This is a genomic window from Bifidobacterium moukalabense DSM 27321, assembly GCF_000522505.1.
Taxonomy (GTDB): Bacteria; Actinomycetota; Actinomycetes; order Actinomycetales; family Bifidobacteriaceae; genus Bifidobacterium; species Bifidobacterium moukalabense.
This window is the reverse complement of the sequence record NZ_AZMV01000006.1, coordinates 1-57,671: the sequence shown is the minus strand read 5'-3', so window position 1 is coordinate 57,671 and position 57,671 is coordinate 1. Positions and strand designations below refer to the sequence as shown.

General features: G+C 60.8%; 50 protein-coding genes, 1 tRNA gene, 1 pseudogene, 1 CRISPR repeat array and 1 riboswitch (1 of these 54 running past the window's edge). Of the genes and pseudogenes, 21 read left to right on the top strand and 31 right to left on the bottom strand.

The window, feature by feature from the left end; all coding sequences use genetic code 11:
* The 4 genes in view from BMOU_RS06345 to hisD are tightly spaced (at most 26 nt apart) and all read right to left on the bottom strand, a layout consistent with a single transcriptional unit that may run on beyond the window.
* Window positions 1–460, bottom strand: partial view of a hypothetical protein gene (locus BMOU_RS06345; protein ID WP_034875924.1) — the 5' portion only. It extends 230 nt beyond the left edge of the window; the window shows 460 of its 690 coding nt (coding positions 1–460); its start codon is at window positions 458–460; its stop codon lies off the left edge, out of view.
* A complete protein-coding gene (gene hisB, locus BMOU_RS06340) occupies window positions 460–1,059 on the bottom strand; it encodes an imidazoleglycerol-phosphate dehydratase HisB (protein ID WP_034875922.1) in 600 nt (199 codons plus the stop codon). Before hisB ends, BMOU_RS06345 begins: the two co-directional genes overlap by 1 nt.
* Window positions 1,060–1,085: 26 nt before the next feature.
* Window positions 1,086–2,261, bottom strand: a complete 1,176-nt coding sequence (locus BMOU_RS06335; protein ID WP_034875919.1) for a histidinol-phosphate transaminase — start codon at window positions 2,259–2,261, stop codon at window positions 1,086–1,088.
* A complete protein-coding gene (gene hisD, locus BMOU_RS06330) occupies window positions 2,258–3,658 on the bottom strand; it encodes a histidinol dehydrogenase (RefSeq protein ID WP_034875916.1) in 1,401 nt (466 codons plus the stop codon). Before hisD ends, BMOU_RS06335 begins: the two co-directional genes overlap by 4 nt.
* 217 nt (window positions 3,659–3,875) lie before the next feature.
* Between hisD and BMOU_RS06325 the strand changes: the two genes are divergently transcribed.
* Window positions 3,876–5,285: an MFS transporter gene (locus BMOU_RS06325; protein ID WP_034875914.1), complete on the top strand. Its 1,410-nt coding sequence runs from the start codon at window positions 3,876–3,878 to the stop codon at window positions 5,283–5,285.
* A gap of 31 nt (window positions 5,286–5,316) precedes the next feature.
* Here BMOU_RS06325 and dnaE read toward each other — a convergent pair whose 3' ends face one another.
* Window positions 5,317–8,904, bottom strand: coding sequence for a DNA polymerase III subunit alpha (gene dnaE / locus BMOU_RS06320; RefSeq protein WP_034875912.1), 3,588 nt, complete (start codon window positions 8,902–8,904; stop codon window positions 5,317–5,319).
* A gap of 247 nt (window positions 8,905–9,151) precedes the next feature.
* Here dnaE and BMOU_RS06315 point away from each other — a divergent pair, with 247 nt between their 5' ends.
* On the top strand, window positions 9,152–9,391 hold the full coding sequence (locus tag BMOU_RS06315; RefSeq protein ID WP_034875911.1) for a hypothetical protein: 240 nt from the start codon (window positions 9,152–9,154) through the stop codon (window positions 9,389–9,391).
* Here BMOU_RS06315 and BMOU_RS06310 read toward each other — a convergent pair.
* The 8 genes from BMOU_RS06310 to BMOU_RS06275 form a co-directional block, all read right to left on the bottom strand.
* Window positions 9,361–10,299 (bottom strand): RluA family pseudouridine synthase, encoded by a 939-nt coding sequence (locus tag BMOU_RS06310; protein WP_034875909.1) that lies wholly within the window; start codon window positions 10,297–10,299, stop codon window positions 9,361–9,363. The genes BMOU_RS06315 and BMOU_RS06310 overlap by 31 nt on opposite strands.
* Window positions 10,296–10,823 carry a signal peptidase II gene (locus tag BMOU_RS06305; RefSeq protein WP_034875907.1) on the bottom strand — a complete coding sequence of 176 codons (528 nt, stop codon included), beginning with the start codon at window positions 10,821–10,823 and terminating at the stop codon, window positions 10,296–10,298. The genes BMOU_RS06310 and BMOU_RS06305 overlap by 4 nt, the downstream gene beginning before the upstream one ends.
* A gap of 21 nt (window positions 10,824–10,844) precedes the next feature.
* On the bottom strand, window positions 10,845–12,311 hold the full coding sequence (locus tag BMOU_RS06300) for a DivIVA domain-containing protein (protein WP_034875906.1): 1,467 nt from the start codon (window positions 12,309–12,311) through the stop codon (window positions 10,845–10,847).
* A 108-nt stretch (window positions 12,312–12,419) separates the two neighbouring features.
* Complete coding sequence (locus tag BMOU_RS06295) at window positions 12,420–12,701, bottom strand: YggT family protein (RefSeq protein WP_034875905.1); 282 nt, start codon at window positions 12,699–12,701, stop codon at window positions 12,420–12,422.
* Window positions 12,702–12,826: 125 nt separating this feature from the next.
* Complete coding sequence (locus tag BMOU_RS06290; protein ID WP_034875904.1) at window positions 12,827–13,309, bottom strand: cell division protein SepF; 483 nt, start codon at window positions 13,307–13,309, stop codon at window positions 12,827–12,829.
* 85 nt (window positions 13,310–13,394) lie between these two features.
* Window positions 13,395–14,579, bottom strand: coding sequence for a cell division protein FtsZ (gene ftsZ, locus BMOU_RS06285; RefSeq protein WP_152535088.1), 1,185 nt, complete (start codon window positions 14,577–14,579; stop codon window positions 13,395–13,397).
* Window positions 14,580–14,731: 152 nt separating this feature from the next.
* The gene (gene dusB, locus BMOU_RS06280) at window positions 14,732–15,961 is read right to left on the bottom strand and encodes a tRNA dihydrouridine synthase DusB (RefSeq protein ID WP_081738512.1); all 1,230 of its coding nucleotides are present in this window, start codon (window positions 15,959–15,961) and stop codon (window positions 14,732–14,734) included.
* A 9-nt stretch (window positions 15,962–15,970) separates the two neighbouring features.
* On the bottom strand, window positions 15,971–17,446 hold the full coding sequence (locus tag BMOU_RS06275) for a glycine--tRNA ligase (RefSeq protein WP_034875903.1): 1,476 nt from the start codon (window positions 17,444–17,446) through the stop codon (window positions 15,971–15,973).
* Between the two features lie 234 nt (window positions 17,447–17,680).
* Window positions 17,681–17,792, top strand: a riboswitch (TPP riboswitch).
* Between BMOU_RS06275 and thiM the strand changes: the two genes are divergently transcribed.
* From thiM to BMOU_RS06240, 7 genes are all read left to right on the top strand, one after another.
* On the top strand, window positions 17,784–18,680 hold the full coding sequence (thiM, locus tag BMOU_RS06270; protein ID WP_034875902.1) for a hydroxyethylthiazole kinase: 897 nt from the start codon (window positions 17,784–17,786) through the stop codon (window positions 18,678–18,680). Its footprint overlaps the riboswitch before it by 9 nt.
* 170 nt (window positions 18,681–18,850) lie before the next feature.
* Window positions 18,851–21,469: a phosphomethylpyrimidine synthase ThiC gene (gene thiC / locus BMOU_RS06265; RefSeq protein ID WP_371851395.1), complete on the top strand. Its 2,619-nt coding sequence runs from the start codon at window positions 18,851–18,853 to the stop codon at window positions 21,467–21,469.
* Window positions 21,470–21,553: 84 nt separating this feature from the next.
* The gene (thiD, locus tag BMOU_RS06260; protein ID WP_034875899.1) at window positions 21,554–22,396 is read left to right on the top strand and encodes a bifunctional hydroxymethylpyrimidine kinase/phosphomethylpyrimidine kinase; all 843 of its coding nucleotides are present in this window, start codon (window positions 21,554–21,556) and stop codon (window positions 22,394–22,396) included.
* A gap of 60 nt (window positions 22,397–22,456) precedes the next feature.
* Window positions 22,457–22,831, top strand: a complete 375-nt coding sequence (locus tag BMOU_RS06255) for a thiamine-binding protein (protein ID WP_034875897.1) — start codon at window positions 22,457–22,459, stop codon at window positions 22,829–22,831.
* Between the two features lie 75 nt (window positions 22,832–22,906).
* On the top strand, window positions 22,907–23,950 hold the full coding sequence (locus BMOU_RS06250) for a LacI family DNA-binding transcriptional regulator (protein WP_034875895.1): 1,044 nt from the start codon (window positions 22,907–22,909) through the stop codon (window positions 23,948–23,950).
* 282 nt (window positions 23,951–24,232) lie between these two features.
* Entirely contained in the window at window positions 24,233–25,558 is a 1,326-nt protein-coding gene (locus BMOU_RS06245) for an MFS transporter (protein WP_034875893.1), read from the top strand.
* 133 nt (window positions 25,559–25,691) lie between these two features.
* Window positions 25,692–27,248 (top strand): glycoside hydrolase family 32 protein, encoded by a 1,557-nt coding sequence (locus BMOU_RS06240; RefSeq protein ID WP_034875891.1) that lies wholly within the window; start codon window positions 25,692–25,694, stop codon window positions 27,246–27,248.
* Between the two features lie 132 nt (window positions 27,249–27,380).
* On the opposite strand, the gene BMOU_RS06235 is transcribed toward BMOU_RS06240, so the two are convergent.
* Window positions 27,381–28,631, bottom strand: a complete 1,251-nt coding sequence (locus tag BMOU_RS06235; RefSeq protein ID WP_235143734.1) for a sensor histidine kinase — start codon at window positions 28,629–28,631, stop codon at window positions 27,381–27,383.
* A complete protein-coding gene (locus tag BMOU_RS06230; RefSeq protein WP_034875889.1) occupies window positions 28,631–29,347 on the bottom strand; it encodes a response regulator transcription factor in 717 nt (238 codons plus the stop codon). Before BMOU_RS06230 ends, BMOU_RS06235 begins: the two co-directional genes overlap by 1 nt.
* A 204-nt stretch (window positions 29,348–29,551) precedes the next feature.
* Between BMOU_RS06230 and BMOU_RS06225 the strand changes: the two genes are divergently transcribed.
* The 4 genes from BMOU_RS06225 to BMOU_RS06210 all read left to right on the top strand — a co-directional run bounded on the left by BMOU_RS06225 (window position 29,552) and on the right by BMOU_RS06210 (window position 34,578).
* On the top strand, window positions 29,552–30,871 hold the full coding sequence (locus BMOU_RS06225) for a serpin family protein (RefSeq protein ID WP_034875887.1): 1,320 nt from the start codon (window positions 29,552–29,554) through the stop codon (window positions 30,869–30,871).
* 169 nt (window positions 30,872–31,040) lie between these two features.
* Window positions 31,041–31,883 carry an ABC transporter permease gene (locus BMOU_RS06220; protein ID WP_051428930.1) on the top strand — a complete coding sequence of 281 codons (843 nt, stop codon included), beginning with the start codon at window positions 31,041–31,043 and terminating at the stop codon, window positions 31,881–31,883.
* Window positions 31,884–32,125: 242 nt separating this feature from the next.
* Window positions 32,126–33,202, top strand: coding sequence for an ABC transporter substrate-binding protein (locus tag BMOU_RS06215; protein ID WP_034875884.1), 1,077 nt, complete (start codon window positions 32,126–32,128; stop codon window positions 33,200–33,202).
* A 110-nt stretch (window positions 33,203–33,312) separates the two neighbouring features.
* The gene (locus tag BMOU_RS06210) at window positions 33,313–34,578 is read left to right on the top strand and encodes a nucleoside hydrolase (RefSeq protein ID WP_034875882.1); all 1,266 of its coding nucleotides are present in this window, start codon (window positions 33,313–33,315) and stop codon (window positions 34,576–34,578) included.
* Between the two features lie 168 nt (window positions 34,579–34,746).
* On the opposite strand, the gene BMOU_RS06205 is transcribed toward BMOU_RS06210, so the two are convergent.
* The 7 genes and pseudogenes from BMOU_RS06205 to BMOU_RS06175 all read right to left on the bottom strand — a co-directional run bounded on the left by BMOU_RS06205 (window position 34,747) and on the right by BMOU_RS06175 (window position 43,188).
* The gene (locus tag BMOU_RS06205; protein ID WP_034875880.1) at window positions 34,747–35,721 is read right to left on the bottom strand and encodes a type IV toxin-antitoxin system AbiEi family antitoxin domain-containing protein; all 975 of its coding nucleotides are present in this window, start codon (window positions 35,719–35,721) and stop codon (window positions 34,747–34,749) included.
* Window positions 35,722–35,966: 245 nt separating this feature from the next.
* On the bottom strand, window positions 35,967–36,758 hold the full coding sequence (locus BMOU_RS06200) for an isoprenyl transferase (protein ID WP_034875878.1): 792 nt from the start codon (window positions 36,756–36,758) through the stop codon (window positions 35,967–35,969).
* Window positions 36,759–36,763: 5 nt separating this feature from the next.
* A pseudogene (gene recO, locus BMOU_RS06195) lies at window positions 36,764–37,493 on the bottom strand (DNA repair protein RecO).
* A gap of 63 nt (window positions 37,494–37,556) precedes the next feature.
* Window positions 37,557–39,182 carry an alpha/beta hydrolase family protein gene (locus tag BMOU_RS06190; protein WP_371851396.1) on the bottom strand — a complete coding sequence of 542 codons (1,626 nt, stop codon included), beginning with the start codon at window positions 39,180–39,182 and terminating at the stop codon, window positions 37,557–37,559.
* 103 nt (window positions 39,183–39,285) lie between these two features.
* Window positions 39,286–40,473 (bottom strand): flavodoxin-dependent (E)-4-hydroxy-3-methylbut-2-enyl-diphosphate synthase, encoded by a 1,188-nt coding sequence (gene ispG / locus BMOU_RS06185; protein WP_034875874.1) that lies wholly within the window; start codon window positions 40,471–40,473, stop codon window positions 39,286–39,288.
* Between the two features lie 68 nt (window positions 40,474–40,541).
* Window positions 40,542–41,720: a 1-deoxy-D-xylulose-5-phosphate reductoisomerase gene (dxr, locus tag BMOU_RS06180; protein ID WP_034875872.1), complete on the bottom strand. Its 1,179-nt coding sequence runs from the start codon at window positions 41,718–41,720 to the stop codon at window positions 40,542–40,544.
* A gap of 64 nt (window positions 41,721–41,784) precedes the next feature.
* Window positions 41,785–43,188: a DivIVA domain-containing protein gene (locus BMOU_RS06175; RefSeq protein ID WP_034875870.1), complete on the bottom strand. Its 1,404-nt coding sequence runs from the start codon at window positions 43,186–43,188 to the stop codon at window positions 41,785–41,787.
* Window positions 43,189–43,374: 186 nt separating this feature from the next.
* Between BMOU_RS06175 and BMOU_RS06170 the strand changes: the two genes are divergently transcribed.
* Window positions 43,375–43,449 (top strand) — tRNA-Val (locus BMOU_RS06170).
* A gap of 101 nt (window positions 43,450–43,550) precedes the next feature.
* Here BMOU_RS06170 and BMOU_RS06165 read toward each other — a convergent pair.
* A complete protein-coding gene (locus tag BMOU_RS06165) occupies window positions 43,551–43,976 on the bottom strand; it encodes a DUF3052 domain-containing protein (RefSeq protein ID WP_034875869.1) in 426 nt (141 codons plus the stop codon).
* 99 nt (window positions 43,977–44,075) lie between these two features.
* A complete protein-coding gene (locus tag BMOU_RS06160; RefSeq protein ID WP_034875868.1) occupies window positions 44,076–44,945 on the bottom strand; it encodes a YlbL family protein in 870 nt (289 codons plus the stop codon).
* 59 nt (window positions 44,946–45,004) lie between these two features.
* Between BMOU_RS06160 and BMOU_RS06155 the strand changes: the two genes are divergently transcribed.
* Window positions 45,005–46,519 carry a zinc-dependent metalloprotease gene (locus tag BMOU_RS06155; protein ID WP_034875867.1) on the top strand — a complete coding sequence of 505 codons (1,515 nt, stop codon included), beginning with the start codon at window positions 45,005–45,007 and terminating at the stop codon, window positions 46,517–46,519.
* A 5-nt stretch (window positions 46,520–46,524) separates the two neighbouring features.
* Here BMOU_RS06155 and BMOU_RS06150 read toward each other — a convergent pair whose 3' ends face one another.
* Entirely contained in the window at window positions 46,525–48,033 is a 1,509-nt protein-coding gene (locus tag BMOU_RS06150; protein WP_034875866.1) for an ATP-dependent helicase, read from the bottom strand.
* A gap of 69 nt (window positions 48,034–48,102) precedes the next feature.
* Between BMOU_RS06150 and BMOU_RS06145 the strand changes: the two genes are divergently transcribed.
* Both BMOU_RS06145 and BMOU_RS06140 read left to right on the top strand, forming a co-directional pair.
* The gene (locus BMOU_RS06145) at window positions 48,103–49,701 is read left to right on the top strand and encodes a phosphotransferase (protein WP_081738511.1); all 1,599 of its coding nucleotides are present in this window, start codon (window positions 48,103–48,105) and stop codon (window positions 49,699–49,701) included.
* Window positions 49,702–49,756: 55 nt separating this feature from the next.
* Entirely contained in the window at window positions 49,757–49,981 is a 225-nt protein-coding gene (locus BMOU_RS06140; protein ID WP_034875863.1) for a DUF3107 domain-containing protein, read from the top strand.
* Between the two features lie 59 nt (window positions 49,982–50,040).
* Here BMOU_RS06140 and BMOU_RS06135 read toward each other — a convergent pair whose 3' ends face one another.
* Window positions 50,041–50,925, bottom strand: a complete 885-nt coding sequence (locus BMOU_RS06135; RefSeq protein WP_034875861.1) for a PHP domain-containing protein — start codon at window positions 50,923–50,925, stop codon at window positions 50,041–50,043.
* An 84-nt stretch (window positions 50,926–51,009) separates the two neighbouring features.
* Between BMOU_RS06135 and BMOU_RS06130 the strand changes: the two genes are divergently transcribed.
* A complete protein-coding gene (locus tag BMOU_RS06130) occupies window positions 51,010–51,639 on the top strand; it encodes a vitamin K epoxide reductase family protein (RefSeq protein WP_034875859.1) in 630 nt (209 codons plus the stop codon).
* A 2-nt stretch (window positions 51,640–51,641) separates the two neighbouring features.
* Here the strand turns inward: BMOU_RS06130 and dapF are convergent, their stop codons facing one another.
* Window positions 51,642–52,541, bottom strand: coding sequence for a diaminopimelate epimerase (dapF, locus tag BMOU_RS06125; RefSeq protein WP_034875857.1), 900 nt, complete (start codon window positions 52,539–52,541; stop codon window positions 51,642–51,644).
* A gap of 63 nt (window positions 52,542–52,604) precedes the next feature.
* On the opposite strand from dapF, the gene murI reads away from it, so the two are divergent.
* Complete coding sequence (murI, locus tag BMOU_RS06120; RefSeq protein ID WP_034875855.1) at window positions 52,605–53,381, top strand: glutamate racemase; 777 nt, start codon at window positions 52,605–52,607, stop codon at window positions 53,379–53,381.
* 57 nt (window positions 53,382–53,438) lie between these two features.
* Complete coding sequence (locus BMOU_RS06115) at window positions 53,439–54,287, top strand: patatin-like phospholipase family protein (protein WP_034875852.1); 849 nt, start codon at window positions 53,439–53,441, stop codon at window positions 54,285–54,287.
* Between the two features lie 108 nt (window positions 54,288–54,395).
* On the opposite strand, the gene BMOU_RS06110 is transcribed toward BMOU_RS06115, so the two are convergent.
* Window positions 54,396–55,064: a DNA-3-methyladenine glycosylase gene (locus BMOU_RS06110; RefSeq protein ID WP_081738510.1), complete on the bottom strand. Its 669-nt coding sequence runs from the start codon at window positions 55,062–55,064 to the stop codon at window positions 54,396–54,398.
* Window positions 55,065–55,274: 210 nt separating this feature from the next.
* Here BMOU_RS06110 and BMOU_RS06105 point away from each other — a divergent pair, with 210 nt between their 5' ends.
* Window positions 55,275–55,889 carry an alpha/beta hydrolase gene (locus tag BMOU_RS06105; protein WP_034875851.1) on the top strand — a complete coding sequence of 205 codons (615 nt, stop codon included), beginning with the start codon at window positions 55,275–55,277 and terminating at the stop codon, window positions 55,887–55,889.
* Between the two features lie 371 nt (window positions 55,890–56,260).
* Here BMOU_RS06105 and BMOU_RS06100 read toward each other — a convergent pair whose 3' ends face one another.
* The 3 genes from BMOU_RS06100 to BMOU_RS06090 are packed head-to-tail and all read right to left on the bottom strand — an operon-like array spanning window position 56,261 to window position 57,288.
* Complete coding sequence (locus BMOU_RS06100; protein ID WP_034875848.1) at window positions 56,261–56,464, bottom strand: helix-turn-helix transcriptional regulator; 204 nt, start codon at window positions 56,462–56,464, stop codon at window positions 56,261–56,263.
* A 20-nt stretch (window positions 56,465–56,484) separates the two neighbouring features.
* Entirely contained in the window at window positions 56,485–56,859 is a 375-nt protein-coding gene (locus BMOU_RS06095) for a hypothetical protein (protein WP_051428929.1), read from the bottom strand.
* Between the two features lie 12 nt (window positions 56,860–56,871).
* Window positions 56,872–57,288, bottom strand: coding sequence for a helix-turn-helix transcriptional regulator (locus BMOU_RS06090; protein WP_081738509.1), 417 nt, complete (start codon window positions 57,286–57,288; stop codon window positions 56,872–56,874).
* 13 nt (window positions 57,289–57,301) lie between these two features.
* Window positions 57,302–57,666: direct repeats of the CRISPR family, unit length 33 nt; unit sequence ATTTCAATCCACGCTCTCCGTGAGGAGAGCGAC.
* Window positions 57,667–57,671: the final 5 nt, after the last annotated feature.

The following is a 57,671-nucleotide window of genomic DNA, read 5'->3' as shown; positions in this document are numbered from 1 at the left end:
CGAGCTTGTCCGCACGGTTCACCGCAAGGATCACCGGCATGCCGGACACCACCGTGGTGATGTCTTTGGCGGCCGCCTCGGGACCGTCGCCATCCAGATTGCGCAGTATGGCGACGGCACCCTGTTCGGAGCCGACGCATTGCGCGGAGATGTCGGAGATCTGGCAGAAGGCGGCAAGCAGCTGCGGCGAGGTCAGTCGGGTGATGATCACCGCCGTCTTCGCACGGTTGCCGAGCAGACCCTGCAGCTCGTCCTCGAATTGAAGGGAGGATCGTGCCGCGTCCAACACGTCATCGGCGTCGCTTTCGTCATCGCTTTGCCCGGCCTGCGATTGCTGCTTGGCCGCCTCGGCCTCGTTGAACTCCCGCTCGAATCCCGCCATGGCGGCTTCCAGCTCCTCCTCGCTGAAATGCATGTCGTCGGCGTTGAAATCGTCCGGATTCAGATCCTTATCGTCCATCACAGAGCACCCTTGGTGCTGGGGATGCCGTCCACGCGGGGATCCGGTTCGATGGCATAGCGCAACGCACGTGCCAATGCCTTGAATTCGGCTTCGGCGATATGGTGGGGATCACGTCCGGCGAGCACCTGCAGATGCAGGCAGATGCCCGCGTGGTTGGCGATGGATTCCATGACGTGACGCACGAGCGAACCCGTGAAGTGACCTCCGATCATGCAGTATTCGAAACCTTCCGGTTCGCCGCTGCACACGCAGTACGGCCTGCCGGAGATGTCGACGACCGCCTTGGCCAGCGCCTCGTCCAACGGTACGGTGGCATCGGCGAAACGGCGGATGCCACGCTTGTCGCCAAGTGCCTGTCTCAGCGCCTCGCCGAATACGATGGCGATGTCCTCCACGGTGTGATGCGCGTCGATATCGGTGTCACCGGTCGCCTTGATGGTCAGATCGATCAGCGAATGCTTGCCGAGCGCGGTCATCATATGGTTGTAGAACGGCACCGACGTGTCGATGTCGGTCTTGCCGGTGCCATCGAGGTTCAGGCTCAGTTCAACCTTGGATTCGCTGGTTTCACGAACGATGGTTGCGGTACGCGCCATGGTTGCGACTCCTTTATTGGTATGGTTCAGTCCTGTTCCACAATACGCAGCGCTTCGACCAACGCTTCGCGGAAACGCGCCATCTCCTCGTCGGTGCCCATGCATACACGCACCCAGCCGTCGGGTCCGACCACGCGGATGAGCACGCCGCGCTTGAGCAGTTCGTCGAAGATACGCTCGCGATCGTCGAAATGGCCACCGAAGAGAATGAAGTTGGACTGCGTTTCAGCGGTTTCGAGCGGCCTCCCCTTGTAGGTCTGTTCGCGAAGCCATACGGCGGTGGCGTTGCGGGTCTCACGCAGATGGGCCACACGGCTGAGCTGCTCATCGGTATGCTCGAATGCCGCAAGGGCCGCCGCCTGGGTCACGGCGGACAGATGATACGGCATGCGCACGATGCGCACGCAGTCGATGATGCCCTTGCTGGCCGCGAGATAGCCGACGCGCGCGCCCGCGAAGGCGAAGGCCTTGCTCATGGTGCGGCTTACGGCGAGATTGCCGTACTCGTCGATGAGCTCAAGCGCGGTTGGTGTGCCCGGATCGCGGAACTCCACATAGGCCTCGTCCACCACGACCACCGGATGCACACCTTCGGCGGCTCCTGCGACCTCGACGGTTTTGGCGGTCTCGAGAACGCGCCTCAGGTCATCCATCGCAAGCGGCGTGCCGGTAGGATTGTTCGGGCTGGTGAGCACGATCATGGCCGGCTTGACGTCACGAATGGCTTCGATGGTGTTTTCGACGTTCAGTGAGAAATCCGCATTACGGTGGGCGAGCCTCCACTGGGTGAAGGTGTCGCGCGCATATTCCGGATACATGGAGTACGTCGGATCGCAGCCAAGGGCGATGCGTCCCGGACCGCCGAAGGCCTGGAACAGCTGCAGCATGATCTCATTGGAGCCGTTGGCGCCCCACAGCTGATCCACAGCCAGATCGACGCCGGATTCCTTCTTGAGATAGTCGCGGAACGCCTGACGCAGCGCGATATGCTCGCGATCCGGGTAGCGGTTGAGGGTCGGGGCGATCTCCTTGACGCGCTGTGCGATGGTTTCGATCACCGCCGGTTCCGGTGCATACGGGTTTTCGTTGACGTTGAGGCATACCGGCACGTCAAGCTGCGGAGCGCCATATGGTTCCTCGCCGATCAGGTCATTACGCAGCGGCAGGTATGCCGGAATCGCATTGCCGGAGGTTTCGCTCATCGCAGGCCCGCCTGTTCTTCCTGTTCCTTGATGGTCGCCTTATCGTATGGATCGTCGATGAAACGGCTGAGCACGCACTCACCGTGGGCCGGCAGATCCTCGGAGACGGCGAAGGCGTTCACGCGTGCGGCGAGGGTCTTCAGGCCCTGTTCGTCGTATTCGATGACTTCGACCGGCTTCATGAAGGTGTGCACACCGAGACCGGAGGCGAAACGTGCGGTGCCGGAGGTCGGCAGCACATGGTTGGAGCCGGACATGTAATCGCCCAGCGGCACCGGGGAATACGGGCCGCGGAAGATGGCGCCGGCGTTACGGATCCTGGCGATCACGGCATCCGGATCGGCGGTCTGGATCTCGAGATGCTCGGCCGCGTACGCGTTGGCCGCGTCAATGGACTGCTCGATGCCGTCGGTCAGAATGATGCCGGACTGGCGGCCACGCAACGATGTTTCGACACGCTCGGCATGCTCGGTACGCGGCACACGGTACTTGAGATCCTCCTGCACTTTGGCGGCGATCTCCTCGCTGTCGGTGATGAGCACGGAACCGGCAAGCTCGTCATGTTCGGCCTGACCGATCAGATCGGCCGCGAGCCAGCTCGGGTTGGCGCCCCCGTCGGCGATGATGGCGATTTCGGTCGGGCCTGCGACGGCGTCGATGCCGACGATGCCGGAGACCATGCGCTTGGCGGTGGCCACGAAGATGTTGCCCGGACCGGTGATCTTGTCGACCGGATCGCACAGGATCTCGCCATCCTGAGGTTCGGAGCCCTTGGCACCATAGGCGAACATGGCCACGGCCTGGGCGCCGCCGACCGCGTAGACCTCATCCACGCCAAGGATGGAGCAGGTGGCGAGAATGGTCTTGTCAGGCAGGCCATCGGCGTTGTTGCGGCTCGGCGGGGTTGCGATGGCAAGGGATTCGACGCCTGCGGCCTGCGCCGGCACCACGTTCATGATCACGGAGCTCGGGTATACGGCCTTGCCGCCAGGCACGTACAGACCGACGCGCTGCACCGGAATCCAACGCTCGGACACGCGGGCGCCTTCGGCCAGATCGGTGTGGAACGGGGCCGGCACCTGGGAGGCGGACACGGCGCGGGAACGACGCACGGATTCCTCGATGGCGGCACGCACCTCCGGATCAAGCTCGTCGACGGCGGCCTTCATGGCCTCGACCGGCACACGCAGGTTCTCGGGGCGAATATGGTCGAACTTCTCCGCGAAATCGCGAAGGGCCGCAGCGCCGCGGGCCTTCACATCGTCGAGAATCGGCTGCACGAGTTCGGTGGCCTCGTTGGTACCCATCTCGGCGCGCGGCATGGCATCCAGCATTTCGGCCCGGGTCAGCTTCCTACCGCGCAGATCAATGATTCGCATATAGTTTTCTTCGCTCATAACGCCCCATCGTAACAATGTCGGGTCACGAGACCTGTCATAAATCCCACGTTCAGCCGCATTGTGAGACGTTCCCGCCTGATGGCCGCGGCCGGCCACCCTCGGATCCCACGATCATAGGGTGGTCGCACCTTGGTGTGTTACGGGAGCGGCGTTACATGGCGATGCTAGCTTGCATTGGTAATCAACCGTGATTACGACGGCAAGGAGAACCGCCATGTCCCAGACGTCACCCGTATCGACGACACCCGAAAACATCAATGGCGCCAGACCGAGATTCTTCTACGGGTGGTGGATCGTCATCGGCGGCTTCCTGATGATGTGCACCTGCTATACGACATTCGTGAACTGCTCGTCACTGTTCCAGGCGCATATCGTTTCCGATCTGCACATGACCATCGGCCAGTACAATACCGGAACATCGCTGGCATCGCTGATCTCCATCGTGGCGACACTGTTCATGGGCACGCTTATCGACAAACTCGGAGCCCGCCAGATCGCCTCGTTCCTGGTGATTCTCTCGGCGCTCCTGCTGTTCGGCTATTCCGCCGTCACCGCCGCATGGCAGGTGTACGTGCTCGCAGCCGTCTCCGGTACGCTCATCACCTCCGGCGTACGCCTGTTCATTTCCGTGGTGGTGACCAACTGGTTCAATCTGAAACGAGGCCTTGCCGTCTCCGCGGCATTGTGCGGTTCCGGTTTCGGAGGCATGATCCTCTCCCCGATCGCCAGCACCATCATCGCCGACCACGGTTGGCGCACCGCCTACGTGGCGCTTGGTGTGATCTGTCTGGTCGCCGCGTTGCCGATCCCGATCATCTTCTTCCGCACCAGGCCGAGCGAGAAGAACCTGCTGCCGCTCGGCGCCGAAATGAGCGAGGATGAGGTCAAAGAGGCCGAACGTAGGAGCGGCCATTCGTTGTCCGAGGTGAATGTAGCCGTCGGCTGGAAGGTGTTGCGCAAACACGCCGGATTCTGGCTGTTGGTGCTCGGCTTTCTGTTCGTCGGCGTCATCAACGGCGCGGTTTCCGTGAATATGGTCTCCAACATGACTTCCGTGAACAATGACGGCACCGAAGTGATCACCGGTGGCCATAGCGTGGTCTGGGCCGGTTACATCATGTCGCTGTACATGGGTGTGGTATTGGTCGCAAAAGTCGCATTGGGCTGGATCTTCGACCGTTTCGGCATGGCGGGCGGCGTGCTCGTCGGTTCCGTGTCCTGCCTGTTCGCCTGCCTGTTCCTGTGCTTCCCATCCACGAACTGGGGGCCGGTTCTCGCCGCGATCTTCTACGGTATCGGCACCTGCACCGCCACGATCGGTCCGTCCATCATGATTTCGCACGAGTATGGCCGTCGCGACGTCGGCAAGCTGACCGGCATCGCGGTCTCCGCCACCGCGCTCGGCGGCATCATAGGCGCGATCGTTTCCGGCATCGCCTTCGACGCGGCGCTCTCCTTCACCCCGGCATGGATCATCGGCATCGTCTGCTCGGTGTTCATGGGCGTGACGCTGATCGCCTCGGCCGGCATGGCCAAGGGTGTGGTCGCCAGGTGCATCGCCAGTGGCGCCCCGCATATCGATGCCGAAGGCAACATCATCGAAGAGGCCCAGGAGGAGGCATAGGCGAAGGCTTAGCCCGGACCGGCCGCTCCAATCAGGCCATGGGCAGGGAACTGGGGCCGAAGAGTATCTTGATCTCGGCGAACAGGGAGGTGTCCCGCTTCACACGGAAACGGTCACCGAAGGTAAGCACCCTGGCGTTGCCTTGATCGTCCATGATGGCGAGTCTCACTTCGCAATAGCCGGGATGATTGTTCAGAATCTGCCCGAGCTGCATCACATGATCGCGGTTCAGCGCGACCTGCGGCAACGTGATCACGAGCGGTCTTTCATCCTCCGTCTCCAATGTCGGCACTTGGAATTCCGTGGCACGCAGGCTTACGGTTTCATCGCGCCGCTCGACCTGGCCACGGATCTGCACCACGGTATCGACGGCCAGTTCGGGCGCGGCCGCTTCGTACACCTTGCCGAAGAACATGCACTGGACGGAGCTTTCCAAATCCTCGATGGTGACGATCGCCCAAGGGTTGCCCTTCTTCGACACACGGCGGTCCACATTCGTGATCAGACCGGCCACCGTGACCTGTTGGCCATCAGGCATGGTTCCGGCACGGTCGATCAGATGCGCGATCGACATCTCACGCAAACTCGACAATACCGATTGCATGCCGCTCAACGGATGGTCGGACACATACAGGCCCAACATCTCACGTTCGAAATTGAGCTTGGTCTTCTTGTCCCACTCCTCCACATCCGGCACATTCACCATGGCATCGCCCATGCCGTCCTCCTCGGAGGGATCGTCCAGATCGGCGAACAGGTCGAACTGGCCCTCCGCCTGCTTGCGCTTGATGCCCACCACCGAATTGATGGCCGCCTCGTGAATGGTGAACAGCGCACGTCGGTTCGGATCGATCGAGTCGAAGGCTCCGGCCTTGATCAGCGATTCCACCAAGCGGCGGTTCAATGCGCTTAACGGGACACGACGCACGAAATCCGTGAAATTCACATACTTGCCATGGTCGTTCTCACGTTCCTTGATGATGTCGTCGACGGCGTTCTTGCCGACGTTGCGGATGGCACCGAGGCCGAATCGCACGACATCGCCGACCGCCGAATATTCGAACACCGACTCGTTCACATCCGGCGACAGCACCTGAATGCCCATACGCCGCGCCTCACCCAGATACAGCGCGGTCTTGTCTTTGTTGGTGCTGGCGCCCTGCAGCAGGGCGGCCATGAATTCCACCGGGTAATGCGTCTTCAGATACGCGGTCCAGTAGGAGATCAGACCGTATGCGGCGGAATGCGCCTTGTTGAACGCATAGCCGGAGAACGGCACCAGAATGTCCCACACGGCCTGAGCGGCCTCCTGCGAATAGCCATGCTCCTTCATACCCGCGAAAAACGGGATCTTCTCCTTGGCCAGCACCTCCGGCTTCTTCTTGCCCATGGCTCGACGCAGCACATCCGCCTTGCCGAGCGAATAACCCGCCAGAATCCGCGCGGCGGACTGCACCTGCTCCTGGTACACGATCAGGCCATAGGTCTCGTCGAGCACCTCCTTGAGCGGTTCGGCCACCTCGGGGTGGATCGGCGTGATCTTCTGCAGGCCGTTCTTGCGTTTCGCATAGTTGGTGTGCGAATCCATATCCATGGGGCCTGGCCGGTACAGGGCGATCAATGCGGAAATATCGTTGAAGTTGCTGGGCTTCAATGTTTTCAGCAGCGAACGCATACCGTCGGAATCGAGCTGGAACACACCAAGGGTGTCGCCTCGCGACAGCAGATCGTAAGTGGCCTTGTCGTCCAGGGGGATCCGGGTATGGTCGATGCGCTCCTTGCCGTTCGCCTCGATGTTGTTCAGGGTGTCCCGAATCACCGTCAAGTTGGAGAGCCCGAGGAAGTCCATTTTGACCAGGCCCAGCGTTTCGCACGTGTGGTATTCGAGCGTGGTGGTGACGGTACCGTCGGTACGCTCCAGGAGCGGCGAGGTGTTGGTGATCGGCTCGCTGCCCATGATGGTGGCGCAGGCATGCACACCGGTCTGGCGAATCAGCCCCTCGATGCCCATCGCCTCATCGGTCACACGCTTGGCATCCGGATCGGAATCATACAACTCACGGAACTCACGCGCTTCGGCATAGCGTTTCGAGGTCGGGTCGAAGATGTCGTGCAGCGGAATGTCCTTGCCGCCGGTCTGCGCCGGGGGCAGCGCCTTGGTCACGCGCTCGCCCATGGAGAAGTCGAAGCCCATGATGCGTGCGGAATCCTTCAGCGCCTGCTTGGTTTTGATGGTGCCGTAGATCACGCATTGCGCCACCTTGTCACGACCGTATTTCTCGCCGACATAGTCGAGCACACGGCCACGGCCGTCCGGATCGAAGTCCACGTCGATATCAGGCAGGGAGACTCGTTCCGGATTGAGGAACCGTTCGAAGATCAGGCCGTGCTGGATCGGGTCGAGTTCGGTGATGCCCATGGCGTACGCCACCATGGCGCCTGCCGCGGAGCCACGGCCGGGTCCCACCATCACGCCGTGCGTCTTGGCCCAGTTGATGTAATCGGCCACCACGAGGAAGTAGCCGCAGAACTGCATCTGGCAGATCACGCCGCATTCATAGTCGGCCTGCTTGAGCACCTCGATCGGCGGATTGCCGTCATAGCGTTTTTCTAAGCCCTCCTCGACCTTCTTCAGGAACAGCGAGGTTTCGTCCCATCCTTCGGGGCAGTCGAACTGCGGCATGAAGGCGCCGTCCTCATGATCGTCGAACATCACGTTGCAGCGTTCGGCGATCTCCAACGTGTTGTCGCATGCCTCGGGAATGTCCTTGAACAGTTCGCGCATCTCCTCGGCGGATTTCAGGTAGTAGCCGGTACCGTCGAACTTGAATCGTCCCGGCTCGTCGAGGGTGGAGCCGGAGTTGATGCACAGCATGGCATCCTGCGCGCCGGCGTCTTCGGCCCGCACGTAGTGGGAGTCGTTGGTGGCCAGCAACGGCGCATTGAGCTTTTTGGCGATGTCCAGCAGGCCGTCGGTCACCTGCCGTTCAATGCTCAGACCGTGATCCATGAATTCGATGTAGAAGTTGTCACGGCCGAAGATGTCCTGCAGCTCCCCTGCCGCACGCAGGGCCTCATCGAATTGGCCGAGCAGCAGTCGGGTTTGGATGATGCCTGAAGGGCAGCCGGATGAGGCGATGATCCCCTTGGAATACTTGGCCAGAATCTCCTTGTCCATTCGCGGGTAGCGCATGACACGGCCTTCCAGGTTCGCGTCGGTTGAGGCCTTCATGAGGTTCACGAGGCCTTCGTCGGTTTCCGCCCACATGGTCAGATGCGTGATCAGGCCACCGCCGGACACGTCGTTGGGGTTACGCTTGCGATGGTTCGGGTCAAGATCCGGATTCCAGTTGGTGTCCCAACTCACTCGGGTCGGATCCTGACGCGCGGTTTCCGGCGTGACATAGGCCTCGATGCCGATGATCGGTTTGATGCCGGCGTTGACCGCGGTGCTCCACATCTCATAGGCGCCATGCATGTTGCCATGGTCGGTGATGCCGACGGCCGGCATGTTCAGTTCCTTGGCGCGTTTGACCAGATCCGGTATCTTCGAGGCACCGTCGAGCAGCGAATAGTGCGTGTGGTTATGCAGTTGCACGAAGTTTCCGGAAGTAGCCATGCTCTCCAATCTACCTATGATTCCTGACGGCCGTTTACGCCGAAGGCCGCAATTCACCGCATCGGAACAACCGACACGCGCGCCTCGGCGCCGTGGCCTGCCCGTACGCCCATCGTCAGCGACACGCCGACGCCTGTGGATAACCCGTTTGATGCGTCCACAACCCCCGATTGCGCTGGACTTACGCCTTCCCGCCCGCTAGCGTCGCAACCGACCGGTATCCGCACCTTACGAACAAAGGAGTGCCATGACCCCCAAAACCCGCCGTGCATTGCGGCTCATCGCCCTGATCTGCCTGATCGTGGCCATACTGCTGGCCGTGGCGATCGTTGCGGGAATGCTGTATCTGCAGCGCGGCAGCTACAATCCGTTGGATTCGTTGGTGCTGATTGCGGTCTGCATGATGGTCGCCATCTGTCCGGTCTGCCTGCTGACCGCAATCGTATTGTTGGTGGTTCAGCTGATTGCCGGATTCATATCACGATGACGGTCGCGCATCATGTCGAGCGCATGCTGCAGGTCGGCCGGATACCGCGATCGGACGGTGGTCCACACATGCGTACGTGGGTGACGGAACTCAAGTTGCATGGCATGCAGCCACTGCCGTTCCAGTCCCAGCGTCTCGCCCAGCTGCGGATTGGCGCCGTACATCGAATCTCCCACCAACGGATGCCCGATGGACGAGAAATGCACGCGGATCTGATGCGTGCGACCGGTTTCCAGATTCACGGAAACAAGCGTCGCCTCGCCGAAACGCTCCATCACATCCCAATGGGTGATGGCCTCCTTGCCGGCCGGTGTTACGCAGAACCGGAAATCGGAGACCTTCGCGCGACCGATCGGCGCCTCGATGGTGGCCTTGTCCTCCTTGAGATTGCCCTGCACCAGCGCATGGTAGGTTTTGACGACCTCATGCTCGGCGAACTGCCGGCGCATCTCCACATAGGCAAGTTCGGATTTGCATACCAGCATGAGTCCGGAGGTACCGACGTCGAGTCGGGATACGATGCCCTGACGGCCCGCCGCACCGTACGATGTGATGTGCACGCCACGGTCGAGCAGACTGCCGAGCACGGTGGGTCCGGTCCAACCGACGGAGGCGTGTGCGGCCACGCCCACCGGCTTGTCGACCACGACCACATCATCGTCTTCATAGACCACGGCCATGTCGTGGGCGATCGGTTCCGGCTCGGCTCGTTCCTCGACGATGTCGAATTCAACGGTCTCCCCCGCCTGCAGGCTCGACGATTTGGCGATGTCACGGCCGAGTACGCGAGCCTGACCGGTTTCGATCAGGTCCGCGGCCTTGGCACGCGAGATGCCGAGCATCTTGGCCACGGCCACGTCGAACCGTTTCCCGACAAGCGCATCAGGTGCTGGAACCAGACGGCTCATGCTGCATCCGCCTCGGCGTTCTTCTCGTCAAGCTCCTTCTGGCTGAACGGCTCGCCGAACAGCAGCAACAGCACCGCGGCGATACCGGCGATCATCAGAAAGATGTCGGCGACATTGCCGACGGACCATCCGTAGTTCAGGAAGTCGACCACCTTGCCATTGAGAAAGCCCTCGGCATAGGCGATGCGATCGATGAGATTGCCCAACGCCCCGGCGAAGGCCAAGGCGAACACCACGGTCCATGCCATGGAGATGGTGCGTAGGGTCAGTACGATCAGCACCACGCAGGCCACGATGGCCAACAGGGAGATCAGCCACGTCATGTTGGAGCCCATACCGAGCGAGGCACCCGGATTATGCACCAACGTAAACGAGAGGATTCCGGGGATCACGCGCACGGTCCGCCCGTCGGCCAAGGCATGTTGGGCCCATGCCTTGGTGATCTGATCGAGGGCCAGCGCGATGACGGCAACACACGCAAAGACGGCTACGCGCCCGCGCAGCCGTCTTTGATCATTCGTCATAATGTCAGACACAGCCTAATCTCAGTTGTTCTGATCGACCTGGTTGTAGTTGTTCGTATCGGAGACCTGGGACACGAGCTGACCGAGGAACTCGGTAAGACGTGCGCGGTATTCGGTTTCGAACTGCTTGAGACCCTGGATATTGCCCTCGATGACCTTGGACTGGGATTCAAGGTTGTCGCGCACCTGCTGTGCGTAATCATCGGCGGCGGAACGGGTCTTGGCGTCATAGTCGGCGGCGCGGCGCTGTACTTCAGACTCATAGGTGTCGGCTTCGGAGTGCTTCGCGGAGAAGTACTGGTCGGCCTCACTGGTCTTCTGCGCGACGTAGGAATTGCCTTCGTTCTGCTTGTCGGACAGATACTGATCGCCTTCCTGAGTCTTCTGCGCGACGTAGGCGTCGGCTTCGTTCTTCTTCTGATTCAGGTATGCATTGCCCTCTTCGGTCTTCGCAGCGACATACTGGTCGGCCTCGTTATGACGGTCCTGCATGTAGGTGTCGGCATCCTGGCGGGTCTTGGCCGCATAGCTGTCGGCGTCGGAACGGGTGCCCTCGGAATAGGAATCCGCGTTGGCATGCGTGTTCTTGTTGTACTCGTCGGCTTCGGAGCGGGTGCGGTTGGAATAGTCGTTGGCCTTGCCGATGAGCTCATCGTACTTACGCTGGCTCTGTTCGGTGATTTCCTTGGCCTTGGCCTTGCCCTTGTCGACATACTGGTCATGCAGCTGCATGGCCAGGGTCAGCATGGCGGTGGCACGCTCCGGTTCGGTGGAGGCACCGGCCGCGGCGCCGGCGATCTTCTGCAGGCTGCCGGTCTCGGTACTCGGTTCGACCTTGGAGACCTGATCGCGCAGTTGCGCCTCACGCTGCTTGGATTCCTCAAGCTGCTGGGACAGGTTCTTGATCTGTTCGGCCTGCTGCTGGGCCACGACGACCTGCTGCTGGGCGGAGGCCAGCTGACGGGACAGGTCCTCGGTACGGGCGCGGAATTCATCACGCTCATGCTGCACGGCGTTGAGCTGCTTGCCAAGATCGGCCTGGCCTGCGGCCTGGGCGGCCTGGGCGGTGAGCTGGTCCACCTGATCGGACAGACGATCCACCTGATCCTTGAGCTGCTCGTTCTGGGCCGACAACGCACGGTTGCTTTCCTCGGCTTCCGTGAGTTTGGCGGCGGCGACCTGAGCAGCCTGGGCGGCCTGATCGCCGGCACCTGCGGCCTGTTCGGAGGCGGACTTCAACGTCGCGTTCTCCTGCTGCAGAGACTGCACCTGTGCACTAAGCTCGGAAATTTTGGAGTTGAGCCCCGCGACATCCGGACCAAGGGGCTGCGTGGACTGGCCGACGGCGACCGCCTGCTTGCCCAGAGCCTCAACTGTCTCGGTTACCTGATCGAGGAAATCGTCGACTTCATCGACGTCATAACCTTCCTTGAAACGCACGGTTTGGAAGGTATGCTCCCTAATATCTTTCGGCGTCAACAGAGCCATAAATCTTACACCTCGCTTTGGGCTTGATGCCTCGCTGTGTTGTATCAATTTCCGATGCTATCACGGAACCTACAGATTTACGCGGAGAAAGGGCGTTTCATCTGATAATTAGATAAGGAAATCAATCACAATAAGAATGAAATAAAGTACGATGAACGCGACATCGAAGTAGATGGGCCCCATAGGAATGGGCCGGATATATTGGCGCAACCAACGCAACGGCGGTTCGGTCAATTGGTAGACGGCACTAATCAGAGCGGAGATGACGCCACTGGGTCGCCAGGACCGGGACAGCACCGATACCCAGTCAAGAATCATGCGCACGAAAAGCACGAAAATATACGCGTTAATAAGCAGATGAACAATCTGACCGATCAAAGATAACAGCATACGCCCCACCCTACCAACATCGTATGAGAAATGGGCTGCATGAATACTTAAGGCTCATGCAAGCCAGTTTTCGCTGGGTGAAAAATGAAGGTTTTTCACCCAGCGAAAACCGGATCATGCGAATGTCAGTCGGCGAACAGGTCGTGGGCGGCGCTCGGAGCCTGAGGCTCCTCCACCTTGATGTTCACCTGAGCCGGGCTCAGCAGGAACACGCGCGGAGTGACACGTTCGATGGATCCACGCACACCGAACACCACGCCGGCCGAGAAATCCACGATGCGGTAGGCCACGGGCTCGGCCACGCCGGTCAGGTTCAATACCACCGGAATGCCATCGCGGATGGCGCGACCGACCAGCTGGGCGTCCTCATAGGATTTCGGATGAATCGTCGTGATACGGCTCACACGACCGCCTTGGAACGGATTGCTCTGTTCGCGCGATGAGGCCGCGGAGGTAGGAGACGTGGTGGAAGTCGAAGCCATGGGCGTCACCGAGTGGTCGGAGTCGAATGAGGTTTCGGTGCCGTCGGCTTCATCGGTGAAGTCGTCATCCTCGGCCACGTCGGACATGCCCAGATAGGACATCGCACTCTTCATGAATCCTGCCATGAATGTTCCTTTCGCCTGTACGCATCAAATCTAGCGCAGGAAATCCGGAATATCGAGATCGCCCGGATCGTTCGGGGAGACCACCTCATGTTCGGTGGTCTGGTCGAACGACTGGGGGGGCGTTCGGCTCCGGAGTGGACGGAATATAGCTCGACAGCGGCTGTACCTGCGGCGCCGCCGGGGTCTGTATCGGCTGTGGCTGCACCTGCGGCTGCTGAGGGGTTCCGGAGCTCAGTGCGGACACCGGCACCGTAGCGGTTGCCTGCGGCTGCTGCTTGTCCTCGGCAACGGCCGGTTCGGCCTTCTTGGAGTTGGCATCGAAGCCTGCAGCGATGACGGTGATGCGCACCTCGTCGCCGTAGGCGTCGTCCAGGGACAGGCCCCAGATGATCTGCGCCTCCGGATGGATGGCCTTGCGCACCAGCTCGGTGGCCGCCGCGGCCTCCTGCAGTTTGATGTCGGTCGGGCCCGCGATGTTGATGAGTGCGCCATGTGCACCTTCGATGCTCTCTTCCAGCAACGGCGAGCTGATGGCGATTTCGGCGGCTTGGGTGGCACGATCCTCGCCTCGTGCGGAACCGATGCCGAACAGGGCGGTGCCGGCACCACGCAGAATGGCGTTGACATCGTTGAAGTCGACATGAATGTAGGAGTTGGCGGTAATCAGGTCGGTGATGCCCTGTACACCCGCCAGCAGTGCGGTATCGGCGGTCTTGAAGGCATCGACGATACCGATCGTGCGATCGGACAGTTCGAGCAGTCGATCGTTCGGAATCACGATCAGCGCATCGACCTCCTTGCGCAGATTCTCAATGCCAAGTGCCGCGGAAGCCGCACGCTGAGGTCCTTCGAAGCTGAATGGTCGAGTCACCACGGCGATGGTCAGGGCACCCTGCTGATGCGCGGCGCGTGCGACGATGGGGCTGGCTCCGGTACCGGTGCCGCCGCCTTCGCCACAGGTCACGAACACCATGTCGGCGCCCTTGAGCGATTCCTCGATATCGGACTGATGATCCTGGGCGGCCTTGGCGCCCTTCTCCGGGTCGGCTCCCGCGCCGAGCCCACGGCTTGAGGCATCGTTCAAAGAGATCTTGACATCCGCATCGGAACGCAGCAGATCCTTTGCATCGGTATTGATCGCGATGAACTCAACGCTCTGCAGACCTTCGGCAATCATGCGATTGACGGCATTGCCGCCGGCTCCACCGACACCGACGACCTTGATGTTGGTCTTGTCGTTGAAATTGTCAGTCTGGGCAATCTCGCTCACCATTGTCTCCTGTCACTCACGTTTACGCATAACTCTATCGCAGACGGCCTGATATTACGCGCACTTTTCCGGGCGTGTACCGGCGTTTCGTCGACTTTTTTATCTTGCCGGCGTTTCCTATTCGTTCCAAGGCCCGGACGGAACCCCGCCGCTCAGTAGCTCGCATCCATCGGGTCGTCCCCGAACAGCGCCTGCCGTTCGGCGTGCGTGGTTTCGCGGGATTCCAACCATCCATAAGGCAGATGAACCTTCTTCGCAAAACGCACGCGCCCCCTTGGTTTGTCCGCCACCCTCTCGGGAAACCGAATGCTCGGATCGAGTTTTCCGGCCTCTCGGCGAACATCCGCAAGGTTTTCACATTCCATGAACGCACGACGGGTGGAACCACCTACCGGGAACCCCTTGAGGTACCACGCGACATGCTTTCTCAGATCGTGAACGGCCATTCGCTCATCACCGTCATAGAACTCCGTCAGCAACCGGGCATGACGTTCGATCACCGCGCAGACATCCCCCAAAGTCGGGTCCATGCGTTCATCGCTACCGGCGAACGCATTCTTGATGTCTGCGAACAGCCACGGCCGCCCTTGGCAGCCACGGCCGATGGCGACTCCCGCGCAACCGGTTTCGGACACCATGGCCAACGCATCGTTGGCACCCCAGATATCGCCGTTGCCGAACACCGGAATGTCCAGCGCCTCAACCAGTTCGCCGATGCGGCTCCAGTCGGAATGCCCTCCGTAGTACTCGGCGGTGGTGCGCGCATGCAGGGTCACGGCCTTGCAGCCCTCCTCCTGCGCGATATGCCCTGCCTCGAGGAACGTCTCGTGGTCGTGGTCGATGCCGACGCGGATCTTGGCCGTCACCGGCACGTTCGCCGCGTCGCAGACCTTGACCACGCGCTGGATGATCTCGCGGAACAGATCCGTCTTCCAGGGCAGGGCCGAACCGCCGCCGCGCCGCGTCACCTTGGGCACGGGACACCCGAAATTGAGGTCCACATGATCGGCCATGTTCTCGTCGATGACGATTTTCGCCGCCTGCTCGACGATCGCCGGATTCACACCATACAGCTGCAGCGAACGAATCTTTTCACTGGGTTCGAAATGGCACAGACGCAGCGCCTTGGGATTGCGGGCGACCAGCGCCCGCGCGGTAATCATTTCCGCCACATACAGACCATCCGGGCCATAGCCCTCGCAGATTACACGGAACGGCCAGTTGGTGACTCCCGCCATTGGCGAAAGCATGACCGGCGTCTCGACGTGGACGGGCCCCAGATCGACGGGTTTGATAACAGGAGGAACCGACGGCCGGGCCGCGTCGGTGCGCGGATCGAGCACGTCGGTTTCCTCGTAGGCGGTCACAATGCTATCGGGCATACGGATGCTTTAGTACAGGCCACCGGCCTCGGCGATCCTGACGGATTCGGGCCATGCCTCACCGCCCATCTCGACCGGCACCTGCGGATAACGGGTATGCTTCTCGCCGACGCGGGCGGCAACGTAGTCAGCCACCTTGTCGAGGGCCACGCGCTCCTGCTGCATGGTGTCGCGTTCGCGGATGGTGACGGCCTGATCGTCGAGGGTATCGAAATCGACGGTCACGCACAACGAGGTGCCGATTTCGTCCTCACGGCGGTAGCGACGCCCGATGGCGCCGGCCTCGTCGTAATCGATCATCCAGTCATGCTGGCGCAGATCGGCGGCCAGGTTCTGGGCCACGGACTGCAGTTCCGGCTTCTTGCTCAGCGGCAGCACGGCGGCCTTGACCGGGGCCAGGCGCGGATCGAGGCGAAGCACGGTGCGCTTGTCGACGCCGCCCTTGGTGTTCGGCGCCTCGTCGACGTCGTAGGCGTCCACAAGAAATGCCATGAGGGAACGGGTCAGGCCGGCGGCCGGTTCGATGACGTACGGCACGTACTTCTCGCCGGTGGCCTGGTTGAAGTAGCTCAGGTCCTCTCCGGAATGCTTGGCATGGGCGGACAGATCGAAGTCGGTGCGGTTGGCCACGCCTTCGAGCTCGCCCCAATCGGAGCCCTGGAAGCCGAACTTGTACTCGATGTCGACGGTGCGCTTCGAATAGTGGGCCAGCTTCTCCTTCGGATGCTCGTAGTGGCGCAGGTTCTCCGGCTTGACACCGAGATCGATGTACCACTGAGTGCGGGCGTTGATCCAATACTGGTGCCATTCCTCATCGGTGCCCGGAGCCACGAAGAACTCCATCTCCATCTGCTCGAACTCACGGGTACGGAAGATGAAGTTACCCGGGGTGATTTCGTTACGGAAGGACTTGCCCATGTTGGCGATGCCGAACGGCGGCTTGGAACGCGAGGAGGTCATCACGTTCTTGAAGTCCACGAAGATGCCCTGCGCGGTTTCCGGGCGCAGGTAATGCAGCGAGTTCTCGTCCTCGACCGGGCCGAGATGGGTGCGCAGCATCATGTTGAAGTCGCGCGGCTCGGTCCAGTTGCCACGGGTGCCGCAATCCGGGCACACGATGTCTTTCAGGCCGTTCTCCGGCAGCTTGCCGCCGTGCTTCTCGGCATAGGACTCCTCGAGCTTGTCGGCACGGTGGCGCTTGTGGCAGTTAAGGCATTCGATCAACGGGTCGTTAAATACGGACACATGGCCGGAGGCCACCCACACGGCCGGCGGAAGGATGATGGACGTGTCGACGCCCACCACGTCACCTCGGGTGACGACCATGGAACGCCACCATTCGCGCTTGATATTGTCCTTCAGCGCGACGCCGAGCGGACCGTAATCCCAGGCGGAACGGGTTCCGCCGTAGATTTCGCCGGCGGGGAACACAAAGCCGCGACGCTTCGCGAGGGATACGACTTCATCGAGTTTGGATACAGCCACAATGCACCTTCTGGTTTGAACGGTTTGGGGTCTTTTACAAGCGCACAGCCTACCGATATGTGCTGACAGCCGAAGTCCCCGATACCGGCTTTGCTGCATTGCAACAATGTGACGTTATTCGGCGGTTCCGTTAATGGAAGAGATCACACTCGAACTACGTGGGGAGATCCGAAGAAAAGGCACGCCACGCGCCGATAATAACTGTCAACACCCTCGTATAGGTTGAAAAGCGCTTTGTACATGCAGGGGAGCCTCCGTCGTGCGGACGGAAGCTGAGATAGGCGGAAAGCCTGACCCTTTGAACCTGTTGGTTAGGACCAACGTAGGGAGCAGCGTCATGAGTGACAACTCATATGTCGATACCTCATATAGCAGTGCCTCTATCGATGCACTGCGCGAACGGATCGCGCAGGCCGTCAACGACGTGCGCAAGCAAACGCCGCTGGCGCAGTCATTCACCAATTTCGTCACCATCAACCTCGTAGCCAACGCCCAGCTTGCGGCCGGCGGCACCGCGGCCATGAGCTTCCTGCCGGACGACATCGTCGACACCGCCGAAATCGCGGGGTCGAACTACATCAATGTCGGCACGCTCCTGCCGTTCTACAAGGAGGCGCTGCCCCAGATCGCCTATAAACTGCACAAGAACGGCAAGACCTGGGTGCTTGACCCGGTCGCCGCCGGCATCGGCAAGACGCGTACCGCGATTCTCGAATCCTTCCGCACCTATCCGCCGACCATCGTGCGCGGCAATGCCAGTGAAATCATCGCACTCGACGCGATGTGGGGACTCGCCGCGTCCGACTCCGCCGCTCCCGGCACCCGTCCGGCAGGCGTGGAGGCCGTCGATGAGGTGGATGCCGCGATCGAGGCCGCCCGGCGCATGGCACGGCATCTGGCGAAGCACTCGCCTTCAGGCAAGGGTGCCGTCGCCGTATCCGGTGCCGTCGATCTGGTGACCGACGGCGAGCATACCTTCCGACTGCCCGGCGGCAGCGCGATGATGACGAAGATCACCGGCGCCGGCTGCTCCTTGGGCGGCGTGACCGCAACGTATCTGGCGGTCGCCGAACCATTGGTCGCAGCCGTTTCCGCATCATTGCTCTACAATCGCGCGTCCGAAATCGCCGAGAGGGAATCCAACGGACCGGGTTCCTTCCAGGTTGCGCTGCTTGATGCCTTGTGGAATGTGACCGCCGAACAGGTGGCCACTTCCGAGATCATCGAGGACTGACGATTCCACCGCACGTCATGCATGCATATTCCGCCGACCGTCGGCCATCATGCATGGCGGCATACGTCGGATGCCCGCAGCTCCGGCACCAAATCGCATGATCGGCAGGACTTCCGGATTACTTACCAAAACAAGGGGAACCAACAATGAATGATTATCCATACGCATCGATGCGTGACTGTTTCGACATGAGCGCGTACTTCGTGGTCGGCCCGCAGGACTGCAAGGGCCGCCCCATCACGGACGTGGTCGATGACGCGTTGCGCGGGGGCGCGACCTTCATCCAATTACGAGCCAAAAACGCGGATGCCCAGGAACTGACGCTTATGGCGCAGGACATCGCGCAGATCATCGAAGACAACGACAAGTCCGATACCGTGGCCTTCGTGATCGATGACCGTGTGGATGTGGTCTGGCAGGCCCGCAACAAAGGCATCAAGGTCGACGGCGTGCACATCGGGCAGACCGATATGGAGCCGCGTGAGGCCCGCGCGCTACTTGGCGAGGATGCCATCGTGGGCCTGTCCGCCGAAACCGAAAGCCTGGTGAGACTCATCAACGAACTGCCGGACGGCTGCATCGACTATATCGGCGCCGGCCCGCTGCATGTCTCCACCACCAAGCCGGAAGCCTCCGTAGGTGGCAACGACGGTTCCGGGCACACGCTCGACGAGGACCAGATCAACACCATCTGCGCGGCGAGCGATTTTCCGGTCGTGGTCGGCGGCGGCGTCACGGCCGATGACATGGAAATGCTGGCCCGTTCGAAGGCGGCCGGCTGGTTCGTGGTGTCGGCGATCGCCGGTGCGGACGATCCGGAGGCGGCCACCCGTGAAATGGTGGAACGTTGGAAGGCCGTGCGCGGGGAGACGAAGCACGGCTTCGCGCCGCGCGTGAAGGCCGCCGATGCCGAGACCACGGAAAACGCGCAGCCGCTCGCAATCAACGCCGAGAAGTTCACCAATGCGAAGGAGGCGAAGGCCGCTTCCAAGCTGGCCAGACAGCAGCGCGTGGACATCGCCGCGCGCGACTCCAGGCAACGGGACAGGGCGCATATCCGCAAGACCACGTCGGTGCATTTCGAAAACCAGTTCGGTTCCTACGATCTTGAGGTGCCGTACACCGAAATCAAATTGTCCGATACTCCGGGCGTCGGTCCGAACGCACCGTTCAGGGACTACAACACCGAAGGACCGAAGTGCGATCCGAAGGAAGGTTTGGCGCCGCTGCGTCTCGACTGGATTCGCGACCGCGGGGACATCGAGGAGTATGAGGGCCGCCGGCGCAATCTCGAGGATGACGGCAAGCGTGCCATCAAGCGCGGCAAGGCGTCCAAGGAGTGGCGTGGCCGCCGACATAAGCCGCTGAAGGCGAAGGATCACCCAATCACCCAGATGTGGTATGCGCGCCACGACATCATCACGCCGGAAATGCGTTATGTTGCCGAACGCGAGCACTGCGACGTGGAACTGGTACGTTCCGAACTGGCCGCAGGCCGCGCGGTCATGCCGTGCAATATCAACCACCCCGAGGCCGAGCCGATGATCATCGGCTCAAGATTCCTTACCAAGCTCAACGCCAACATGGGCAATTCCGCGGTGACCTCCTCCATTGACGAGGAGGTGGAGAAGCTCACGTGGGCTACCAAGTGGGGCGCCGACACCGTGATGGACCTCTCCACCGGCAACGACATCCACACCACCCGGGAATGGATTCTCAGGAACTCCCCCGTGCCGATCGGCACCGTGCCGATGTACCAGGCGCTTGAAAAGGTGGAGGACGACGCCTCCAAACTCAGCTGGGAGCTGTTCCGTGACACCGTGATCGAACAGTGCGAGCAGGGCGTGGACTACATGACCATCCACGCCGGCGTGCTGCTGCGCTTCGTGCCGCTGACCGCCAACCGCATGACGGGCATCGTCTCGCGCGGAGGGTCGATCATGGCCGAATGGTGCCTGCAGCATCATCAGGAAAGCTTCCTGTACACGCATTTCGACGAGCTGTGCGAGATCTTCGCCAAGTACGACGTGGCGTTCTCCCTGGGCGACGGCCTGCGGCCCGGATCGCTGGCGGATGCCAACGACGCGGCGCAGTTCGCGGAACTCATGACCTTGGGCGAACTCACCCAGCGGGCGTGGGAGTATGACGTGCAGGTGATGATCGAAGGCCCGGGGCACATTCCGTTCGACACCGTACGCATGAACATCGAAATGGAGAAGGCGATCTGCAAGGACGCCCCGTTCTACACATTGGGCCCGCTGACCACCGACACCGCGCCCGGCTACGACCACATCACCTCCGCGATCGGCGGTGTGGAGATCGCCCGTTACGGCACCGCCATGCTGTGCTATGTGACGCCGAAGGAACACCTCGGTCTGCCGAACAAGGATGATGTCAAGCAGGGCGTGATCGCCTACAAGATCGCCTGCCATGCAGCCGACATCGCCAAACACCACCCGCATGCCATCGACCGCGATAACGCGATGAGCAAGGCGCGTTTCGAATTCCGTTGGCTCGATCAGTTCAATCTGAGCTACGATCCGGACACGGCCATCGCCTTCCATGATGACACCCTGCCCGCCGAACCCGCGAAGATGGCGCATTTCTGTTCGATGTGCGGCCCGAAGTTCTGCTCGATGGCCATCTCGCAGAACATCCGCAAGAGGTTCGGCAACGCCGAGGCACAGGAGAGGCTCGTGGCCGATGCGCAGACCATCGCGGCCGGCATGCAGGCAATGAGCGAGAAATTCCGGGAAGGCGGCTCCACGCTCTACCAAAGCGCGCAATAAACCGAGACAAGAGACCTTCCGACCATTCACGGCCCGTTCCACGACCAGCCCATCAGCGGGAGCCACAAGATAAAAGGAGTATTCATGACCAGCACATTGCCACCGGTACTGAGCATCGCCGGATCGGATTCCTCCGGCGGCGCGGGCATTCAGGCCGATCTGAAGACCATGCTTGCCAACGGCGTATTCGGCATGACCGCCATCGCGGCGCTGACCGCGCAGAACACCACCGGCGTGCGCATGGTCACGAACACTCCCCCGGACATGCTCGCGGCGCAGATCGACGCCGTATTCGAAGACATTCCGCCGTTGGCGGTGAAGATCGGCATGGTCTCCAGCGCCGAACTGATTGGCGTGATCGCCGATCGCCTGATCTTCCACAAGGCCACGAACATCGTGCTTGATCCGGTAATGGTGGCCACCTCGGGAGCCAAACTCATCGAGGACGACGCCATTGCGGCGCTGACCTCCCGGCTGTTCCCGCTGGCCACCGTGATCACGCCGAACATGCCGGAAACGCAGGTACTGTGCGATCTGGCCGTCGAACAAGGCGCACAGTCGGTCGATTATGAGAACGGCGAAGGCATCTCCACCCCTGTCGACATGACGGTGGCCGGGCATTTGCTGGCGGGGCATTTCGGCTGTGCGGTACTCGTCAAAGGCGGTCATGGCACACAGGACGCCAATGACGTGCTGGTCGAGCCGAACGGCCGGTCGACCTGGTTCGCCAGCCGTCGCATCGACAATCCGAACACGCATGGCACCGGATGCACGCTATCGTCCGCCATCGCCTCGCATCTGGCGCTTGGCGAGGACCTGCCGACCGCCGTCGACCATGCCAAGCTGTATCTGACGGGCGCCCTGGAGGCGCAGCTCGATCTCGGTCATGGATCGGGCCCGATGGATCATGCATGGCGGTGGCGTTGACCGCGTAAGCTGAACGTAGAGAAGAACACAGGGAAAAGACGAGCCGAAGAAAGGAATCCCATGTCCCTTGATCGCAATGCCGAGAAGCAGCAAGTGCCGGTCGATCCGCAGACCGGCAAGCCGTATATCAATACCCTGGCCGCCGTCGCCATCTCCCCGGCCGGCGCGAGTCCGGAAAAATCCACCTACGTGTCGCAGGCGGTCGATGTGATCCGCCGATCCGGACTGCCGAACGAGACCAACGCGATGTTCACCAACATCGAAGGTGACATCGACGATGTGCTCAAGGTGATCCGTGACGCCACCATGGAGCTTGCCGGCCAGGGCTACCGCACCGACGTGGTGATCAGGCTCGACATCCGCCCCGGTTTCGAAGGCCAGATCCATGCCAAGCAGCAGCTTGTCGACGAGATTCTTTCCGACGCCCGGCAGTGACCCTGCATTGACACATCGCCGGTTTTCTCGAGAAATGCGATTCCCCGCAATAAGGGAAGGTATAGTGTTGCCCTTATGACGACGATGAAGGAAATTGCCGAAAAGACCGGCGTGTCCGTATCCACCGTTTCCCTGGTGCTCAATAAGCGCGATGCCGGACGCGTCAAGCCCGACATCGCACGGCGCGTCCGCCAAACCGCCACCGATCTGGGGTATAAGCCCAATCCCCTGGCACGAAGCCTGCGCACCAGCAAGACCCGTATCCTCGGGTTCATCAGCGAAGAGGTCGCGACCACTCCGTACGCCGGCGGCATCATTCTGGGCGCGCAGGATGCGGCCAGCACCTACGGCTATATGCTGATCACCGTCAGCACCGACGGGCGGGCCAGCGAGGAAAGCGAGATCGCCGCCCTGAAACGGTATGGCGTGGACGGGTTCTTCTATTCGAAGATGTCGAACCGCATCGCCACCGTGCCGAAGAGCCTATCCGATTACCCGGTGGTGCTGGTGGATGCCACCGATGCGAACAACGCACTCCCCAGCGTCGAACCGGATGAATTCCGGATCGCCTTTGACGCCACCAGTCGCCTGATCGAAGCCGGCTGCGAACGCATCGCCTATATCGGCTGTTCCGAAAACATGATCGCCCAGGATGGCCGTCTCGCCGGCTATCGCGCCGCCCTGGAAGGCACCGACCAGGGGTTCGACGAATCGTTGGTGTGCAATGTGCTGAACAACGGTCCGGCCCTACGCGCCGTGAACGCATTGTTCGACACGCGCAATCCCGATGGGTTCTTCTGCTTCAACGATGCACGCGCCTGGTATGTGTACGAATGTGCCGCACGCCGTGGCCTGACGGTGGGCAGGGATATCTCGGTCGTAGGCGTGGACAACCACCGCGTGTTCGCCGAAACCCTGGAACCGCAACTGACCACCGTGGAACTGCCCCATTACGAAATGGGGTACTGGGCCGCCTGCAAACTGATCTCCATGATCGAAGACAAGCCGGTCGACACCGCCAAATGGCCGCGGACCACATCTCCCATGCCCCCGCTTGATGCGCCCATTCCCGCAAAGATCCATTGCGCCCTGATCGAGAAGGGCTCCGTCGCCCGCTGACGCGCCTCCGACGCAGGTCCGCCGCAAGCCCGCCGCCGACACTCACGACACGCCGGAAAGGGGTGACGTTTCCATACCCTCTTTCGGCTTCATTCCGGCAGTTATGCAATTTTCTTGCAACCATTGACGTCAATCGATTTACGTAAATCGATTGACGTGTTACACTTTTATCAAGTTCGCCACCCGACACGGCAGCTGGGAAGACGGACGGAAACAACACAACATCAGCAAACAACAGCGGCGTCGCACGGCAGCGGCACCAAGAAGAGAAAAAGAGAATCAATGGCAAGCTCAACTCGATCTGCATGGAAGAACCCTTCCTACCTGCAGAGCTCCTTTGGCATCTTCATGTTCTTCTGCTCATGGGGCATCTGGTGGTCCTTCTTCTCCAGGTGGCTCACCGACCCGACCCACGGACTGGGCATGACCTCCGCCGAACAGGGCCAGATCTACTCCATCAACTCGCTGGCCACCCTGGTCATCATGTTCGCCTATGGCACCATCCAGGATCAGCTCGGCATCAAGCGCAAGCTCGTCATCTTCATCTCCGCCATGGCTGCGCTGGTGGGACCGTTCGTGCAGTTCGTGTACGCCCCAATGCTGACCGCCGGCGGCGCAACCCGATATGCGGGCGTGCTCATCGGCTCCATCGTACTGTCCGCAGGCTTCATGGCCGGCTGCTCCCTGTTCGAAGCGATTACCGAACGCTATTCCCGCAAGTTCGGCTTCGAATACGGCCAGTCCCGCGCCTGGGGCTCCTTCGGCTACGCGATCGTGGCGTTGTGCGCAGGCTTCCTGTTCAACATCAACCCGCTGCTCAACTTCTGGGTCGGCTCCATCTGCGGTCTCGGCATGCTGTGCGTGTACGCCTTCTGGGTTCCCGCCGAACAGAAGGATGAGCTCAGGAAGGAAGCCGATCCGAACGCCGCGCCGACCAACCCGTCCTTCAAGGAAATGGTCTCCGTTCTGAAGATGCCGACCCTGTGGGTGCTCATCGTCTTCATGCTGCTGACCAACACCTTCTACACCGTGTTCGATCAGCAGATGTTCCCGAACTACTACGCCTCCCTCTTCACCACCACTGAAATCGGCAACGCCACCTACGGCACCCTGAACTCCTTCCAGGTGTTCCTCGAGTCCGCCATGATGGGCGTGGTCCCGATCATCATGAAGAAGATCGGCGTGCGCAACTCCCTGCTGCTCGGCGCCACCGTGATGTTCCTGCGCATCGGCCTGTGCGGCGTGTTCCACGACCCGGTCTCCGTGTCCATCGTCAAGCTGTTCCACTCCATCGAGGTCCCGCTGTTCTGCCTGCCGGCGTTCCGCTACTTCACCCTGCACTTCGATACCAAGCTGTCGGCCACCCTGTACATGGTGGGCTTCCAGATCGCCTCCCAGGTCGGTCAGGTGATCTTCTCCACCCCGCTGGGCGCACTGCATGACGCCATGGGCGACCGTGCGACCTTCTTCACCATCTCCGCCATCGTGCTCGCCGCACTGGTCTATGGCACCTTCGTGATCAAGAGGGACGACCAGGAGGTCGGCGGCGACCCGTTCTACACCGACAGGCAGCTCAAGGCCATGGAAGCCTCCAAGGTCACGGCCTGAGCCGCGAATCACGAATCGTAGAACGACCTGAAACGTGGTGTTCGAAGCGGTTTTCCCCTTTTTACCGCTTCGGGCACCATCACCCTATACTCCGAACACATCATCACACCCCTCTCATGAAAGGCAATCAACGATGACTGGCTTCACACCGGACGCACCGGTGCTCAACGAAATCAAGAACCATGGCGAAGAGCTGGCCAAAGCCGAAGCGGGCGTGGCCGCAATGTCCGCCAAGCGCAACGATCGCTGGTACCCGAAGTTCCACATCGCCTCCAACGGCGGCTGGATCAACGACCCGAACGGCCTGTGCCGCTACAAGGGCCGCTGGCATGTGTTCTACCAGCTGCACCCGTATGGCACCCAGTGGGGACCCATGCATTGGGGTCACGTCTCCTCCGCCGACATGCTCGACTGGAAGCGCGAACCGGTCATGTTCGCCCCGTCGCTCGAGCAGGAAGAGAACGGCGTCTTCTCCGGTTCCGCGGTAATCGGCGACGACGGCGAACTCAAGTTCTATTACACCGGCCATCGTTGGGCCAACGGCGTGGACAACACCGGCGGCGACTGGCAGGTGCAGATGCTCGCCGAACCCGATGACGACGAGCTGACCAGCGCCACCAAGCGCGGCATGATCATCGATTGCCCGACCGATCAGGTGGACCACCACTATCGCGATCCGAAGGTGTGGAAGACCAGCGACAAGTGGTATATGACCTTCGGCGTCTCCTCCGCCGAAAAGCGTGGCCAGATGTGGCTGTTCTCCTCCGACGACATGGTGCGCTGGACCTACGAGCGCGTGCTGTTCGAACACCCGGATCCGAACGTGTTCATGCTCGAATGCCCGGACTTCTTCCCGATTCGCGATGCCGCAGGCAACGAGAAGTGGGTCATCGGCTTCTCCGCCATGGGTGCGAAGCCGAGCGGTTTCATGAACCGGAACGTGAACAACGCCGGCTACATGATCGGCACCTGGACCCCGGGCGAGGCCTTCCAGCCGGAGACCGAGTTCCGCCTGTGGGACTGGGGCCACAACTACTATGCCCCGCAATCGTTCAACGATGGCAAGCGGCAGATCGTGTACGGCTGGATGAGCCCGTTCGTCGAACCGATTCCAATGCAGGATGACGGCTGGTGCGGCAATCTGACCCTGCCCCGCGAGATCACGCTGGGAGCCGACGGCGACCTGCACACCGCCCCGGTCGCCGAAATGGAAGGTCTGCGCGAGGATACGTTCGATCATGGCGCGATCTCGCTGGGTGTCAATGGTGAGAAAATCATCTCCGACGACGCCGAAGCCGTTGAGATCGAATTGACCATCGATCTTGAATCCTCCACCGCTGAGCGTGCCGGTCTGAAGATCCATGCCACCGATGATGGCGCTTACACGTATGTGGCGTTCGATGCCCAGATCGGACGTGTGGTGGTTGACCGCCAGGCCGCCGCACAGGGTGACCGCGGCTACCGTGCCGCCCCGCTTTCCGCCGAAGAGCTGGCCTCCGGCGAGCTCAAACTGCGCGTATACGTGGATCGCGGCTGCGTCGAGGTGTATGTGAACGACGGCCGTCAGGTCATGAGCTCCTTCAGCTACGCTTCCGAGGGTCCGCGCGCCATCAAGCTTGTCGCCGAGTCCGGCACGCTTGAAGTCAAGTCGCTTACGCTCCACCACATGAAGTCCATCGGTTTGGAGTAAGCCGATCCGGAGCGGATCGACCCGCCTGAACCACCCTCAGTCAGCATCGCCTTGCCGTCTCCCGCCAACGGGCGCAGGCAGCCGCAAGCCGACTGAGGGTGGTTTGCTTTTTCGCCGACATTCCAACGGAACCTACACCGGAATGTCGGCGGAAAGCGCCCACTCCTCCGGCGATTCCGCAATCGCCATGCTTCCTCCGCGGTCCTCGATCAGGCGCCTGTAGCGCGCCAGGCCGCTACCATGGGCCAGACCGGCATCGCGCTCGGCCGGGGTGTCGATGAGTGCGATGTGCACGGCGTCATCTTCGATGCCGATGGTCAGCACATACCCTTGCGCCAGTTCGGCGTGCTTGATGATATTGCCATACAGTTCCTCCACGAATCCGGTGATCAGATCATCGGAGGAGGCCTCGCCCTCGCCGGAGACGATCGTCCTTCCGGAGCACCCCAGTCTGACGAGCCTGCGTTCCATACGTTCGCAGACGCTCCGCAGTTTCGACCGCAACGTCGTCCCGCCCCGTGCCGATCTCGCTCTCTTCAGGCCATGGGATTGCGTATCGCCGGAGTCGTTCGACACTTCGCCACGCTCGATCAGATCAATGACCTGATGCGTATGGGTCAGCGCATTCGCCGCAACGGACCGCAGCTCGCGCAGCTCGGCATCGTCGGGAACATGCCCTTCGGCGATATCGCCGTCGATGCGCAGCACCAGATAGGCCAGATCATTGGACACATGATCGTGGATGCTTCTCGCGGCACGGACATGCCGTTTCCGTTGCTCCGCACGGATCCGCTCCAACTGCTCGTCATACCGTCTGCGCATGCGGTATCCGCCAATCACGAATCCGAGCGGCAGCACGCACACCATGATCATCACCTGCCATGGGAAACCGGATGGCGTCACGGTTTCGACATCCGCATCGCCAATATCCATGGTGTCGCCGTAGATATCATCCGTTTCGCCGGAACCCTTTGCAGCGGACCGCTCCGGCGACGACAACGACGTTGCCGTGAACGGCATATCCGCATCCCGTATCAGCGGAAAACCAATGCCTTCGCACATCATCAGCCAGGCAATCATCGCAAGCATTGCGCATACGCCGGCGACGACCGCACGCCGGAACGCGATCACCGTCAAAGAGACCAACATCAACGCGGTCAGGCCGACCGGCACCACACCGGTCACCAAACACAGGGCGATCCACATGGTGGCAGTCGCCATCGCGGCCCGAAGCGGAAAGCGAAGCATCAGCATCGCCACACATGTGGCAAGAAGCACATAGCAGCCGAGCGGAATCCCGATCTCCCCGATCAGCATACGCCAGATGGCCTCAGCGCCCGAACCCACGCCAAGCGCTACCAGAGCGACCGTCTTCCACTTCATCAGAATTCGTGCCTCCGTATGCAGATCGCGATGGCGTGCGCCCTCGAGCGTGCGTTGAGCTTCATGGTCGCCCGTCGCTCGAAGGTGGAGATCGTCGTCACGCTCACGCCCATGCGTTCCGCAATCTCCTTGGTGCTCAATCCGTCCGCATAGAGCCGCAGCGTCTCCCGCTCCTTGTTCGACAGCTTGCCATGCCTGAGATACTGCTGGTCCTCTATATAGTTGTTGGCATCCCGCAAATCCATGAACCGCACCGTTTCGCCGCCGGACGTCTGCGTCGCCCCGGAAATCCGATCGCTTTCGGCAGCGGCATATTCCTCGCCGATCGGCGCCTGGTACGCCCTCCCCTGCGCCGCATCGCAGATGGCGTTCCTGAGATTCGCTATATCGGTTTTCGCGACCAGCGCCTGCATGCCGCTCAGAGCCGCCGCCTCACGGAAGCTCGACACGGTGTAGGAGGTGACTCCCACAATGCCGACCTGTGAGGTACGGGCCCGAATCGCACGGCTGACCTCGGGGCCGTCCGCGCCTGCCATGGCCATATCGGTGACGAGCACATCCGGGCATTTGGCCACGTTGACGCAACGACTGATCGCCACCGCGCCTATATCGGTGGTCCAAATCACCTCGAAGCCGGTATCAAGCCGTTCTATCAACGTCTTCATCACCGTAAGCGCATACGGGTCATTGTCTACGATTCCGATTCGAATGCTCATGGCAGGCCCTTTCCTACGCTTCTATCATTACCTGAAATGCATGGCGCCAGGCAAGTTGTCATTGAGACCATGACAAGGAGAGACTTTCCGCACACGGTTCGATATGCTGAAATCAGCAGTCGATGATCCGGCTGTCAACGGCGACAAGCGGATCTCATACCCGGTACGGATATCAGACCGGCATTTGGTAAGGAAGGACATGCCATGACACGCATCAATCCGAGAGACGCAGCCGCACCGCAGTCGACATTGCGGAGGAGGTCCGGCAGACGCAGATTCATTGCGATCATCGCGGCGATACTCGCCGTCGCGATTGTCGCGACAGGAGGATTCTGGTATTTCGCTTGGGGCGGGCGCTACACGTTGGCCGACCTGCTCAGGCCGAAGGCGGTTGCGGCAAGCGATGCCGCCGTGGAGTCGTCCCGCTCGTTCGCCTATGCGAGCGCAGTGAGATTCCTCTCCAAGGAACAGAACACCAACTACTCCCCTGCTTCGCTGCAGATGGCGTTGCTGGTCGCCGCACAGGGCGCGAAAGGCGATACGTTGTCGCAGTTGCAGCGAGTGCTGGCCAGCGAGAAACTGACCGACAACGACCTTGCGTCGATCTACCGATCGATCATCGGCAAGCGCGACGGCAAGTCGCGGTTGGATGCGGCGAATTCGATATGGGCCCGACGCGACCTTGCGCTGAACAAGGACTACGCCGATGCCGTGCATCGCATCTTCGGCACGCAGATCAAACGCGTCAAGGAGTTCGACGCCAACACCAACAAGGCCATGAGCAGGTGGATCAGCGATCAGACCCGTGGCATGCTGAAACCCGAAATCGACACCTCCGGCAATGTAGGCATGTCGATCATCAATACGCTCTACGCCGACGGCCGTTGGAGCGACCCGTTCACCAAGTCGGCCACCAACAAGGCCGATTTCCATACGTTGAAAGGTTCGACGAGCACCATTGACTTCATGCATAAGTCGTTCGACACCGTGCAGGATGCGGATGACGCCGACGCATACACGAAAGGCAACGGCTGGCAGCGCGTGGACCTTACGTTCGACAATGGCGGACGCATGAAGATTCTGCTGCCGGACGACAACGCGCGGTTCGAGGCGTTGCGCTCCAATGCCTCCGCGCTGCGCAAGGCGTTCTCCGCCGAACCGAACGCGCAAAGCGGCACCGAAGTCAATGTGAGTCTGCCGAAATTCGGCATCGACAGCACCTTCGACAGTGATTCGATAACCAAGACGATGCAGGCGATGGGCGTCACCGACGCATTTGACACGGATAAGGCCGATTTCTCGGGAATGTCGAATGCGCAGATGTTCATCGGATCGATTGTTCAGGGCACACGTCTCGTGGTGTCGGAGGAGGGGGTGAAGGCCGCGGCCTTTACCCAGCTTGACATGATGCTTGCGAGCAGGCCCACCGAAATCATCGATTTCAACGTCGACCACCCATTCCTGTACGAACTCGATTCCCCCGACGGACTGCCGCTGTTCATCGGCTCCGTGGTGGACCTGTAAGCCGTCTGGCTTCCCCGTACCCTTATGCTCCTATGCTCCGGCCCATGCCCTATACTGGTCAGCCGGTAATGAACTTTTCTGGCCGACAGGCGAACAGGCTCCTCACCTTACTGATCTCTCGCCGCCGGTCATGTGCGCGCCCACTTTGGCGCAGAAAGCAAGGTGAACGATGGCTCAAACGCGCGTTCAGCACAGACCGGCACGGTACGGATCGGCGGCAAAATCGGCGATCGCACTGGCAGCCGCCTGCAAGCGGCGTATTCCGACGATCATCGCCGTGGCGGTGCTGTTGGCCGTTTGGGAGGCGTGGGTACGCATCGGCCATGTGCCGAGCACGATGATCGCCGCGCCAAGTGAAATCGCGCAGGCCACCGTTGAGACGTGGCCGACGCTGTGGCCGGCGACGCAGGTCACGCTGATGGAAGGCACCATCGGTTTCCTGTTCGCCGTCGCCTTCGGCATTCTGATCGGCATTCTGCTCTACTGTTCACGCATCGCGAATGCCGCATTGTTCCCGTTGTTGTCAGCCGCGCAGACGATGCCGTTGATCTCGATCGCCCCGCTGTTCCTGATCTGGTTCGGTTTCGAAATCTCCGGCAAAATCGTAATTGTCACCGTATTCGGTCTGTTTCCGATCGCGGTGCAGACGATCCGCGGACTCGAGGCGGTGCCGCAATTCTATTCCGACGTCGCGTTGACCTGCGGCGCAACGAAGGCGTGGACGTTGTGGCATGTGAAGCTGCGCGTGGCCGCACGGCAGATCTATGGCGGCATCCGCGTCTCCGCCGCCTATATCTTCGCCACCGCCGCGACCGCGGAATATCTGGGCGCGCGCAAGGGGCTTGGCATCTGGCTGCAGGCGGCGTACAACTCGTTCCGTACGCCGCTGATCTTCTCGGCCACGCTGGTCATCATCGTGATCACCGGCGTGCTCATGTGCCTGGTGAACCTGAGCGAACGCGTGCTGCTCGGGCCGGCCGACGCCGACGCCGATCCGGACGCGGAGCAGTGAAACCTGACGGTCCGGCACACGTCGCACCGTCTCGTATAATGAAAGACGCTGTTAAGCCAATGTGTGGCAAACCGGCCATATTCCACCGCCTACCGGGGCATCCGCAGGGCACATAAGGAATCGTCGGGGGCATTGGACGAGCGGGGACCCGGGGCCCTTCGTATCGTTTTCTGCCCGAACTCCGCCCGCAGCGCATCCCTAGAAAACGGTAGAGAAGCAAGATTCAAGGGAAATCGCATCGTATGAAGAACAGCATCTTCGGCAAATTCGCCAACAAGGCAATCGCATTGCTGGGTTCCGCAGCCATGATTCTCGGCGTCTCCGCCTGCGGCCAGAGCAACGACACCTCCGCCAGCACCGATTCGGATGGCCTGACCAAGGTGACGTTCATGCTCTCCTGGGCCCCCGACACCAACCATATCGGCGTGTATGTGGCCAAGAACAAGGGCTATTTCACAAGCGTCGGCCTTGATGTGGATATCGTGGCCGTGGCGCAGGCCGGCGCCGAGCAGGCCGTGAACAACGGCGTGGCCGACTTCGCGCTGTCGAACCTCACCAATGTAGGCGTGTACGCCACCAAGGGCGCGAAGATCAAGCAGGTCATGCAGGTGCAGCAGAAGCCGAGCGCCATCTGGTGCTCGCTGGCATCCAATACCGAAATCAAGTCCCCGAAGGACTTCGACGGCAAGACCTTCGCCACGTTCGGTTCGAACGAATCCGACGCGGTGATCCGTCGCATGATCCAGACCGATGGCGGCAAGGGCACCTTCGACAAGGTGACCGTCGGCACCTCCACCTTCCAGACCCTGTCCAGCGAGAAGGCCGATTTCGGCGGTTTCTATGCCACCTGGGAGGGCGTGCAGGCCGACATGTACGGTCCGAAGCTCAACTGCTTCACCGAACCGGATTACGGCGTACCCGGCAATGCCGACACCATCGGCGTAATCACCAGCGACAAGACCATCTCCTCCAATCCGGGCTTGGTGAAGAAGTTCGTGCAGGCCACCAAGAAGGGCTACGAGTATGCATACGCCAATCCTGACGATGCGGCCGAAATTCTCGTGAAGGAGGCTCCGGATGCGAATCTCAAGCCCGCATTCGTCAAGAGGAGCATGAAGACGATCGTGGACGGCCAGTATTGGGGGGATCCGGCCAAGATCAAGGATGGCTCGTTCGTATTCGGTACGAACGACGTGCAGGGTGCGCAGGAGTATTTCGACTTCCTCGCGCAGGAAGACGCCTACACCGATTCGCATGACAAGGTGATCCATAAGGCCCCGCAGGCCAAGGATCTCGCCACCGACGAATTCCTGAAATAGGCAGCGTCACAGGCATCCATGCCGAATATGCGGGGACATGTTCGGATCACATATGATGAAACCGCATATTCGGCACATTTTCTACGACATCGATTCGGTACAGTGAATGCATGACCATACAGTCTGGGGACCCCATGAACGACCGTAAACTGATTCTCGACGTGGACACCGGCATTGACGACGCCTTGGCGTTGGCATATCTTGCGACTTTCGATAATGTCAACCTGCTCGGCGTGGTCGGCACGTATGGCAATGTCGCGATGGGGACGGCCGTTCGCAATACGGAGTACGTGCTGGAGCGGTTGGGGCTCCGTCACGTACCGGTATTGCGGGGATCGTCGCATCCCTCCTGGGCCACGTCGTTCATTCCCGACGCCGGCTGTGCGCAGTTCCATGGCACGGACGGATTGGGAGGATTCGGGCCTGCCGCTTTTGCACGTACCGCTTCCGCACCTGCCGGAATGCCCGATTCCGGTGAAACGGGCATTCCGGCCACTTCCGCACCCACTTACGTGTCCGATTCGGCGGAATCGGACATGCGCAGCCTGATTTCCGTCGGCGGCTATGATGTGCATGATCCGCACGCGAATCCTGCCACCGATTCGTTTTCGCTCACCTTTTCCTCCTGCGATTCCGCGAACGTCCCTTGCTCCCCTACCCTGCCGGAAGGCGTACGATTCATCATTGACGCGGTCCGCCGATATGGCGGCGGCGTCACGGTGGTGGCCACCGGCCCGCTGACCGACGTTGATACGGCGCTGACCGCGGCACCGGACATCGCCGGCAAATTGAAGCTGGTGATGATGGGCGGCACGCTCACCCAAGAGGGCAACTGCTGGGATCTGACCGCCGAAACGAACATCATCCAGGATCCCGAGGCGGCGAATCGTGTGTTCCATTCCGGAGCGGATACCACCATGATCGGCTTGGATGTAACGCACCGGTGTCTGCTGGGCGGCATGGCCACTCGGCGTTGGAGGGAGACCGCCGATCTGCGGGAGCATGCCGGACTGGACCCATCGGCGTACTCATACCGCTTATTCAGCCCACGAACACTGCGGTTCCTTGCCGATATCGCCGACTTTTCCATCGCCGCCAACCTCAAGTCCGATGCACGCCTCTTTTCCGCAGGCATGCCGCTGCATGATCCGCTCGCCGCGGCCGTCGCACTCGATTCGACGTTGGTCTCCTGCCTTGACCTGCCGATGAAGGTCGAGACGGAAACGGGCGACTCCCACGGTACACGCGGTCGCACCATCGGCGATCCGGAAGGTCTGATCGATCCGCAGGCACCCCGCATCCATGTCGCATTGCATGTCGAGGCCGAACGCTTCATGGATGCATTTTCGACCCGTATCGCCGGTATCCGGCGTTAATCGGGCCACGTTTGCGCAATTGCACGGTACTTGGCGGTTCATCCGGACGAAAATCGGTACTTGACGGTTCATTTGGACGAAATCGGCCCTGATTTCGTCCGAATGAACCGCCAAGTACCGTAAAGAAGTTTGAGAAAACGTCTGATTGGACTGCCACCGGACCATAAACTAGCTGCACGATTCCTGTTTCGGTACGCGCGCACTCTCCAATCGCCGTGTCAGAGCCCGTGCATCGTCCAAATCCGCGTAATACATACGAATCGTATCCACGCCACGCTTGCCCAAACACCGCTGCCGATCGCGCTCCTCATCGACAACCTGCCGAATCGTACGTCCTGAGGTCATCGACGGATCCACATATTTCCGCACCCCGTCAAATTCCCCGGCAATTAACGTGCCATCCTCACGTTTCCACAGAAAATCCACCCTGTGCATATGGCCATGGTGGTTCAGGCAGGGGAATTCGACCTGAATCCAATGCACGGGGAATCCCAGCTCATCCAGCACGGCACGGCATTCCGATTCCCCCGCCGTTCTCGCTGCCACCGTTACCTTGGCGATCACGGAGCGAATGCGTTCCCTATCTCGTAGCATCGGGAGAGCATCCACATATGCCAGCAATGACTCGATGGTGGTCCTTCCCTGTCGCAACGCGGAATCAATCGGTGCCAATGCATAGCGGAACGGCATCATCGCGGCGCAATCGACAAGCGTGCGCTGGACTGATGTCACATGCACGCCGTCAACGACCACGGCATCGGGATCATTGAGAACGTGATACCGCACGTTCGTCTGATTTTTGGAACGGCGGCACCGGTCCACCGCAACATGGATCGGGTACAGTTGCCGGTATGAACATTCCAGACCATGCATGACGGCTGCGCTTGCACCGCAGAACAGCCATTGCTCATGCCATTGCCCTAGCGAACGGATGACATGCCGTAGCCGTTCATGCCGGTCAAGGCGTTCCCAATACTCCTTCACCGCATATAGGCCGCGATATACCCGCACAATGCTGCCTTGCCTTACACGCCGCGAGACCACTTTGACGTCCGTGTCCCAGAACGGACGCATGCAGCATCGTCCCTGCTGCGCCTTCGCAATCAGAAGATTCAGAGAGCAGTGAGTTTCTTTTTCGCTCATCTGCGCAGTCTAAACGAACCGACTATGTCAGGACAAGTCGACGGCGCGGTCGGAATGGTTGAGCTAAGGCACGCATGTGCGGTTCATCCGGACGAAAATCGGGAATTGGTGGTTCATTTGGACGAAATCGGCCCTGATTTCGTCCAAATGAACCGCCAATTCCACGGAAACGTCTGAGAAAACGCCTGATTGGACCCCGCCAAGGACGCCTGGCGGATGCCAAATCCAAAAACGCCCGATGAATCCTACTTCTTCACGCCGCCGAACCGACGGTCACGGTTGACATAGTGGCCGATGGAACGCCACAGCACCTCACGACCGCAATCGGGGAAAAGTTCTGGCACGAAGTCGAGTTCGGCGTAGGCGGCCTCCCATGGCAGGAAGTTGGAGGTGCGCTGTTCGCCGGAGGTACGGATCACCAGATCGCAGTCCGGAATGTCCGGATTGTACAGATGGTCGGCGATCATCTTTTCGGTCACACGATCGCCGGAAATCCTGCCGTCACGCACCTCGCGCGCGATGGCCGCGCAGGCGTCGGCGATTTCGGCACGCCCTCCGTAGTTCAGGCAGAACACCACGTCGATGGTGGTGTTGTTCTTGGTACGTTCCTGTGCCACCTCGAGTTCGTCGATGACGGACTTCCACAGTTTCGGTCGGCGGCCGGACCAGCGCACACGTACGCCCCACTCGTCCATCTGCGCCACACGGCGATGGATGATGTCGCGCGAGAAGCCCATGAGAAAATGTACCTCCTGCGGCGAGCGCTTCCAATTCTCGGTGGAGAACGTGTATAGCGACAGATAGCGTACGCCTGCTTCGATGGCACCGGCGATGGTGTCGAACACCACCGGTTCGGCGGCCTGATGGCCGTCGGTACGGATCAGCCCACGTTGCTGGGCCCAACGGCCGTTGCCGTCCATGATCACGCCCACATGGCGAGGCACCTTGTTCTTCGGAAAATCGGGAATGATCGACGGATTGGAAAAAGGGGCCGCCGGAATGTCAAGCGACTTGTAGTCCACGTTCTCAAAAGCCATACCCGCTAATCTAGCAAGCGCAGCGAACGAATGGGCCGCTCCAGATAGTACTCACCCCATTTTTCCACCAATTGGCGGGTTTCGGCGGTCAGCGGAGCTGTGTCCAGCTCCCCCCCAATCGCCATCGACAAGCGCCTGCATCTGGCATAGCGCGTTCCATGACATCGGCGTGGATTCCGGGGTGTGGTCGGCGGAGCACATCACGCCGCCGGCGGGAATCGAAAAATACCAGGCCTTGCCGGCGTCGATCGGATCCCCGCAGACCACACAGGCACGCAGGCGCGGCGTCCAACCGGCAATCGCCAATGCACGCATCACATAGGAATCCCCGATCGCATTCGGATCATGCGCATGCTTGGCGAGCGCGTTCAATGCACCCAGCACCAACCGGTACTGCATCGTCATACGTTCGTGTTCGCCGGCCACAAGTTTGTCGGCGGTCTCGGCGATCACGTTGGCGGCGGTATAGGCGGCGTAGTCGGCGCAGATCGGTCCGGCGTAGGCGGAAATCGATTCGGCTTGGGAGATCACATCAAGGGAACGGCCTTCGGCGACCAGCACATCCACCCGCATGAATGGCTCAAGACGCCCGCCGAAACGTGATTTGGTACGGCGCACGCCTTTGGCGACGGCGCGGATTTTGCCATGATCGCGCGTCAGCAGGGTGATGATGCGGTCGGCCTCCCCGAGTTTGGCGGTGCGTAGAACGACGCCTTCGTCTTGATACAACGGCACTGTGCGCACCTCCTTTCCGGATGATCGCCTTGCGATATCTCCCTCGGCCGCCTGGCGGCCATTTCAGTAGATGAACAGTCCCCAGAAGGCAAAGACCAACAGTACGTCCAGCATGGCGGTGGCCGTCAGCCAGAACAATACGCGTCCGAATCGCGTGGAGGCAAGCACCGGTTGCCGGCCGGAGACTATCCCCTCGATGGCGTCTTTACGTGGCGGCCATTGTGCAAGACCCCGATTGCCCGCCACTTCGATCAGTCTCATGAATACACGCGACCATGCCCACACCACGGCCACGCAGACGATTTGGATAACGGGCCAGCTCCAATACATCATGCCCGGATCCTTGGCCGGTGCACTGCCCCATGCCAGTTTGACCACGCCCATGATCACCTCGCCCAGACCCGCGAAGAACAGCACCAGCGTGGCCATGGTGGCGATGGTCAGCGTGACCAGCGCATTGCCGAAGCCATGGGTGAACCCCAGGCTGTATCGGCGATGATGCACCCGGGCCCAGATCTTACGAATCAGCACCATCAGCCACGCCACCGCGATCATCAGCAGCAACAGCAGCATACTGACATGCAGCACGACTAGGTAGATGGTCAGGCCACGATTCGCCTTGAGTTCGAGCGGCACCGCGATCGACTGGTACAGTTCGGCGCCCGCAACGCGTTCGCTGGTCTGTTTCAGGCCTTCCGTCGTACCGACGGCCCAGCTGATCACGTCATTCACATAGTCGTCGGCGAATGGCGTGCCGGTCTTCGCCTCATCCCCCAAACGCAGCACGTGGTTGGCGATCGGGTAGCTGCGTATGGTCACGTCCCAGTTGCCGGCCTTGTGCGCCATGTCCACGATCTTCTCGGTGCCTTCGACCTGTGCGGTCATCACATCCTTGGTACCGTACGCCACCAGCGTCGGTATCGAATAGGCCTGCGGCACCAACGTCTCGATATCGAAATTGGTAAGTCCGAACAGTTCCGAATCGATATTGAACACGCGCCGCACGATCGACTGGTAGCCGTCATTCGCGCCGACCAGCGCGAAATCCTGCGCGGCGAGGAACCCCAACGAGTGCCGTGGCGAATAGACCATGGGGCTGAGCAGCACCTGGAATGCGACATCATGGTCCTGCTGCAGCAGATATGAGGAGATCCACGTGCTTTCGGAGGTCGCGTAGATGCCGACCTTCGCCGCGTCCACATCGTCAAGGGAGCGCAGGTAATCGATGACCTGATCGTAGATGGCGGCCGATCCCGGATAGTCACGCGTCGCATCATTGGTGGACCATACCGGCTTGTCGAGCACGGCGGTGACGAAGCCCGCGGAAGACAGGCTGTAGGCTATGTCGCCGAAGGAATTGTCACAGGTCCCGTAGCCGGCTCCATGCATGAAGACCACGCCGGGTCGGTTGCCGCCACCGCCCTTCGGTTCGCGGATAAGCACCTTGATCTTCTGGATTTCACCGGTGGACGGCCGTTTCGCGTTGATGATGATGTAGCGTTGGCTTACCTCATAATCGCCCTGTTTGGCGAGGGTCTTGCCGCTGCTGTTGTCGAAGGTGACCGCCGTGTCGGACGTCAGCGTTTCGATGGTCTGCCCGGTCGGTTCGTAATCCCACGTGGCCGCGGTCAGATTCGAGATGGAGACCAGGATGCCCAGCAGAATGATGAAGATGGGTAGGCTTACCATCAACCGTCTGCCGCGCGACCATACCCGCGCCTGGCGAACGGTTTGAAACTGACGTTCCTGATCTGACACGCCGTTCATTCTACCGACTCCGACCGAAATGGCTTCAGTGCGTGACGGGTACGACCACCGGACCGGTGGCGTTGACCGGCACCTGGCCTTCGCTTTCCATCTGCGCGGCGATGTCCTGCGCCTTGGTGAGCAGGGTTTCGACGATCTGGTCTTCCGGCACGGTCTGAATGACCTTGCCCTTGATGAAGATCTGTCCCTTGCCGTTGCCCGAGGCCACGCCCAAGTCGGCTTCGCGGGCCTCACCGGGGCCGTTGACGATGCAACCCATCACCGCCACGCGAATCGGCGCGGTGATGTCCTTCAATCCTTCGGTCACGGCGTTGGCGAGCTGTATCACGTCGACCTGCGAACGGCCGCAGCTCGGGCAGGAGATGATGTCGAACTTACGCTGGCGCAGTCCCATGTATTCGAGCAGCTTGCAGCCGACCTTCACCTCCTCGACCGGTGGGGCGGACAGCGACACGCGAATCGTATCGCCGATGCCTTCCGCCAGCAGCGCACCAAACGCAAGGCATGACTTGATGGTGCCCTGCCATGCCGGGCCGGCCTCGGTGACGCCGAGGTGCAGCGGCCAGTCGCCTTTGGAGGCGAGCAGACGGTAGGTCTCGACCATGGTGATCACATCATGGTGTTTCACGGAGATCTTGAAGTCACGGAAGCCGACGTCCTCGAACATGCGGGCTTCCTTCATGGCGGAGGCGACAAGCGCCTCCGGAGTCGGGCCGCCGTATTTGGCGTACAGTTCCTTGTCGAGCGATCCCGCGTTCACGCCGATGCGCAGGGAGATGCCCGCATCGGTGGCCGCCTTGCAGATGGAGGGGCCGACTTCATCGAACTTGCGGATGTTGCCCGGGTTCACGCGCACCGCGGCGCAGCCGGCATCGATGGCCTGGAATACGTACTTGCTTTGAAAATGGATGTCGGCGATGATCGGGATCGGCGATTTCCTTACGATTTCCGGCAATGCGTCAGCGTCATCCTGGCTCGGTACGGCCACGCGCACGATGTCGCAACCGGCTGCGGTCAATTCGGCGATCTGCTGCAGGGTCGCGGGGATGTCGGCAGTAAGCGTATTGGTCATGGACTGCACGGAGATCGGTGCTCCCCCGCCGACGGGCACCGGGCCCACCATGATGCGGCGGGATTTACGGCGCGGGTGCAGCGGGCTTTCGCCGATGGCGGCTTCACCGGTCTTGCGGAACGGCTTTTCGTTTTCTGGCATCGTCACAATAATCCTTGTAAGTCAAACCGTCGTCGGTGTGGCCGACGACGGCACTACTGGGGAAACCACTACTTATTTATCAGTTCGTCGGCACGACGGCGAGCTTCGAGTTCGAGTCGGCTCATTTCCTCCACGGATGCGAACAACGGGTTGCCTCGCATTTCGGAGTCCATGTCGTCAAGCACCTCTTTGACGGTATCGACGATGCCGAGGTATGGCAGACGATGCTCCAGGAAGGCATGCACGGCCTGTTCGTTGGCCGCATTCAATACCGCGGTATGCTTTTCGGACGCCTCAAGGCAATGGCGTGCCAGGCTCACCGCCGGGAACGCTTCGTCGTCAAGCGGTTCGAAGGTCCATGTGGCGGCCTTCGTCCAATCGCAGGCTGCGGCCACGTCGCCAAGGCGTTCCGGCGCGGAGAGCCCCAATGCGATCGGCAGTCTCATGTCCGGAGGCGATGCCTGCGCAATGGTGGCGCCATCGCGGAACTCGACCATCGAATGTACGACGGATTGCGGGTGCACGGTCACGTCGATGCGGTCCGGAGGCACGTCGAACAGCCGGCTTGCCTCGATCACTTCAAGGCCCTTGTTCATCAGTGTGGACGAGTTGATGGTCACGACCGGACCCATATGCCAAGTCGGGTGATTCAGTGCCTGCTCGGGCGTGATACCGACCATCCGGTCGCGCGTCCAGCCGCGGAACGGGCCACCGGAAGCGGTTACGACCAGTCTGGATACCTCGCCATGCGTGCCGGAACGCAGCGACTGCCAAATGGCGGAGTGTTCAGAATCGACCGGATTGATCTGCCGTTCACGAACCTGCGCATCGAACAGCAGGTGGCCGCCTGCCACCACGGATTCCTTGTTCGCCAGTGCGAGCTGGGATCCGGCCTGAAGCGCCGCAATGGACGGCTCAAGGCCGATCGAGCCGGTAATGCCGTTGAGCACCACATCGGCACCGGAAGCGGCCATGTTCACCACGGCATCAGGCCCGGCGGTCACTTCGACATGCGAGGCGCCCGCCTGTTCCAACGCGTTGCGTAACGGCTGTACGGCATTTCCGTCGAACACGGCCACTTTCGCCACATGGAAGCGTGCGGCCTGCCGCGCAAGCAGATCCACATGCGCGCCGCCGGCCGCCAGGCCGACCACGTCGAAACGGTCGGGATGGCGCGAGATGACATCAAGACCCTGCGTGCCGATGGAACCGGTGGATCCAAGAATTACGACTGTTGAGGTCTGCATAAGTTATGCGTTTTCTCCAGTGTTAATAAGGTACGACATTCTGACGATCGACAACGGATGCCGATCAGTCATCAAACGTCGGGAACGACAGATCGGGAATGTCGACGCTCAGGCCATGCGAATCGTTGGGGAACAGTGGCGAAACCTTCGATTCGTCCTTCTTCCCCTCGGTCTTGCCTTCGTTCTTCGCAGCGGAAGTCTCAGGCTGTACGGCAGGTTCGGCCGGAACCGCGGAAGCGCCCGAAACATCGATGGACGGGGGAACCGGCGTATGTTGGGCGGCCGACAACGAAGTCATGGAACTCAGATCAAGGGCGTCGGTATTGACCTGTGGCACGTTCGGGGCGGTCAGATCGGGAACACGCGGAGCAAACGAGGTTTCGGCCTGGGACGGCTCCTCGGCCGACCCGGCCATATGGGCCAAAGCGGCAAGAGAGGAATCGGTAGTGGACGTGGCCGGCTTGTAGGCAGGTGCCGACGGAGTGAAGCTCGGCGGCACATCAGGGCTCGGAGTCTCTTCCTTTGCCGGCTCCTCGGCCTTGTTGCCCTTGGAAACCCGCGTAGCGGACGGCTGGAACACCGGCGGTACGGATGGAGGAATCGCAGCCGACTCCGTTTCCGGCACGCTGACGGGAGAGGTGACCGGAGCCGCGAAAATCTCACGTTCGGCCCTGTTGAGCGCATCGAACGACTCCCCCGGCTTTGTAGCCGTTTCGCCGCCATTCTCTGGCACCGCCGCAGGCGTGGCGAACAACGGGGCGATCAGCTGGGTCTCCTTGGCATCGACGGAAGCCGGCGTCTGCTGAGAGATTTCAGTGGGCTCGCCTACGAAATCGGCCACGCGGGCATATGACTCCAAGCGGGTCAGCAACTGCACGCATGAGCTCAGGTAGTAGTCCACCTGACGTTCGTCATAGCCCCGCTTGCCCTTGCGTTGCGTAAAGATCACGTTGGAGACGGATGTCGAATTCAGATCGACGAGATGCTTGGCATCCTCACGGGAGAGCTTTTCGAGGTCAAGTTCGGAGGCGGCCTTCGCCATGCTCTGGTCGATGATGCGATCGACCTGCTTGCGGTCGTAGGACGGCGTCTTCGGCTCCCCCGGCTTAAAACGTTCGCCGGCCTTGCGATCGGCATGCTCGTTGAGTTGCCGGTACAGCGCTTCGGTCTGGGCCTTCCACGCCACACGTCCGTGCTGGGAGATTTCCCACGTGGTCTGCTTATCGACGACGGCGCGTTCCAGGCGAGACAGGGCCGCATCGACCTGGGCGATCACATAGCCGCCCTTCACCAGATCGAACGAGACGTTCTGGATGTCATGCTGGGTCAGCTGAACCCCTTCGCTCTCGTACAGCTTGTGCGCACGCTCCAGGAAAGCGTCCACCTGCGCAGGGTCATACCCCCATTTGCGCTTTCCGGTGCGAGCGACTCCAGATGCGTTCCTACCGGCTTCAGGTTCCTGCGCCATTGGCTATCGACCTCCTACAGACAGTATTCAACGTCATCACTTTACGTGATTGATTCGACGCCTATGCGATTTCATGCAAAATGTCGCGGAAACGACACGCGAAACATGTCGGAATATGCCGTTTGGAGGCCCTCGCGACTCGCCCGACACGCAATGCACGCACCATACGGTACAGTAGGGCGGTGCGGGCGATTAGCTCAGTTGGTTAGAGCGCCACCTTTACACGGTGGATGTCGGGGGGTTCGAGTCCCTCATCGCCCACGAACGCAAGATGGCTTGGAATCAACGATTCCAAGCCATCTTTCTTATTCTCGGGCATGCTTCGGGCGCACCGCCACACCATGCCCGCTCACATCTCGAAGCTACCTGCCCTTGCCGAACGCACGCAGTCGGATGCCGTTCCAATCGCCACTGACCGTCAGCGGCGTCGCCGCGTTCATGCCTGCGGTCTTGGCCGCGGACTGCACCACGCTCGAACTTGCGGCACCGGGGCGTCCCGGCTTCGGGGTCAGCACCCACAGCGGACCGTCATCACCGAGAACGGCGTATGCGTCGACGATGGTATCGGACAGTTCGTCCTCGTCATCACCGTCACGCCACCAGATAATCACTCCGTCGACGGCGGAATCATAGTCCTCGTCGACCAGTTCCTCACCGGTCAGTTCCTCGATCTTGGCGCGGATCGAGTCGTCCACATCATCGTCCCACAGCCATTCCTGTACCAGGTCGCCGGCTTGGAAACCGAATTCTTCAGCGTTGTCAGATGCCGTTTGATTCACGTTCGCCAATATACCAACACAGCTCGAACATATACGTTACGAACACTGGAATTGCTCACTGTTCGAGACTGCATCCGACCTGATTCCCCTTCACGCGATGGTCATCCGCTACTCGGCCTTGCACCCCTGCAGCGAGGAGCCCTTTCCATCCCGGATGGCGACCAGCGCCTGATACGCCTCATCAAGGGTCGAGACCTTCACCACTTTGAGCCCTTCGGGGATATGCCCCACCACACTGCTGCAATTGGATTCCGGCGCCAGGAACCAGGTCGCGCCATCACGTTTCGCTCCGAGCATCTTCAGTCGGATGCCGCCGATCGCACCGACCTTGCCCTGATCGTCCATCGTGCCCGTTCCGGCGATGATGTTGCCTCCCGACAGCCGCTCACCGGAAATCTTGTCGATCAGCCCCAACGAATACATCATGCCGGCGGATGGCCCGCCGATGTCGTCGACATGCATGGTGACCTTCGCATGGGAAACGTCATAGCCTTTGTCTTTCAGGAAGTTCAGGGCCGCGGTGGTGGCGGAATCCTGCGAGGAGGTCATCTCCTTCTCGCTGCTGCTCTTGTATTCCTCGGTGGTCTGCCCGACCGGCACCACGGCCTCACGCGGCATCACCGTGGCATGGGGGTCGGCCCAGCTCCACAACGCCTGCGCGTTCGTGACGGGATATCCCGGCACACCCGATGCGTTGACGGTCACCAGCAGCAGCTGGCCGGAATCCTTATGGGTCTTGACTCCCGATACGGCGATGACCTGCCTGCCGCCTGACTCGCCGAGCACGTTCTGCGTAGGACCGGGCGTCTCGACCACATAGGCGCTGGGCAGCACCATCACCAGCGCGCACAGCGCCACGGTGAACATTCCCGCAAGATAGCGCCACGAACGGGCCGCGAAGAAGCCGTCCGCACGCTTGCCGATGCGGTTGAGTGTACTTTTGGCGTGAAGTTGACGTGATACATGCATATTGGGCATACCTCCCATAGTATGGAAGCATCTAAACTTAGGAAAACATGTGGAAAGCAGGGAACGGTATGGACGAGAACGCGATCCGTCAGTGGCTTATCGAATGCTTTGGTCCGATTCAGGGTGAGATGGCATGGAATCAGCTTTCCAACCTTCCCGATGAGATCCGCGAGCAACTGCTCAGCCAAGACCCCAGCAAACTGCCGAATCCGGCCGAAGTGCAGTCCCTCATGCAGGCCTTCTCCGCCGGAGGCCTCAATACGATGGGTGACATGCAACGCACGGTCGAGGAAGGCCCGATCAATGTGAAGCTGGCGAAATCGCTGGCTTTGCAGCAGGCGAACGGCTCCGGTTCCGAAAGCAGCGTCAGCGCCGAGAACGGAGAACTTGCGCGCAGGGCGATCAGCGAGGCGAATCTGTGGCTTGACACCGCCTGCGAATTCAACCCGTCCCCCGGGGAGACACAGATGCTGACCCGCGCCGGTTGGGTGGAAGGCACCATTGACGCCTGGGCGCAGTTCGCCTCGCCCGTGGCCCAATCCATGAACGACGCCCTGGCCTCCGTGATCGCGGACCGCTTGGGCGGTGCCGTCCAAGGCGAAATCGCCGGCATGTTCGCCGGTCCGGTGCCGATTCCGATCCCGGAGGGCATGAAGGATCCGGAACAGCTGATGAAACTGCTCGGCAACACCTCCTTCGCCATGCAGCTCGGCCGCGCCGCCGGGGATTTGTCTCATGAGGTGCGCGGCAGTTTCGATCAGGGCATCGCCCTGCTGAAGAATCCTTCCGGCGCTCTGATCGTGCAGAACATCGTGGAATATGCGAAATCACTCGACATCGACGTGAACGAGGTCATGGCGTTCCTTGCGCTGCAAGAGCTGGCCCATGCCCGCCTGTTCGCCGCGGTGCCGTGGCTGATGCCGCGTTTCGAGGCGCTGATCGGCAAGTACGCGCGTGGCATCGACATCGATCTGGACGCCATGGAGGAGCAGCTGCGCGACGCGGGAACCATGGACCCGGAGTCGATGGCCGATGCGGTGAACCTCACCAAGGTCGGCATTCCGGACACTCCGGAACAGCAGCAGGCGATGACCTCGTTGGAGACGTTGCTGGCTCTGGTCGAAGGATGGGTCGATGCCGTGGTCTGGCGTGCCGGCATGGCACATATCCCACATATCGAGCAGCTTCGTGAGATGCTTCGCCGCGAACGCGCCATCGGCGGTCCGGCCGAACGCACCTTCGAAAGCCTGTTGGGTATGCAACTGCGACCGAAGCGCATGCGCGAGGCGGCGGCGCTGTGGGAGAGCATCGGAGCGCAGGAAGGTCCCGCGGCACGTGACGCGAAATGGTCCCATCCCGATCTGTTGCCACAGCTGCCCAACGACGCCGCGACGGAGGGCGCGCCGTCGCAGGACAGCCAGCCCGCCGAATCCGGCAGTCGGCAGGCTGAGGGCGAGATGGGGAGCAATGCCCCGACATCGGATGCCGGTACCATCGACTGGGATGCGGAGCTCAGCAAGCTTCTCGACGAGGAGCAGGGCGATGACGGCAAGCAGGATGACGGCAAGCAGGAGGAGCGATAATCCCGTCAGCTGAGAAAACGGCTGACACGACGGCCGCGGCCATCGTTGGCACCCTCCTTGGATCGCGCGTACGACAGGTGCAACGTGTCTTCGGCACGGGTCACGCCCACATACAGCAGGCGGCGCTCCTCCTCCAACCGGTCGCCGTCCTGCGGTGAACCGTATGGCAGGAGTCCTTCGGAGCAGCCGATCAGGAACACATGCTTGAACTCCAGGCCTTTGGAGGCGTGGATGGTGGAGATGGTCACACCGTTCATGTCCGAGCCGACGCCCAACGCCTCCAGCATGGCCAGACGCGTTTGCGCATCATCGGCGAGCGCGGAGTTCTGCCATCCGCTGTCCCGACGGATGCGGTAGCGCAGATGCTGCTCCTGCAATGCCTTGCAGAAGACCTGCTGCTGCGCGTTGATGCGGGTCAGGATCGCGCAATCGGATGGCGCCGCTCCCTGTGAGACGAGCTTGGCGATGCGCAAGGCCACGCCCCGGGCCTCCTCCATGTCATCGGCGTAGACGGTCCGCGTAACCCCCGCCCCTTGTTCCCGACCGGATTGCAGCACAAGATAGTCGTCCCGTTGCGGCGATGCCTTGAGTACACGGTTGGCGTAGCCCACGATCTGCGGTGTGGAGCGGTAATCCCTGTTCAGGCTGATGTCGGCCGAGAGCGGACCGAATTCACCGGCGAAGTTGAGCAGGCTGTAGCTGCTGGCGCCGGCGAACGAGTAGATGGTCTGCGCGGGGTCGCCCACCACGCAGATGTTGCGATTGCCGCTTAGCCATCGCGTCAGCAGGCGATGCTGCAGCGGCGAGACGTCCTGGTATTCGTCGACGGTGAGCCATCCGATGGATGAGCGGATGGAGGCCGATGCCTCGTCATAGCTTTCCAGGATATGGCATGCGATGAGCAGGATGTCGTCGAAGTCGATTTCGCCGCGCGCCGTCTTTTCGGTTTCGTATGCCTGGTATACGTCGGTGAACTGGTCGGGTTCCAGTCCGGCCGGGGGCTGTCGGTGCGTGGCGGCGCACACGCGTTGGTAGTCGTTCGGTGCGATCAGCGAGATCTTGCACCAGTTGATTTCCGCCTGCAGATTGCGTACCGTTTCGTCGTCGACCTGCATGGTGGTGACCCTGCGCAACGAACGTGTCACCAATTCCCTCGGCTGTCTGCCGATGTGCGGGAACGGCCCTTCGCACAGATCGGACCATACGCGGCGGATTTGATGCAGCGCCGCGGAATGGAACGTCGCGGCCCTGACCGCGCCGTCGATTTCAAGTTGCGACAGCCTGGAACGCATTTCCGCGGCGGCCTTCACGGAGAAGGTCACGGCGAGTACGCGCCGTGGATTCCACTCGCCGGTGGCGCACGCATAGGCGATGCGGCGCGTGACGGTACGGGTTTTGCCCGCCCCTGCGCCTGCGATGATGCGCACGGGGCCGCTTACGGTCGTGGCCGCGGCCCGTTGCGCATCGTCCAGCCCTTCAAGAATCGTCTCTGCAGATGCGTTCATATGCACCATTGTGCACCCTCGCACGCCAGGGAATCGTCGGCGTCGGCAAAACGGTGTTGTTGTATGCCTTTACGCCCTATGTGTATTAGTGTTGACCTTGTGACCGAACGAAGCAAACTCATGATGGCCGCCCTGACGAGCGCGGCGATGCCGAATATCGCCGTGGCCGGCGTACGCGGCAGCGAGCAGACCAATGCGACCGACGAGGGGTGCGGCATCGATCATGCCGTGATCCAGGACGCCGCCGGCAAACTGTATGACGTGTTCGCCTCCGGCACCGTGGCCGGGCGTAAGCGCCTCGCGGGGCGCGTGCGTGCCGCGCAGACGTTGCATCAGGCGCGTGAGCTGGCCGGTCTGGGTTTCGATCTCGATCATGTCATCGCATTCTCCAACGGTGACCTGGAACGTTGCGCCACCGGCGACACCACGGTCATGGTCGCCATGCATCATGTCGGGCAGGCTCGTTCCCTGGATCTGCTGACATTGGATGATTGCGCCAGCGTGGGCACCGCCTTGGGAGCGATTCATCGGCTGCGTCCGACCTTTCTGCAGGAGGCGAAGTATCCCGCATTCACGACAGGCCAGATCCGCGCCCAGCTGATCGCCTGGATCAAGAGACTCCGTCAGGCGGGCCACGTTCCCTCGGAGATCACCACAAGCTGGTCGAACATTCTTGAGACTGACGGCCTGTGGTCGTTCACCACCTGCCCGGTGCATGGCGGCTTCCATGACGGCGATTTTCTGTTCTCCGGGTCATCCATCACCGCGATCACCAACTGGCAGGATATGCAGGTGAACGATCCGGCCCGCGATCTGGCCTGGATCTTCGCCAAACTTGACGAGAGCCATCGCAATGCGGTGCTGTCCTCGTATGGTCGCATGCTGGGCAATCGCCTGGATGACCTGATCATGCTGCGCGCCAATCTGTGGCTGCAGATGGAGCAGGTCGGCGATTTCATCTCCGCGCTGAACCAGGCCGACAGCGCCAGGATCATGCAGTTCAAGGCGCAGGTCGAACGCCTTGCGCACCAATTGGGCGTCGCCACGGCCAAGACGCATGCCCAATCGACCCCGCACCCGCAGGATGACCGCAATGACAGCCGCCCGCCGAGCACCATCACCGTCGGTACGCTGCTGAACGAGTCCGAACGCCGTCGTGAGGCGGCGCAGCAGCCGCCGGCCGATGACGACACCGGGGAGACCGATATCACCGGCGAGCGCAATATCGAGGCGACTTCCGAAGTCGAGGATGATTCCACCGGTGAGTTTGATGTGACCGGCGACTTCGACGTGACCGGTTCCGCCCAGATCCAGGCTTCCGCAGCTTCCGGCAGTGACGCGACCGAGGTTTTCGGCATCGCCGACGGGCATCAGGCCGACGCTCATGCCGACGATGGCGAGGCGACGCCGATCAGCACGTTCATTCCGGAGCATTCCGCGAGGGAACTGCACGATACGATGCCGTCTTCCGCCACCATCGTCATCAACGATCCGGCCGCCGATGACGATACCAACGAACGGCTGATTCCGCAGGAGCACAGCGAGGCGGCCACGATGATCATTCCGTTGCTGCAGCGTGACGAGGCCACCATGCAGCAGGCCAAGGCCAGAATCGACGGTCAGGAAGCCTCCGATGAGGCCTCCGACGCGACCGGCGGGAATCCGCAGGTACAATGAATGCCAGCGCCGGGCAATACGGCAATGCGCATCATCACTATTCACAAGGAGCATCATGGATATCGAACTGGGCATTCAGAATGTGGCACGCACCGTCACCTTCAGCACCGAGGAAAGCGCCGAAGCCGTGAACGCAGCCATCGCCGAAGCCGTGGAGAACGGCAGAACCATCAACCTGACCGATGACAAGGGCCGTCGCATCGTGGTGCCGGCCGGCTCCCTCGGCTATGCCATCATCGGTTCCGAAACCAAGCATGCCGTCGGTTTCGGCAATCTCTGATTCATTACGATATTTACGATCGGATGCCCGTTGGCGGAAAGCCGGCGGGCATTTTTCATCTATGCGCCGAAAAGCGGCAGCACCCCTCGACGGGCGATCTCACGCACGGTCGCCTCATCGGTGAGGTTCTCCCCCAGTTCGTTCGGCTTGCCCTTGCCATGCCAATCCGAACCACCGGTCACCAACAGGTCATGCGCCGTGGCGATGGCGAGCAGCCGTTCACGCTGTTGCGGCGGATTGCCACGATGCCACACTTCCAGACCATCCAGGCCTTCCGCGATCAGGCTTTCGATCTGTTCGTCGGAAAGCAGCCGCCTGTTGCGGCTCAGATCCCCCGCATGGGCGATCACCGTGACGCCGCCGGCCGCCTTCACCGCGCCGACCACGTCATGCGTGGTCGGCGAGGGCGTGGGAATGTAATACTTGCTGGAGGTGCTCACCACGCCGGCGAAGGCCTCGGAACGGGTCCGGTATACGCCGGCCGCCACCAGCGCATCGGCGATATGCGGTCGGCCTATGGTGGTGCGCAGCCCTTCATGCGCCTGGGCCTGCACGCTTTGCCAGGTGATCGGGTAGTCCTCGGCGATGTGCTCCACCATGCGCTTGGTGCGCCGCAATCGCGCGTCACGCGTGTTGGCGAACATCTCACGGATCTGCGCATTGTCGGGATCATACTGGAACGCCAGCATGTGTACGGAGACCCGGCAATCGTCGGCGGTGATCTCCGTGCCGCGCAGCAGCGGCAGTCCCACCTGCGTCGCCGCCTTCTCCGCATCCGCCCAGCCGGCGGTGGTGTCATGATCGGTGATAGCAACCCCCTGCAATCCTCGTGATTTCGCCTGTTCAAGCAGGGTGAGCGGCGTTTCCGTGCCGTCCGAGAACACGGTATGGCAGTGAATATCCCAGCCGACGGCAGGCGGTGCGGCAATACCAACGTGAGTCATATCACCATCGTAAGCTGATTGGCGGTATACCATGACGCAAACCGGGTGGCTTGTGTCGCGAACGACCGTTACAAGGATCTGATTATGAGCGAAATCGACTACAACAAACCACGCGGATGGCGTCACGGCGCCACTTGGACGTATCTGATCATGCTGCTCGCTTCGGCCGTGGCGCTGGTCGTGTCGTTCGTGCTGTCGGCGGAGACGCTCGAACTGGCCCGTAATCCCGGGCAGAAGCTCAGCTGCGATGTGAATGCGGTGATGTCATGCTCGACCGTCGCCGAATCCTGGCAGGCGGAAATCGTGAAGTTCGCGGGATTGAGCTATCCGAACGCGTTCTTCGGCATCGCCGCGGAATCGGTGTTCGTGACGATCGCCGTGATCGGCCTGGCGCGGATCGCCGTACCGCGTTGGTTCGCGATCTGCACGTGGCTGGGCGGTCTCGCCGCGCTGGCCTATTCGTACTGGCTGACTTCGCAGTCGTTGTTCGTGATCAACGCGCTGTGCCCATGGTGCCTGGCGCTGATGTTCTCCACGACCATCCAGTTCATGGCGCTCTCGCATGCGACGGCGGTCGTGCAGGAGCTGCCGGTGAACCGTGACGGCGTGCGCAAATACTATCGGCTCAACATCGATCTGATGATCGACATCGTCTGGCTGGTCGCCCTCGTCGTCATCATTCTCGTCAAAGACGGCCCGATGCTGTTCTCCTGAGCCTAGAGCAGCTCCACCTTGCCGACGATCGTGGCGCTGCCCGTAAGCGTCACGTCGTCATCGGTCACGTCCACACGCAGGGTGCCGCCGCGGACCGTGATGGTCCAATGGTCGATGCCGGTTTTGGAACGCAGTGTGACCGCGGTGGCGCACAGGCCGGTGCCACAGGAGAGCGTCTCGCCGCAGCCGCGCTCGTTCACGCGCATGGTGGCCTCCCCCTCGTCGTCGCCTTCGCTCTGTTCGTCGATGCGCACGAATTCCACGTTCTGATCGGTCGGAATCCGCGGCGAGACCACCGGCTTGGCGACCAGATCGAGCTCCTCCACGGTCGGCAACGAGGCGAACGCATCCTCGATCACCGCCACCACATGCGGATTGCCCATGTCCACGAACGTGCCACGCGCCGAACCCGCGGTCCCTGGAATCGACACCTCGTAGCCGTCGACGTCACCCCGCCTCCACGGACCCATCTCCACACGGAACACGTCTTTGCCGAGTCCCTCCACATCGCCGAGCGACGTCAGGATCTTCACGCCCGCGCGCGTGCCCAGACGGAACGGTTCACCGCCGGGCTGGTCGGTGAACCCCTGCCGCTGTGCGAACAAGGTGATCGCACGGGTGCCGTTGCCGCACATCTCGGCCAGGCTGCCGTCCGCATTGCGGTAATCCATGAACCATTCGGCCTCGTCTGCGGTGCATTCGGCGACCTGCGCATCCTTCAGGTCGGAGACATCCTGCGGGTGCGCAAGGCGAATCAGCCCGTCACCGCCAATGCCAAAATGACGGTCGCACAGGAACCGCACCTCATCGGCGGTCGGCTCGTATCGGCCGTCAGGGTCCGCATAGACCACGAAATCGTTGCCGGTGGCGTGCGCTTTGTAAACAATGCTGGGGATACTCATACCGATTCACTGTACACGCGGTAGGCTATGTGAAGACGTCATGACGGCAAGATGGGAGGAATCATGGCTTCGACGGCACCGATCGGCGTGTTCGACTCCGGACTGGGCGGCATCTCCGTGGCCCGCGAAATCCGTAGGGACATGCCGAACGAGCAGGTGCTGTACTTCGGCGACTCCGCCAACGCCCCGTACGGCACGAAAACACCGGAACAGGTGCGCGAACTGTCGTTCGCCATCGTCGACCGATTCGTGAAACAAGGCGTGAAAGCGATCGTGATCGCCTGCAATACCGCCACTTCCGCCGCGGCGGACGCCTTACGAGACGTGTATGACGTACCGATCATCGGCATGGAGCCGGCGTTGAAGCTCGCTTGCGACCGCGGGCAGGGGCATCGGCAGCGCGTGATCGTCGCAGCGACGCCGCTTACCTTGCGCGAACGGAAATTCGCGGTGCTGATGGACCGTTTCAAGTCGGATCATACGATTTTCCCGGATCCCTGCCCCGATTTAGTGGAGATCGTCGAGCAGGGCAGGCTTGACGACCATGATCTGGTGATGCGCACGCTGCATGGATATTTCGATCAGTATGATCTGTCGACGATCGATTCGGTGGTGCTCGGCTGCACGCATTTCGTGTTCTACCGCGACTACTTCCGTGAGCTGCTGCCGGATTCCGCGGCGATCATCGACGGCAATCCGGGTACCGTACGCCATCTGCGCGTCGTGCTCGAGTCGCTGGGCACACTCGCCCCGGACCATGCCATCGGCGGAATCGAACTCGCCAATTCCGACACTTCCGAACGAATTGCCGAATTAGCGGACGCCCTTCTTCATCGCTGAACGCGAATGTCCCCAATACGCGCGTAAAGTCAGGGCAACGGACGAAAGGACGAATCCATGACGATGAAGACGGCGATGATCGACGTTGGCGGTGGCTTCCGAGCGATTTTCGGAGCGGGCGTGATGGACCGCATGATGGAGGACGGCATCAGCGTCGACCACTGCTACGGCGTCTCCGCAGGCAGCGCCAACATGGTCTCGTTCATCGCCGGGCAGCATGGACGCAACCACAAATTCTATACGGAATATGCGTTCCGTAAGGAATACGCCAGTTTCGAGAGCTATATCAGGAACCATAATTTCGCCAACCTGGACTATGTGTATGGCACGCTGAGCAATCACGACGGCGAATATCCGGTCGACTATGCGGCGTTCGAAGCGAACCCGACCGGCTTCACCGTCGTCGCCTGCAATGCAGAAGACGGCTCGGCCAAATATTTCGACAAGTCGGATGTCAGCTATGACAATTTCGACATCATGAAGGCGTCTTCCGCGGTGCCGGTCGCCTGCGAACCGTATGTGATCGACGGCATACCGTATTACGATGGCGGCATCGCCGACCCGGTGCCCGTACAGAAGGCGCTGGACGATGGCTACGATCGCGTGGTCGTGATCCTGACCCGCCTGAAGGATGTGCTCCGCGAGCAGAAGAAGGATATCGGACCGGCCAGAATCCTGAGGCACACCTACCCGGCCGCCGCCGAACGTCTGCTCAATCGGTACCGGACGTATAACGACGAGGTCGCGCTGGCCAAGGAGTACGAGAAGGACGGTCGCGTGCTCATTCTCGCACCGGAAAGCCTGTATGGACTCAGCACGCTGAGCAAGTCGTTCGAAGGGCTGGAACGCATGTATCGCGCCGGTTATGCCGCCGCCGAAGCCATCCCCGATTTCCTCAACAGCTGACGGGCGGGCACCGCAGCACGCACCGCCCGCCGCCCGCCGGCCTTCCACCGGCCTCTCCCCTACCTTCCGAACGAGCGTGGACGGCTTCTTCGCTCCTTCCACTTCGCATCAGCCTGCAAATGGCCTGCCGCGCCTGTTCAGCGGGCTTTTCGTAACGTAGGGATTGCCGACGATGAAGAACCGACGTAGCCGCTCGATCGCCTTGCTGATGCCGATTCTCGGAGACGCCGCGATATGCTCGCCTTCCAGCAAGGCCTTGCGTTCCAAATATAATGGGGCCACGCTCATGTCGTGCCCGTATAGGCTCAGATCGATGCCCATGGCCTGGCACAGTTTCGCCGGCCCGTTCGTCAGGTCGACATCCTTGCGATTGCCGACATTCTTGCGATCGCCGATGATTGTGCGGCTGCCGCTCCGATTCGCAAACCGCCGCTCCCGCATGATGCCGATGCCCCGCACCGGCTCGACGGCGCGGATCAACGCCCCAGCGCCGAAGCCATCATTTCCCGCACTGATATTGAAACAACGATGCATGCCATAGGAAATATAGACGTACGCATGACCGGCAGGCCCGAACAACGCCGCATTCCGTTCACTTTTGCCATGGAAGGCATGACTCGCCGGATCATCCTGATCGTAGGCCTCCGTCTCCACAATACGGGCGACCACGACTCCACCATCCTCGAATTCACGGATCAGCAGGCAACCGAGCAGCCCGACGGCCGCCTCATCAACCGAACCGGACAATATGTCATCCGGAAAATCCCGTGATGCCATGCACTCCCTCATGCCGCACCGCCCTTCCGCACGTCTGCCCTGCACCGCCATGACAACGACTCACGCCGTAAAACAGCTTCATGATAGGTCAGACACCATGATTACGCCGACTGCATGCGTAAAACTGGCCGCCATCCATTACCCCCGCCATCCGATACTCTGCTATAACTTGATGATATCCGGAACATTCGGAAATCAAGGGAGATGCATATGCGTGTGCAGACAGTGGCAAGCATCGATTTCAACAGCGACGACGACCTGCTGTTCCTGGGATTCCACGGATTCGGCAATAACGAAACCGAGATGATCCGCGTCATCGATGCCCTCTATGACGGCTCCGGCCACAAGCCGAACTACATGTCATTCCGCGGCACGTACAGCAGACCATTCGTCGGCAACTACTACTGGTACCCCGACGGCTGCTCCACGGAGGAACGCCGCCGCGAATGCCACCGTGTCGACACTGCCGTTATCGGACTGCTGCGCTCGCCCGCATATGCACGGTTCCGTAAGGTGCTGATCGGTTTCTCGCAAGGCGGCTACCTGTCATACCGCATGGTGTTGGAGCACCCCGATCTGTTCGACGCTGCGATACTGATGAGCCCGTCGTTCAAGGGCGAGAAGGGCTCTGCGCCCGTTACCGGCCGCACACGGTTCGCGTTGTGTTATGGATGCGAGGATCATACGATTCCCGTAGCCGACCAGCGCACCGCAAGAATCAAACTCGAGCAGACCGGCAACCTCACGTATTTCGAATACCCCGGCATGGGACATGGCATCTGCGATGCCGAAATCGCTGATTTGCGTAGGTGGATGGGATTGTGAGAGGTATGGTGTGAGGTCGTGTGATTGCGAGGGGAACCGTCTGTTTGCGATTATGGTGCTTGTTTGGGCTTATTGTAGCCGATGGTATTGGGGATTATATTTGGCGTAAAGAGTGTTATGAATTCTTTCACTAAGAAACAATATTGAAGTGGCGAATTGAGATGCTTTAGTCTTGAAGTTTCTCTGTTGTGCGGGTTCAAATAAAAAAAGTTAGCGTTCTGATTTCAGACCATGTCCTCCGTGAGAGAGCTACACCTCATCAACCAGTAGCCATCGGTCACCATCCGAATCGGACACGGGCCGCATCTCAACAGACGCGCCAAACCGGCACGCCAAATACGCGCTCATACTCTCAACCATAATAAGCTCCCTTACTTATCGTCATCGTCAAGCAGTTTGCGAGGATTAGCCACATGCAAGGCATCACATATGCGCAACGCCTTAGCCAACGTCATATTGCTTATGGAATTGATGCCATTCTCGTAAGCGGCGACATGCTGCTGCGTAACGCCTAGCTTTTCGGCCAGCTGCTGCTGCGTCATGCCCCGCTTCAAACGTAACTCCCTCAAACCCATGACGAAAACTCCTTTCAAGATCAGTCGTCGTCACCCATCGTGCACTCCGGGTCAAGATATTCAACACCATCCGCGCCATAGTGGACATTCAGAATCGTAGCCGGGTCGTGCAACGCCACGAACCAGTCAACCAGCCGTTCCAACGTCATCGACTTCGCAAACCCGTGGACACGATCATAGAACGCATCCCACACCGATTGCGAATCCTCATCCGCATCCACCAATCGGTCGAACTCAGCACGCAGCCCATCATCCGGCAGCACAGCCGACGCGAAACGCACATCATCCAAACCAACCCAGTCGGACGCACACCGGTCAGCCAACTCCCCAACAGGAATCAGCATCGTCCCGCCATGACGCGCCAACCGCGAAACAATAACAACCTCAGCCTTCATCACAAAATCCTTTCAATCAATTAGAAAATCAACAGGGTCACACTGCAACGCCTCCGACAGGCGACGCGCAGTATCCAAATACATCTGAGACACGGGACGATACCCAGTCTCAAACCAAGAAATATTAGGCTGAGGAATACCCGTCAAAGACGACAGCATCCGTTGCGTCAAATGCCGTTCCCTACGAATCCTCCTCAACCCGGTCACGCCAGCCGACACGCCACCACGCCAAGCATCCTCATCCGGATACAAGTCCAACACGTTGCAATGCAACACGTCGGCAATCCGCCGAGCCGTACACAAATACATGTTCCGCGCCTCAGACGGATTACACTCCAACGTACTCAGCCGCGTATAGGCGATACCGGTCAACGCATCCAACTGGAACAACGTCAACCCGCATCGTTCACGCTGCTCACGCAATCCCATGACCGCCCCCGTCATTTAGATCTCCACACTCCGTGAGGAGAGCGACCTTGCTGACATCGGTTTTGGTCGCATACGTGTTGATTTCAATCCACGCTCTCCGTGAGGAGAGCGACGTCACTCGTGGTGAGTTCGTCGCGTTGGCATTCATTTCAATCCACGCTCTCCGTGAGGAGAGCGACTCAGGAAGTTTTCGGCGTTCCGCAGTCCGATACATTTCAATCCACGCTCTCCGTGAGGAGAGCGACTTCGTGCCCTTCTGTTTCGGGGGATTGCTCATTAATTTCAATCCACGCTCTCCGTGAGGAGAGCGACCAACGCTACTGCAAACCACACAAACACGCCTACATTTCAATCCACGCTCTCCGTGAGGAGAGCGACCGTCA

Bases quoted from the DNA above. Each gene is read 5' to 3' on its own strand.
- BMOU_RS06140 (WP_034875863.1), top strand. From the start codon at position 49,757: ATGGATATCGAACTGGGCATTCAGAATGTGGCACGCACCGTCACCTTC.
- dapF (WP_034875857.1), bottom strand. From the start codon at position 52,541: ATGAGTATCCCCAGCATTGTTTACAAAGCGCACGCCACCGGCAACGAT.
- BMOU_RS06145 (WP_081738511.1), top strand. From the start codon at position 48,103: ATGTGTATTAGTGTTGACCTTGTGACCGAACGAAGCAAACTCATGATG.
- BMOU_RS06325 (WP_034875914.1), top strand. From the start codon at position 3,876: ATGTCCCAGACGTCACCCGTATCGACGACACCCGAAAACATCAATGGC.
- BMOU_RS06230 (WP_034875889.1), bottom strand. From the start codon at position 29,347: ATGAGCATTCGAATCGGAATCGTAGACAATGACCCGTATGCGCTTACG.
- BMOU_RS06105 (WP_034875851.1), top strand. From the start codon at position 55,275: ATGCGTGTGCAGACAGTGGCAAGCATCGATTTCAACAGCGACGACGAC.
- hisB (WP_034875922.1), bottom strand. From the start codon at position 1,059: ATGGCGCGTACCGCAACCATCGTTCGTGAAACCAGCGAATCCAAGGTT.
- dxr (WP_034875872.1), bottom strand. From the start codon at position 41,720: ATGCAGACCTCAACAGTCGTAATTCTTGGATCCACCGGTTCCATCGGC.
- thiM (WP_034875902.1), top strand. From the start codon at position 17,784: ATGAGTGACAACTCATATGTCGATACCTCATATAGCAGTGCCTCTATC.
- thiC (WP_371851395.1), top strand. From the start codon at position 18,851: ATGCGTGACTGTTTCGACATGAGCGCGTACTTCGTGGTCGGCCCGCAG.
- murI (WP_034875855.1), top strand. From the start codon at position 52,605: ATGGCTTCGACGGCACCGATCGGCGTGTTCGACTCCGGACTGGGCGGC.
- BMOU_RS06335 (WP_034875919.1), bottom strand. From the start codon at position 2,261: ATGAGCGAAACCTCCGGCAATGCGATTCCGGCATACCTGCCGCTGCGT.
- BMOU_RS06310 (WP_034875909.1), bottom strand. From the start codon at position 10,299: ATGAGCCGTCTGGTTCCAGCACCTGATGCGCTTGTCGGGAAACGGTTC.
- BMOU_RS06245 (WP_034875893.1), top strand. From the start codon at position 24,233: ATGGCAAGCTCAACTCGATCTGCATGGAAGAACCCTTCCTACCTGCAG.
- BMOU_RS06095 (WP_051428929.1), bottom strand. From the start codon at position 56,859: ATGAAGGCTGAGGTTGTTATTGTTTCGCGGTTGGCGCGTCATGGCGGG.
- BMOU_RS06315 (WP_034875911.1), top strand. From the start codon at position 9,152: ATGACCCCCAAAACCCGCCGTGCATTGCGGCTCATCGCCCTGATCTGC.
- hisD (WP_034875916.1), bottom strand. From the start codon at position 3,658: ATGAGCGAAGAAAACTATATGCGAATCATTGATCTGCGCGGTAGGAAG.
- BMOU_RS06290 (WP_034875904.1), bottom strand. From the start codon at position 13,309: ATGGCAGGATTCATGAAGAGTGCGATGTCCTATCTGGGCATGTCCGAC.
- BMOU_RS06090 (WP_081738509.1), bottom strand. From the start codon at position 57,288: ATGGGATTGCGTGAGCAGCGTGAACGATGCGGGTTGACGTTGTTCCAG.
- BMOU_RS06295 (WP_034875905.1), bottom strand. From the start codon at position 12,701: ATGCTGTTATCTTTGATCGGTCAGATTGTTCATCTGCTTATTAACGCG.
- BMOU_RS06250 (WP_034875895.1), top strand. From the start codon at position 22,907: ATGACGACGATGAAGGAAATTGCCGAAAAGACCGGCGTGTCCGTATCC.
- BMOU_RS06115 (WP_034875852.1), top strand. From the start codon at position 53,439: ATGACGATGAAGACGGCGATGATCGACGTTGGCGGTGGCTTCCGAGCG.
- thiD (WP_034875899.1), top strand. From the start codon at position 21,554: ATGACCAGCACATTGCCACCGGTACTGAGCATCGCCGGATCGGATTCC.
- BMOU_RS06205 (WP_034875880.1), bottom strand. From the start codon at position 35,721: ATGAGCGAAAAAGAAACTCACTGCTCTCTGAATCTTCTGATTGCGAAG.
- BMOU_RS06155 (WP_034875867.1), top strand. From the start codon at position 45,005: ATGGACGAGAACGCGATCCGTCAGTGGCTTATCGAATGCTTTGGTCCG.
- BMOU_RS06215 (WP_034875884.1), top strand. From the start codon at position 32,126: ATGAAGAACAGCATCTTCGGCAAATTCGCCAACAAGGCAATCGCATTG.
- BMOU_RS06160 (WP_034875868.1), bottom strand. From the start codon at position 44,945: ATGCCCAATATGCATGTATCACGTCAACTTCACGCCAAAAGTACACTC.
- BMOU_RS06135 (WP_034875861.1), bottom strand. From the start codon at position 50,925: ATGACTCACGTTGGTATTGCCGCACCGCCTGCCGTCGGCTGGGATATT.
- BMOU_RS06240 (WP_034875891.1), top strand. From the start codon at position 25,692: ATGACTGGCTTCACACCGGACGCACCGGTGCTCAACGAAATCAAGAAC.
- BMOU_RS06255 (WP_034875897.1), top strand. From the start codon at position 22,457: ATGTCCCTTGATCGCAATGCCGAGAAGCAGCAAGTGCCGGTCGATCCG.
- ispG (WP_034875874.1), bottom strand. From the start codon at position 40,473: ATGCCAGAAAACGAAAAGCCGTTCCGCAAGACCGGTGAAGCCGCCATC.
- BMOU_RS06200 (WP_034875878.1), bottom strand. From the start codon at position 36,758: ATGGCTTTTGAGAACGTGGACTACAAGTCGCTTGACATTCCGGCGGCC.
- BMOU_RS06305 (WP_034875907.1), bottom strand. From the start codon at position 10,823: ATGACGAATGATCAAAGACGGCTGCGCGGGCGCGTAGCCGTCTTTGCG.
- BMOU_RS06150 (WP_034875866.1), bottom strand. From the start codon at position 48,033: ATGGTGCATATGAACGCATCTGCAGAGACGATTCTTGAAGGGCTGGAC.
- dusB (WP_081738512.1), bottom strand. From the start codon at position 15,961: ATGCCCGATAGCATTGTGACCGCCTACGAGGAAACCGACGTGCTCGAT.
- BMOU_RS06225 (WP_034875887.1), top strand. From the start codon at position 29,552: ATGACACGCATCAATCCGAGAGACGCAGCCGCACCGCAGTCGACATTG.
- BMOU_RS06210 (WP_034875882.1), top strand. From the start codon at position 33,313: ATGACCATACAGTCTGGGGACCCCATGAACGACCGTAAACTGATTCTC.
- BMOU_RS06220 (WP_051428930.1), top strand. From the start codon at position 31,041: ATGGCTCAAACGCGCGTTCAGCACAGACCGGCACGGTACGGATCGGCG.
- BMOU_RS06110 (WP_081738510.1), bottom strand. From the start codon at position 55,064: ATGGCATCACGGGATTTTCCGGATGACATATTGTCCGGTTCGGTTGAT.
- BMOU_RS06130 (WP_034875859.1), top strand. From the start codon at position 51,010: ATGAGCGAAATCGACTACAACAAACCACGCGGATGGCGTCACGGCGCC.
- BMOU_RS06235 (WP_235143734.1), bottom strand. From the start codon at position 28,631: ATGAAGTGGAAGACGGTCGCTCTGGTAGCGCTTGGCGTGGGTTCGGGC.
- BMOU_RS06100 (WP_034875848.1), bottom strand. From the start codon at position 56,464: ATGGGTTTGAGGGAGTTACGTTTGAAGCGGGGCATGACGCAGCAGCAG.
- BMOU_RS06300 (WP_034875906.1), bottom strand. From the start codon at position 12,311: ATGGCTCTGTTGACGCCGAAAGATATTAGGGAGCATACCTTCCAAACC.
- BMOU_RS06175 (WP_034875870.1), bottom strand. From the start codon at position 43,188: ATGGCGCAGGAACCTGAAGCCGGTAGGAACGCATCTGGAGTCGCTCGC.
- BMOU_RS06190 (WP_371851396.1), bottom strand. From the start codon at position 39,182: ATGGTAAGCCTACCCATCTTCATCATTCTGCTGGGCATCCTGGTCTCC.
- dnaE (WP_034875912.1), bottom strand. From the start codon at position 8,904: ATGGCTACTTCCGGAAACTTCGTGCAACTGCATAACCACACGCACTAT.